Origin of the sequence: Shewanella fidelis ATCC BAA-318 (assembly GCF_000518605.1) — a bacterium.
In the GTDB taxonomy this organism is placed as follows: domain Bacteria; phylum Pseudomonadota; class Gammaproteobacteria; order Enterobacterales; family Shewanellaceae; genus Shewanella; species Shewanella fidelis.
This window is the reverse complement of the sequence record NZ_JADX01000004.1, coordinates 1-57,671: the sequence shown is the minus strand read 5'-3', so window position 1 is coordinate 57,671 and position 57,671 is coordinate 1. Positions and strand designations below refer to the sequence as shown.

Genomic DNA, 57,671 nt, shown 5'->3' with positions numbered 1-57,671 from the left:
CAACCTAAACCTAGCAAATCCCCCTATAAAAAGAAAAATGCCAGTCAACTTAACTGACTGGCATTAGCCGTAAGGCTGGTTTTTGTAACGTGTTACTGTGTTTCAGACAGCAATCGCTTTATAGCATCTAGAATGGTAGTTTACGTATAAAATTCAAAAGCAATGTACGAGTGAATGAGTAAAACCTTTAAATTACAATAAAAGCCAACAAACATATCAATATTTACACTTTGCTGATTTATGTAAATATAAAAGTGCTTCGACCAGATAAACCCACTTAACTTTACAAAAGCTATGTGTTCAACTATACCTAATTAAACAAGTTATGCTTATGTACCAAATTTTCTAAAGCTTCCCTATTAATTAGCTCTACATCTGCTTTTTTAGCTTCATCATAGCCATCACGAGTAAAGTCTGTGGTCGTAATGCATATTTTTCTTGAAGCTCCCCTTGTAACAGCAAAACTATGAAGCCTCTGTATTGGAGTAGAACCGATATTTGATTTCGTATAACGTTTACACTGAACAATAACTAAATCGCCATTTCCATCATTACAACGTACATCAACACCACGGTCTCCAGCTTGTCCAGAAACAACAACATTAGTGAACCCTTCTAATTCTAATAATTTTGCAGTGAATACTTCAAACTCATAAGGGGCTAATTCCAATAAGTTTGCAATATTACTAGGAATTTGAGGTAGCGGACGCTTTGTGAAATAAAGCCCCCCCTCTATTGGTTCTGCATACAAGTTTAGTAAAGAATGGATTGAATTTTCAGAATCTTCCAATATATCTTTAAGTATTGCTCTTGTACCATTCTCAACAAACTCAGCAATTTTTAACAAAAATTGATCAAACGTAAATTTGTCTGATTTAAATAACAATTCTTCAATAACATATGGCACATATAAAGAAACCCGTTCAATGTATGGCGTATTAAAAATTTCATCCGAATAAGGAGTTATTGCTTTAGGAAGGTATTTACCTGTTCCTCTGTCCTCACAGACTCTTAAGAATGAGTCATGAAGTAGATGTCTATTCTTAGGTAAGTTCAATTGCATTAAACCAAGTGATTTTACCTTTTCATACATAGCTTTCAGCCACTGAGTTAATGTAAAAGCATCAAACAACTCATCCTGTAGCTCTACTGCGACCCGAAAAGAAATCTCATCGACATCGTGACCTTCACAATAAACTCTTCTTTCACTATCACTTAGCTTAATGAAAGTTAAAATTAAATCACTACTAAACGCATAATGAGCACTTTGCTGAATTCTCATGGAAGGATCTTTATTAGTTAAATCACAAGTCAATAAAGGTTCAAAGCCATTCATTCTTGCCAATAACTTTAATCTATTGAAATTAACGATCCATTCATTTGCAGGCACAGGTCTAAAATACAATACTAAAAAAGCATGTTCTTTTAATACCACATATGACTTTTCAAACAAGTCCTCTACATCACTCCACCATTGTTCTTTTTCTCTCTTATCTGGGCGCTCAGGAGAGTCTGTTACAATGACTTCGTTAGACAGCCTGTCATCGTCTGCCTTTAAGTCATACCCTAACCAAGGGTGGTAAAGCTGTGCCCTTTCAAAATAAGCATTCCCATCATTCCAAGGAGGATCGGTAACAACTAGATCAACACCTTCGGGTTGAATAGAAGACAAGAATCTTCGAAAATCATCGCAATGAAGCTCCGCATTTTGATAATTATTTAAGTCATACCCGTAGAGAGTTTTTGCCCTTTTATTAACCTGCTTAATTAAAGCATTCAATATATTACTCTCACGTAACATTTGAGGCGGACAATGTAGATCTTGGCTCTTACTTCTGTAGTCTTTGTATTTAGCCAATGGAATTACTGAAAGTAAGGCATCTTCAATAAATTTCTTACATAGAGGGTCTATTGCAAATAATTCTAGTTCTTTCCAAAGATAGGTCAAAACCAACCTGCTTCTCTTTGGAAACAGTTTTTTATAGTCTAAGAAATCAGAACTCAAATTAATACGTGAGTTTTCAATCAGCCTAAATTCAAAAAAGTCCTCTTCTACGGCTTCTATAGTATCTAAAACTTCTTGATCGTAATCATCAAAGTGTTTTTCTATAGCACCACATGATTTACACTTAAATTTTCCACGGAAAGTTATATTTTCCCCATTATCTCCTAACCTTTCATGGCTTGCTACCCCTGTGTAACGTAGAGGGGATCTATCGAAGAATAATGAGTCCAATGGTAATATCTGTCCGCAAACACAACGAGTGCGATAGAGGTTATCTATATATGGGCGTATATGACTCACAAATTCATTGAAAGAGTTTATAAGCTCTTGCTTGTCAGGCAAGGAAAATGGAGCAAATGCCATGCGATTTGTATAAACTTCAAACTCATTAGCAAGAACATTTCTGTCACACATAGCACCTGCGTATGCAAAACTCCCAGACCCTACAAATGGATCACAAATTATATCGCCTTCACTAGTTAGGGCATCAATAACTGTCTTAGCATGATTTATGGCCTTTCTTCCCTGAAACGGAAAAACTTGATCTTGGTGTGGAGGCTTATGATTTACTTCAGATAAAGACATAACTAAGTTATCAATAAGTTCACGAATTTCTTTTTGTTTTTCTTCACTAAATAACCAATACATCTATATAACCCTTGATATATCTTTTAAAGACCAATCTTTAAAGTCTAATACTTCTACCGTCAAATATTTTTTAATAAATAACCCAAATCGTTCAAAATAAGTAGAATTCTCTATGCTCTCGATTTCTAATAGAACTTCTTTCATAGCCAACTTAGGTAAACTTATTTTACTGTTACTTCCTAACTTTTTACATATGACTATTAGATCTCCATCCAAAGTTTTACCTGGAGAGGTTACAGCTTTCATTGATCGCCTTTGCTTTGGAATTGCAATAACATCTTCAGTAATACAGCCAGATTGCTCTATTGCAGCTTTTATCGACTCCCAGTGGTGTATATTCTTATCTAGATAAAAAAACACAAAATAACCACCATCTTTCAACATGGATAAAACAGAAGATATAGTATCGAACATTCTAGATTCATAGTTCTGAGAGTCTTTTTCCCTTCCTACAGCATTAGTCTTAACAATCTCCTTATCCCAAAGAGCGTCTGTTCTTTCACCAGCAACAATAGACCAATACAAATCAGAATATTCTAAATAAGGCGCATGATCGGCATATGGAGGGTCTGTAACAATTAAGTCTACTTTTCCCTGATATTTATATGGCAATAACTCTGCAGGTATTTGAAACACTTTAGCATTTGCATCTACAGTATTTAACTCACCTTCTTCCCACTTTAAACAATCGACAAAAGATTTATATCTTCTCTTTATGGCAACAATTGGATTTCGTGAAGTTAACTCTTTTTTTGGCCTCCAGTAAGGCCATTGAGAGCTAGCTTTCTTATCGCTAAGTCTTAATAATGGAATCATTGATGATAGGAATAATTTTAGAAACTTAGTTTCTTCATCATTAGTAACATTATTAGCTATGTAATTTTGAACATGGTTTATAAAAACTATATTTCTATTGGTAAAAAAATCAGACGCTTTAGCCCCTTTATGAACTGCAATACGAGTATTCTCAGTAAATTCAATTTTGGAAAAGTCTATAGGAGAGATTGATAAATTTATTGGTACAGGGTTAATGAATTCGACTTCCTTAACAATTTCAACCTTTCCTTTTAAGTTACCGTTTACCAATGGTTTTAACTTAGCTTCATCAAAAGCTAATGTAAATGCTCCATTTACATAATTACCCTCGACAAAAAATGTTTCACGCTCAACACACTTCCCATCATTTGTCTGATATAGAAAACTACTAAAGTTAATCCAATCTTCAACTGCGAGGTCTAGTACTTTTTTAAGTCGAATTGGGTCTTTTGCTGAACCAAGTATTGAGTCTACTAATAATTTAGAAACGGGACTTAAGTCACAGCCAATGGCATTCCTTTTGTTCTTAACTGCCGCCACTATTGATGTACCAGACCCCATAAAAGGATCTGCAATAGTGTCCCCTTCTTTTGTGTAGTGACAGATAATTGTTTCTATTATGTTTAATGGCTTTCTAGCCCAGTATGGATGAATCAACCCTGCTGGATAATCGTGTTCTGGCAGTAATCGTTCAATTTTTGTTTTAAAACTATTCATTTGAAAATAAAAATAAATATTCTGTTACTTCTTTGTGCCTTGCTTGACCTTGACCTGTATGCATCAAGTTAAACTCCAACACTTCTAGTTTTAATTTTTTTTCTTCGGCTAACTTATAGAAAAACTCTTTTTCTACTAGTGACGAGCAAGCGTAACTAATTGCTAATTTGTTACCATAAATGAGACAAGAATTACAAAGCTCATCAAAAGCACCTCTAACCAAGCTCTTTTTCCCAAAATCAGAAACAATTCTATCATCTCGATAACGTCCCTTCGTTGTTTCACCTAATCGAGGGTTAAAAGTAAGCAATGGATAATCGTAAAGTACGAAAGTATCCAAAACATGGTAGTACCTAGAATAATGTTCCTTAAAGTAAGGAGGATCAGCATAAACTATTGAAGATGAATCTAATGCTAATTCTCTAAGCGCATCTTTAAAATCTAGATTAAAAACAGTATTTGAGTCTGACAAGTCAACTAAAGTCAGTAAATTTAATCTTTCTATAACAAAATCAATAATTTTTAGATTTCTACGCACTAATAAACTTTTAGAGTTCTTATCTGTAGATGGTTTAAGAAATTGCGCTAAATGAGTTGTACTTGAAACACAATAGGTCAAAGCAGAAACCACACTAGCGATTAAATGAGCCTTGAGATCCTCACTCAAACTTTCACTCAATTCTCTTAAATAATCAATCTCAGCACACTGTCTAACACCAAAGTACGTATTACGGTAATATGCCAAAAACAGCGTCCAATCTTCATTAGACTTTAAATCACTAACGCTCTCTAATGTACCATTACATAGCTCTGTAGATTCACAAAAATCTCTATAATCTTCCCATATAAACCTATTATCATTTAATGCCGTAATAAACGACTTCTCTTTGAAGTAATCAGCTAAGTATATGCTTCTGCTTTTGTGAAACAACTTATCATCTGATATGGCTTGCAATGAATGAACTAGACTTTCAATATCCGTTCTTGAATGAGTAAGTAACGAGGACAAAACAGCAGATGAATAAGGCTGAATATCGTTAGCACTAACCTTATAGCCACGCATTTGAGCATGGAATGCAACAACCCCAGAGCCAGAAAAAAGATCTACGAAATGGGATAAATCCTTAAATTGAGCCTCTACCCCATTCAAAATATTTCCTACAATCCGCCCCTTGCCGCCCATATATTGCATAGGCAGCGGCAACTTAGTCGAATATATAGGATCACTTTTTGAAAGCTCCGAGCCTTTTCCGCTCAAACTCACCCCACACCCCCAACACTGTATACAAAATGATAATCTAATAAAGGATGCAGTCTAGCATGGTTGCGCCTTTTAGTCATTTGCCTAAAACCTACTTTGTAACTCCCCATTCAAAAACGAAAAACAAATAGAGCAATAATTGACCACGTGTAACTTTTAGAAGCCTCTTAATGAAGAAAGAACGCTTATATCATAGTTGTCTAAAATTATTTCAATATTCGTAACTTGGTAAGCCCCTAGAACAGTAGACACTTCATAGAGTTGTAATGACCCAAAGTATGAGGTGTTACATGCGCGGAAAACGTTTTCCCGATGAGTTTAAAATTGAAGCTGTCAAACAAGTCACTGAGCGTGGTTATAAAATCGCTTATGTGGCAGAAAGATTCGGTATAACAACCAAAAGCTTGCACAACTGGATTAACAAGTTCGATAAACCAGAGAAGCAACACATAACTATCGATAATCAGCAAGACGAAATTCGTAAACTAAAAGCAGAGCTTCGGCGAGTTATACTAAAGGATGCCGCCGTGTGCTTTGCAAGCGAGTCAAAGAAAAGTACACGTTCATAAAGTCTCGACTCGACCAATATCCCATAGCCGTACTGTGCCGAGTGCTTAATGTTCATCGCAGTGGTTTTTATGCTTGGCTAAAGCAGTCCAGCAGTAATCGAACCATTGAAGATACATGTTGTCTGGGCAAAATTAAGCAATTTTGGCTAGAAGCGGTTGTGTCTACGGTTATCGAAACCTGACTTTAGACTTGAAAGACGATGGTGAAAGTGTCGGGAAGAATCGTGTTTATCGGATAATGAAGGAAGCCAAGGTAAAGGCTATACGTGGCTACAAGCGCAATCCAAGCTTTGGAGGTGGGAATGTTAGCCATACTGCACCAAATACGTTAAATCGTGGCTTTGATGTCGCAGAACCCAACAAGGTTTGGGTGACCGACTTTACCTATATCCGCACTCATGAGGGCTGGCTATATTTAACAGTTGTTATTGACCTCTTCTCTCGTCAGAGCGTGGGCTGGACGATGAAAAACACACCTAAAGCTGACTTAGTAATTGATGCGCTATTAATGGCCATTTGGCGACGTTCACCGAAAAGTAAGGTTTTGATACATTCCGACCAAGGAGTGCAATATACCTGTTCTGATTGGCGGAGTTTTTAAAAGAGCACAATTTAAAAGCCTGTATGAGTCGACGAGGAAACTGTCACGATAATGCTGTCGCCGAAAGCTTTTTCTTATTGCTGAAGAAAGATAGAGTTAAGAGAAAAGTTCATAAAAACAGAGGCGATGCTCGCTCGGAAATATTTAACTATATCGAATATTTCTATAACCCTGTGCGTCGTCATGGTAGTAATAATGGACTGTCTCCAATGCAGTTCGAAAAGCAATACTTTGAGAAACAGTTAAGTGTCTAAGATATTAGGAGCTTACCAAACACCTCCTTTTTTTACACATTTATTATCTATAAGTCTAAAACTAAAGACCTACTTGTCAAAATTAAAGTGTAAAAAAGAAAACCCAGCTTTTACACTGGGTTTACTCTATTTATCTATCCTAAATTTACACTTTCACAAAGTTCCAGGCTAGAACGGGATATCGTCGTCCCAACCGTCATCCAAATCTGGAGTGAAGTTCTGCTGCGGCTGTGGAGCTGGACGCTGTTGTGGCGCCTGTTGCGGAGCTGGTGCAGATTGCGGCTTAGGTGCATAACCGCCTTGTTGAGGCGCTTGCTGCTGTTGTGGTTGCTGTTGGTAACCACCTTGCTGAGCAGGAGCTTGTGGCTTCGGCTGGTAGCTATTTTGTTGTGGTTGCTGCTGTTGCTGTGAACCGTAGCCACCTTGCTGCTGTTGGCCACCATAGTTTTGGTTGCCGCCTTGAGGAGCACCAGAGTTTTGGTTACGGCTACCTAGCATCTGCATGCTACCACCTTGATCGACAACTACTTCTGTAGTGTAGCGATCTTGACCGCTTTGGTCTTTCCACTTACGAGTCTGTAGCTTGCCTTCAAGGTAAACTTGAGAGCCTTTACGTAAATACTCACCAGTGATTTCTGCTAGTTTGCCGAACATCACAACACGGTGCCATTCAGTACGCTCTTGTTGTTGACCTTGTTGGTCTTTCCAAGACTCACTTGTCGCCACTGTAATGTTGGCTACGGCATTGCCATTTGGCATGTAACGTACTTCAGGATCTTGCCCTAAATTACCCACCAAAATTACTTTATTGACACCACGACTAGCCATTGAAATCTCCTGGAACGTATATTAAATTTTTACCTAATCGACAGAGCGTAACACAGCTCTGGCTTCTCTCAAATCGAAATGGTCATCTACTTTTAAATAAGCCACTTTATCTTCGAGTACAACTATTGCCTCAGCAACCCCTGTTAGTGCCGATAATTCAGTCGCCATGGTCACTGCACTCTGTTTATCGCTAACGTTAGCCTCTAAAGTGTAACTCTTCAAAAGCACTGGATTTTTCATACCAAAGGTTAATAAAAACCAAATAACCATCAAGCCTAAGGCTGCGGCAAACACCCCTGATGCACCTAATAATTGATAAGCACCACCACCCAATAAACCACCGCAAAACGCACCTAAAAATTGGCTGGTTGAATACACTCCCATTGCTGAGCCTTTATCACCCACAGGGCAAAACTTAGCAATTAAACTCGGCAATGATGCTTCAAGATAATTAAAGCCAGTAAAAAACAGCACTACAGCAATACTTAGCATCACTAAGTTATCAGCAAACATGGCCATTGAGCCAAGAGCTGCCATCATAATCAACAGCGCAACTTGGAACATACCTTTAGTATTGTTACGTTTAACGCCAATTATAATCAGCGGCACCATAAGTAAAAATGCCCCAATAAACGCAGGGAAGTAAAGCATCCAGTGTTTTTCTTTAACTAGCCCCGCGTCGACCAAGTCTAAAGGCAGAGCAACAAATACCGCAGTTAACACCAGATGCAGAATAAAAATACCAGCATCTAATCTAAATAGTTGTGGATCAAACAACATGCGCTTAAGTTTTTCAGGCGCAGCAACTGTGTCGCCCTTAGGCGCTTGCGAAATAGGATTTGGCACAAGCACTTGCACGATCAACATACCCAGCAAGGCAAGTCCTGCTGTCATAAAGAACAACCCAGATAGCCCAAGATGTTGAGCCACAATCGGACCAACAAGCAATGACAATGCAAACGAAAAACCGATACACATACCAATGATCGCCATCACTTTGGTACGCTGCTCATCTCGGGTAAGGTCGGCAGCCAAGGCTAAAACCGCTGCAGCAATTGCCCCCATACCTTGCAAAGCTCTACCGGCAACGACGCCATAAATAGACTCAGCATTGGCGGCAACTAAACTACCGATAGCAAAGATTAATAGTCCAGCCAAGATGATCGGCTTACGACCGAATTTGTCAGATAAGATCCCCATTGGGATTTGCAGAATTGCTTGTGTTAAACCATATGCGCCAATTGCAACCCCCACCCATAAAGGTGAAAACCCTTCAAGGTGTTGCCCGTAAAGAGCAAAAACAGGCATGATCATAAACAAGCCCATCATGCGCAACCCAAATACACTGGCTAAAGAAAACGCGACTTTTTTCTCAGTCTTAGAAAGTCCGTTATTGGCCATGCCCCCGCCTTGATCTGTCAACTTTTATTAGGTCGCGGAGTTTACCACGAAGTTTTTCATAGCCCAAAAGTAAAAACCAAAGATGCATACTTGAGTCATGTTTTAACTTGATATTGCATAAAACCACTCGTTCAAGCTGGTTAGCCCCTTTCCGTGTAGACAAGTTTTTTTCACCTACAATTGATAGTCTGTTCTGTCTATTTCCTGAGGTAAATTTGTGAGATACTTAACCCCTTTTTTCGGCTTTGAGATCTGAACGCTAGATGGAAAACATTGAAGTACGTGGTGCTCGTACCCACAATCTTAAGAACATCAATCTGACTATTCCTCGTGACAAACTAATTGTTATTACCGGATTATCGGGGTCAGGTAAGTCTTCTCTAGCGTTTGATACGTTATATGCAGAAGGACAACGACGCTACGTTGAATCTTTGTCTGCTTATGCGCGTCAGTTTTTGAGTTTGATGGAAAAGCCTGATGTTGACCATATCGAGGGCTTAAGCCCTGCTATTTCTATCGAGCAAAAATCAACATCTCATAACCCACGTTCAACCGTGGGCACCATTACCGAAATCTACGATTACTTGCGCTTGCTGTTTGCTAGAGTCGGTGAACCACGCTGCCCAACGCATGGTAAGCCGCTCGCAGCACAAACCATTAGCCAGATGGTAGATAAAGTACTTGAGCTGCCTGAAGATAGCCGACAAATGCTGCTTGCTCCTGTGGTTAACAACCGCAAAGGCGAGCACGTAAAACTCCTCGAGAGTTTATCTGCACAAGGTTATATTCGTGCCCGTATCGACGGTGAGGTCTGCGACTTAACCGATCCACCAGAACTCGATTTGCATGTTAAACACACCATTGAGGTGGTCGTTGACCGATTCAAGGTACGCGGTGATATCAAACAACGTCTTGCAGAATCATTTGAAACAGCACTTGAACTTTCAGGTGGAATTGCAACCGTTGCCAGTATGGACGCTGGTGATGATAAAACTAAAGCTGAAGAGCATGTCTTTTCAGCCAATTTTGCCTGTCCAATTTGTGGCTACTCAATGGCCGAACTTGAACCGCGTATTTTCTCATTTAACAACCCAGCCGGCGCTTGCCAAACCTGCGATGGCTTAGGTGTACAGCAGTTTTTTGATCCTGAACGCGTTATCACTAATACCGAACTTTCATTAGCCGGCGGTGCAATTCGTGGTTGGGATAGACGCAACTTCTATTATTTCCAGATGCTCACTTCGCTTGCAGAGCATTACAAGTTTGATATTGAAAAACCATTTGAGCAACTAAGCGCTGAAGTTCGTAAAATTGTGCTTTACGGCTCAGGCAAACAAAGCATCGCCTTTAAGTACATTAATGATCGCGGCGATGTTGTTGTTAGAAATCACCCATTCGAGGGTATTTTAAACAACATGGATCGCCGTTACCGTGAAACAGAGTCAAACGCAGTCCGTGAAGAACTAACCAAGTTCATTAATACCCAATCATGCCAAAGCTGCGGTGGTTCACGCCTGCGTGAAGAAGCACGTAATGTATTTATTAACGACTTAAACCTACCAGTGTTGACCCAATGGTCTATTGGCGAAGCCATGGATTATTTTGAACAACTGGAGCTTACTGGGCAACGTGCACAAATCGCCGAGAAAATCCTTAAAGAAGTACGCGACCGCTTAGGTTTCTTGGTTAACGTTGGTTTAAATTACTTAAGCCTGTCGCGCTCTGCCGATACCCTATCTGGCGGTGAAGCTCAACGTATTCGTCTTGCCAGCCAAATTGGTGCAGGTCTTGTTGGCGTCATGTATGTCCTTGATGAACCTTCTATTGGTCTTCATCAACGTGATAACGAACGTTTGCTACAAACCCTTATTCACCTAAGAGATTTAGGCAACACAGTTATTGTGGTTGAACACGATGAAGACGCGATTCGCATGGCAGATCATGTGATTGATATCGGCCCTGGTGCCGGTGTGCATGGCGGCCAAGTCATTGGTGAAGGAACATTACAAGACCTATTGAATTGCAAAGAATCTATCACTGGTCAATATCTCTCAGGTGAAAAGCAAATTCATATTAAAACTGAGCGAACCGAGTATGATCCAACTAAATTGATCGAACTGTTTGGCGCGTCGGGTAACAACTTAAAAGATGTTGATCTGCAAATCCCTGTTGGCTTATTTACCTGTATTACTGGCGTTTCAGGTTCAGGCAAATCAACACTGATAAACGATACCTTTTACAAAATTGCGCATATGCAGCTTAACGGCGCAACCGTTGATGAGCCGGCGCCTTACAAGAAAGTTGTGGGTATGGATCACTGCGATAAAGTGGTTGATATTGACCAAAGCCCAATTGGCCGAACCCCACGCTCTAACCCTGCGACTTATACTGGTATTTTTACCCCGATCCGAGAGCTTTTTGCTGCAACCCAAGAGTCTCGTACTCGTGGTTATCAACCTGGACGTTTCTCGTTTAACGTCAAAGGTGGCCGTTGTGAAGCTTGCCAAGGTGATGGCTTAATTAAGGTTGAAATGCACTTCTTACCCGATGTCTACGTACCTTGTGACAGTTGTAAGGGACAACGCTATAACCGTGAAACTCTAGATGTACGCTTTAAGGGCAAAAACATTCACGAAGTGCTGCAGATGACAGTCGAAGAAGCGCGACCATTCTTTGATGCTATTCCAGCCATTGCCCGTAAGTTGCAAACCTTAATGGATGTGGGTTTATCCTATATTCGTCTAGGACAAAGTGCCACTACGCTCTCAGGTGGTGAAGCGCAACGAGTGAAATTGGCTAAAGAATTATCTAAGCGTGATACAGGAAAAACCTTATACATTCTTGATGAGCCGACAACCGGCTTACACTTTGCCGACATTCAACTACTGCTAGATGTATTGCATCGTTTGAAATCTCACGGCAACACCATAGTTGTGATTGAACACAACTTAGATGTGATAAAAACTGCTGACTGGATCGTCGATCTTGGGCCTGAAGGTGGCTCAGGTGGTGGCACCATTTTGGTTGCAGGCACACCGGAAGAAGTTGCAGAGCACACCGAATCGCATACTGCTCGCTTTTTAAAGCCACTATTAGCCAAGTAATTAAGGTTGATAACGTAAAAGATGCATTTGGGTAATCTGATACTAAGCTTGGGCCTGGTGTGTTCACTTGGCCTTATACTTACTGCTGTGGTCGATCCGCTATTTGGTAAGTGCACAATTCACAGTGCGAGAGTCATTAGTAGTGATAGAGACTCCAGCAGCATAGCCCTATCAAATGGGACAGTGTCTACTGTTGCGACCGGCAATCTTAAGGCGCAATCCTTAATTCTGGTTGGCGCAAAGCGGCGCTTATTTTCAAGGGTTAAAGTTTATAAAGTTAAGGCTGTTGACCAGCCTTAACCTCAATAAATACGCTGCAATTCAGCTAAATATGAACTAAGCCAATAACTTGCTAACATTAGGTTTAGCAAGTTATTAAAAGGCAAAAATGGATGTTGCGTTTACTGTGGTTAATTTTTTTCCTATCGCTTATTGGTTGTAATGCTAGTCCAAGTTGCAACAAAACACCGCAACTAAGTTGGGCTAATACCTCAACCATAACTACTGATATCAACACCTTGACGAGTGCCAAAATGGCTGGCCGTAAAACCGGTTCTCAAGGCGCGGCGCTAGCTAGACAATTCCTAATACAGCGTTTCCAACAAATTGGACTTGAGCCATGGCAAGGCCAATACCAACACCCATTTAGTTACCAAAGCAGCTTTAGAGATAAAATAGGCGTCAATATCATAGGCGTTATACCTGCACAGATGCCCAGCGATAAATGGCGCTTGGTTATCGCACACTACGATCATTTAGGCGGCAATAGCAGGCGTTACTATCCCGGTGCTGATGACAATGCTTCAGGGATTGCTGGCTTACTACAATTAGCTAACCAAGCTGCAGCGCAAGGAACCAAGGTTAACCTGCTTTTTGTTGCATCTGATGCGGAAGAACCCGGATTGTATGGCGCCTACGCCTTAACTGAGCAACTTGCTCTAACCAGTACTATTCCGCAAATTCAACAACTAGAACTTGCAATCAATCTCGATATGATTGGCCGCCCTAATCGCACTAAAGCAATTTATATTGAAGGACTTAGACGATTTTCATCTGCAACAACAATCCGCAACACACTTACTCAGAAGAACCAATTATGTATACGCACCCAACAACCTAAAAGCTTCGATGGTTCAACCTTAAGCATCGATTACTTAAGGGCATCTGACCATTATCCACTGCATAAAGTCGGCATACCTTGGCTATATTTTGGGGTGCCTGCACATAAAGACTATCACCAACCATCCGATACCCTAGATCGGTTAAATATTAACTTTATCGCCGCAGTAAGCGAATCTGTATACCAATTGCTAAAAATAGACACTTTATTGCTACAAAATTCCCATTAACGTGAACAAAGACTGAGTTTTTAATCATCACAAACTATTATTTGGCCTACAATTTGCTTCGAAATTAGATAAAAATTCAAGATTAATTGGTAATACCAATTAGGTGCTGCTATACTAGTCGGCTTACTGATACGTTTTCGGTGCGGGAAGTCGACACGGGGTTGATTTTCTGTCTATTAAACAATGGCACATTCTATGTGCTCTGCTATTTCCACAAGGCTACAACCCATGTCATCCAGTGAAAAAACTTTCCGCGAACTCGGTCTTACCGAGCCTTTGTTGCGTGCTCTTGACGAGTTAGGTTACGAAAAACCAACTCCAATTCAGGCTGCAAGTATCGAGCCTTTAATGGCTGGCAAAGATATTTTAGGTCAAGCGCAAACAGGTACAGGTAAAACAGGTGCTTTCGCCCTACCTCTACTAAACAGCATTGATCCAACAACTAATGCACCACAGATTTTAGTACTAGCGCCAACTCGTGAACTTGCCGTTCAGGTTGCAGAAGCATTTGCTAGCTACGCAAAATTCATGAAAGGTCTACACGTTCTGCCAATCTACGGCGGACAAAGCATGCATCAGCAATTAAACGCATTGCGTCGTGGCCCACAGATCATCGTTGGTACTCCAGGCCGTGTTATGGACCATATGCGTCGTGGCACCCTTAAGCTTGATACATTAAAAGCTATGGTTCTGGATGAAGCAGATGAAATGCTAAAAATGGGCTTCATCGATGATATCGAATGGATCCTTGAGCACACGCCACAAACTCGCCAACTAGCATTGTTCTCTGCAACTATGCCAGAGCAAATTAAGCGTGTTGCTAACAAATACCTTAATGAGCCACAGCATGTAAGCATCGCTGCGACTCATACAACTGTTGAAACTATTGAACAGCGTTTCGTTCAAGTATCACAACACAACAAACTAGAAGCACTAGTACGTGTTCTAGAAGTCGAAAAGACTGAAGGTATCATTATCTTCGTTCGTACTCGTAATAGCTGTGTTGAATTAGCTGAAAAGTTAGAGGCTCGTGGTTATGCTTCATCACCATTGCATGGTGACATGAACCAGCAAGCTCGTGAGCGCGCTGTTGATCAACTAAAACGCGGCAAGCTAGATATCATTATTGCAACTGACGTTGCAGCACGTGGTCTAGACGTAGAGCGTATCGGTCACGTTGTTAACTTCGACATTCCATACGATACAGAAGCTTACGTTCACCGTATTGGCCGTACAGGTCGTGCTGGCCGTACTGGTATGGCAATTCTATTCGTTACTCACCGTGAAATGCGTATGCTACGCACTATCGAGCGTGCGACTAAGAGCCGTATTTCTCCAATGGATATCCCTAGCCCTGAGACTGTGACCGAGCGTCGTCTATCTCGTCTAGGTGAGAAAGTATCTGAAATCATTTCGCAAGATCTTGAGTTCATGAAAGGTGCCGTGGCTAAACTTTGTCAAGAGCTAGAAGTTGATACCGACGTACTTGCAGCAGCATTGCTACATCAAGTTCAGAAAGATCGCCCGCTACAGCTACCAGCGATGAACGAACGTCAACGTGATAGCCGTGATGACCGTAACTCTCGTGACCGTGGCTCACGTGATCGTAACGATCGTCCACGCCGTGAATCTCGCCCAACACCTGCAAACCTAGGTGTTGCTGATTCACTAAAAGACAATCCAGACGTGAAAATGTGCCGTTACATCATCGACGTAGGTCGTGACAATGGCGTTGGCGTAGGTAACATCGTTGGCGCTGTTGCTAACGAAGCGAACATAGATAGCCGCTACATCGGTCAAATCCAGTTATTTGATCAAGTAACCGCAATCGACTTACCAGACGGTATGCCAAAAGAAGTATTGCAGCACCTTAAGAAGGTACGTGTTTGTGGTCGTCCACTAAACATCCGTGAAGCCGCTGGTGAAACGTTTGCCAACACTTCAGGTGACAGCCGTCCACCACGTCGTCCACGCAGAAATGGTGGCGAGCGTAGCGACCGTCGTCCTTCAGGCGACAGAAAGCCGCACCGTAAAGGTCCAAGAGACGCTGAATAAGTCTCGCTAGAAACCTTTGTTTCTGACTAATCCGAAAAGGAGCCATAAGGCTCCTTTTTTGTATCTCACTTTGAGAAAAATATACGTATTCTAATAGTACACAGACGAGTTGCTCTGACACTAATGCTAATAATGCCAATCAGTATAAGCTGTTGATCTACTCAGAGCGTTTTTAGCAACCCCATTCAAGACCAAAAACTGAAAAAGTGCTTGCTCCCTTATGAAGTTATTCAACACAGAAGTTAGCAGCTTATAGCACGCAGTGAATATCCAAATGCTCCTTGCTAGATTTTAACAACCTCGATGAACACCATAAGAAAGCCACCTGAAAAGGTGGCTTTACGATTTACTCTCGTTACGCTGCAGCGTGTTTCAACGCTCTACGCTTTTGCCAAATAGGCGATAATTGCACAACGATCACTGACACTATTATCAGTACTATGCCGGCAAAGGATAGCGGGTCGATAATCGCACCTTTAATTAAATCACTCCACCAACCTAAGCTGACAACAATCGCGGTAAGCGTAAAACTTATCACTGGTGTTAATGCCAACATTGCGCTGACTTGACCTGTTGGCCAATATTTCATTGACTGTCCAAAGCAACCATAGGCAATAACCGTATTGATGGCGCAGAAAATAGCAATTGCCCACTGATTTTTGTCCATAACAGCAAACTGACTAAAATCGCTAAAAGGTGCCATTGCAAAAATACCAAACAGGTAAATAAACAGCAGTATGTTGTTCGGTGATAAACGCTTAATCATCGACTTTTGAATAAGTGCATAGCTCGCCCAAGATAATACCGAAAACTGCACTATCAACACGCCTTTCCATACATCTGCTGAATCTGGACTTGTTGATAAACCGATATAAGGATGAAAGAACATCAACATGCCTAAGGCTAATGTTGCAAAACAGCTAAGCTGCATAGCATTTAAACGCTCTTTAAAAAATAACATGCCACCAAAGGCAAGAAAGAAAGGAGCAGTTTGAAAGTTTAATTGCGCAGAACCTGGAGCCAGATACTTAAGCGAAAATACAAATGAAACATAGTTAAAAATCAACAAAATCCCAGCTAATGACATTTTTAACCAAGATCGCTTATCAAGCGCCTTAAACTGCTTGATGCTGCCACTAAGATATTGAATGGCAAAGCTGACAATCAAAGCAACTAAAAACCGAAACCAAGTTAACGTAACCGGATCGATAAATAGCCCTGATAATTTTAGTGCGATAGGCAAGAGTCCCCAAAAAAGGACTGCAACTGAAATAAAGATTAGACCAAGTTTAAACTCGGCACGCTGAGTAAGCGTTTCCATGATGTGCTCGTAACGGAAAGTGAAGATCGGCATAGTGCCTTAAATTGGCACCTCTGGTCTAGAATTAATCAACCTGCCTATATAAAGCATGCTTTAGTGCAAGCTCTGCTTTTATTGAATCTAGACACGCCTCACAAATACATACCTTACCGTCGAGTGTCGCCAAAATATCTTCTGACAACACTGCTGTTAAGCCAGCCTTAGTCAAATGCGGCTCCCTGTTACACCAGCAAGCCTTGATGTCGCCACCAGATGTTACAGCGCATCCATTTAACCTTTGGCATAAAGGGCAATTTTCCGGTTGTTGTTTCAATGACTCAAACTCATTTATAACGGTAAAACTATGAGAAGTTAACCTCATAAGCTAGCGCTCTACACTCTAGTCGTGCCTCACAGGAAGCAAAAGGATTTTCTTTTGAACATTCCATAATAACAATACCATTACCACCTAATCGCTGTACCTTGTACTTCAGTGCATCGACCACTTTAGAATACGATGGTGCTGGTGTATTGAGTGTTTGACAATATGCTGCACTTACGTCGCCGATCATTTGCGAGTCGTGGTTATACACTTCCTCTGCCGAATATTCGACAACCTTACTCGCTTCATAACTATTCACGACGTAATCTGGCGTCAAGTTAGTATGAAAGCTTACTCCTTGACACCCAGTAACACACGCCGCAACAACAAAACTAACCAAAAATTTTAGATGATTTTCCATAATCTACGCAGTCCTAAAAAAATCATAAATAACCGTAACAACTCGCTTGTCTAAGCTCAACTAAAACATTGAGCTTAGCTTATATTGCTCCTCGTTAGCTCTTTTCATCAATCGCTTAGCTAAACAATAGACACAAAAAAACCAACAACTACAAGTTGTTGGTTCTCTGAAGCTGTAATGCCTTACTTGCTTGGACGCACGCCTAGAGTATGACAAATTGCGTAAGTCAGCTCTGCACGATTCAGGGTATAAAAATGGAAGTCTTTAACCCCTTCACGAGATAAAACCTTGACCATATCAATCGCCACATTCGCACCAACCATTTGACGGGTGGTAGCGTCATCTTCTAAGCCTTCAAACTGTCGATGCAACCAGCTTGGAATTGACACATTAGTCATAGCGGCAAAGCGCTTAGTTTGATTAAAATTGGTAACCGGTAAAATTCCCGGGACGATTTCCGCCTCAATACCAGCAGCAGCACAACGGTCACGAAAACGTAAATAAGACTCAACGTCAAAGAAAAACTGAGTAATTGCACGGTTGGCGCCGGCATCAATTTTCTTCTTCAAGTGAATAAGATCTGCTTGAGCATTAGTGGCATCCGGATGCACTTCAGGATAGGCAGCAACCGAAATATCAAAATCAGCAACAGAGCGCAGTAAGCTCACTAAATCATTAGCGAAACGCGTAGGCTTTGGACTACCTTCTGGCAGATCACCACGTAACGCCACAATATCGCGAATACCGCTATTCCAATAATGTTTAGCAAGTTCTTTTAGTTCTTCATCACTAGCATCCACTAAGGTTAAATGTGGTGCTGCCAGCAAATTCGTTTCTTGTTGAATACGCTCAATCACACTATGAGTTCTGTCACGGACGCCAGAATTGGCTCCATAGGTGACCGAAACAAACTTCGGGTTTAATGGCTCTAAACGACGAATAGAGTTCCAAAGTAGCGTTTCCATCTCAGGAGTTGAAGGCGGGAAGAATTCGAAAGAAACGTTAATATCACCATTTAGCTCAGATAAGCTCTGGTTTAATGACGTAGCATGTTGCGCATGATGAAAACCCATTTCTACTTCCTCAACTTCAGCGTTATATTCTATTTTAATTTAGACGTTTGGACGTCTATATGTCTACATACTAGAGAAACTAACATTGAAGTCAAGCTTAAAAAGCAGGCAAGTGAGTTTTTTTCTTCATAACATCTAAGCAATTATCACTTAGATAATAAAAAAGGACTCAAATGAGTCCTTTTTATGTTTATGTATCTAAATACATGAGCTTTATTCTTGTAGCAGATCGCGACAGATATGGGCAAGATCCGACTGTACTGCCGCGGCAGTCACAAGTCTGCCAGCACCCGGCCCTCTGATGATTAGCGGGTTATCTTGATAAAATTCACTGCGAATAACGAACACATTGTCACCAGGTGTTAAGTTGGCATAAGGATGACTATTGTCGACCCACTGGATCCCCACTTCAGCTTTGAGTTTGCCGTTTACGTTATCAAGTGAAGCGACGTATCTAAGTACCTTCTCTTGCTCAGCCGCAGTAACAAACTGTTGCTGCATGTCAGCATCTAACTCATGGATCCGTGCCAAGAACTGCTCCAAAGACAACTCAGCTAATTCTGCGGGCACCAAGGACTTAAGCTCAATATCATCAAGCTCAATTTCAAAACCGATTTCACGGGCTAAAATAAGCAACTTACGCTGCATATCACGGCCAGAAAGATCATCTCGCGGATCAGGCTCAGTGATCCCTAATCCTTTTGCTTCTAACACCAGTTCCGAGAACGGCTTTTTAGCATCGAAGTTTTCAAATAGCCAACATAAAGTACCAGAGAAAATACCACCAACCGCTTCAATACTATCGCCACTGTTGTGTAGATCGTTAAGTGCGTGTTGAACAGGTAATCCAGCGCCACAGCTGGCGTTATAGCGCCAAAATAATCGGCGGTTATCCAACTGCTGCTTAAGCTCTAGATAGAAAGGCAGTGGCCCTGAGCCGGCTAGCTTATTAGCACTGACCACATGAATGCCACGAGCGAAAAACTCTGGGTATTGCAGGGTCAAATCGGCACTGGCACTAATATCTAATGCAATAACTTCATCACACTCAAGCTGATGTAGCTCATCAAATAACGTATCGTATTGCCATGGCGTCGCTGCACTCTCAAAAGCCGACTTCCAGCCATCGAGTTCGATACCATCATCGCTTATCAAGGCTTTTTTTGAACTCAGTAAACCAACAAGTTCAACACTGGCTTCAAGCTCTTTATTTAAGGCCGCTTGTGCACTTGCAAACAGCTCAACCCAAGCCTCACCGATATTGCCCACACCAAGCAGCAATACGCCAATGCGCTTACGAGGGCCAGCACAGCGACGATGCACTTTCTGGGTTAGCAAATTAACTTGGCTTTGCGGCACTAAAGTGACAAGGCTCATACCATCATTAAATAGTGGCCTTGCATTGCGGCTTAATAAACGAGCAAAACCACGGCGATAGAGATTAGCGTCAGCGCTCACAAGCGCAACGAGACCTAGATCTGTAGTGACTTTAATATCATTAACACCAAGAGTTTCACTATTCGCCTCAAGTAACGCCAGTACTTGCTTTTGGTTTTCCAGCGTGACCGTTAGTTCCACTCGATCTTGTCCAAGCTCCCAATATGCAAGCGGGCTCAGTCCAGCCTCATCTAACAATGCAATAAACTGTTTAACATTAGACTTCAGCTCAAGATTGAATAAAGCCACGCTCGTTAAGTTAGTCACCACCGGCGCACTTGCAGACGAACTTTTAGGTGCAATAAGAGTAAAGTCAGTGTGTGAAGCATAACTTGAGCGAACCGCTAAGCTCACTTTAGTATCAAATAGTGGCTGTAGAGTGCGATTATGCAGTACTGGTGAGCCTAGGTGTGCTAATCGGTTAGCCTCAGCTAATGAAAGACTACTCAATAACTTAGCATCGTTTATCTTATTCGGATCGGCATTAAATACGCCCTCAACATCAGTCCAAATAGTCACACGTTCGATATCTGCTAAGCTGGCAATCAAAGTGGCACTAAAGTCAGAACCATTGCGCCCAAGTAATAAGGTATCACCGCGCTCATTGGCACAAATAAAGCCAGTAATAATCAAACGCTCATTCGGATGCGCTTCAGTTAATGCCTGCACTCGCGCACGAGAATCTTGCAAGCGAATTTGTGGCACAGCCGCTTCATCGGCAATCAATAACGTACGCGCATCAACATCTGACGCTGCAACACCAGACTCTCGTAAAAGTGCAGCCAATAAGCGCGCAGACCAACGCTCACCAAAGCTCACCACTTGGTTGCTTTGGTAATCATTGAGCGTCGAAAGAGAGAGTAAGCTGATCAGTTGTGACTGATCAGTTGATAAGCGCTCGCGCAATGAACGCGCCTGTTCATTAGATAATAACTGCTCAATCAAGTTTTGCTGAAAACTGATCAGCGTTTGTAATTCCTCTTGCCACAGCTGGTTAGTAGCACTTAGCTCAAGTAACTTATATAGAAAGTTAGTGCTTTTACCTGCAGCAGAGACCACAACTAAATCATCGCTGTGGCCATGCGTCAGTAGAATATGAGCAACGCGACGGTAACAGTCTGCATCTGCCAGACTAGAGCCACCAAATTTATGTAAGTGACAGCGTGCCATCGTATACCCCTTTAATTAACAAGCAGCTGCGGCGTTAAGCGCAGCTTCGATATCGGCAACAAGATCGTCAGCATCTTCAATACCAACAGAAAGACGAATTAGCGTATCTTTAACTCCAGCTTCAGCCCGAGCCTCTGGCTCCATGGCTCTATGGGTCATAGTTGCCGGTACAGCCACTAAGCTTTCCACGCCACCTAAACTCTCTGCAACTGAAAAATAATTAAGATTTTTTAAGAATGCCACTAACTCAGGCTCACCACCTTCAAGCTCAAAACTCAGCATAGCGCCAAAGCCCTTTTGCTGTTTAGCTGCTATCTCATGGCCGGGATGATCTTTAAGCCCCGGATAATAAACCTTAGATACCGCCTTATGTTTGACTAGGGTATCAAGAATTCGCTGTGCATTCGCCTGATGTTCGCGAATTCGCACTGCAAGTGTACGAATTCCGCGCAAAGTGAGGTAACTATCAAAAGCAGAGCCAGTTAAACCTAGGGTATTTGACCACCAATGCAGCAATTCACCCACTTCAGGATCTTTAGCGACTACAGCACCACCAACCACATCGCTGTGGCCATTAATGTATTTTGTGGTGGAATGAATAACGATATCAGCCCCCAGTAAAAGCGGTTGCTGCAAAATAGGAGATAAAAAAGTGTTGTCGACAACAACCAGTGCGCCCACTTCGTGACTCGCTGCGCAAATCGCTGCAATATCCACCACTCTTAGTAAAGGATTAGACGGTGTTTCTAACCAAACCATTTTAGGCTTTTGTGCGATTGCCTGATTAAGTGCATCCGTATCCGTTTGATCTACGACTAAGAGCTTAAACTGGCCCTTTTTAGCAAGGTTTGTAAACAAACGATAACTACCACCGTAGCAATCATGGGGCACCACAATTAAATCATCAGGGCCCAACAAGCTAGTAGCTAAGGTAATTGCCGCCATGCCAGTACATGTCACTACTCCAGTAGCACCTTTTTCGAGCTCGGCGATGGTGTCGCCTAAAATCGAGCGGGTTGGATTACCGGAACGGCTATAATCAAAATCTCTTGGATTTTTATGTCCATCAAAAGAGTAGTTAGTAGATAGATAAATAGGTGGAACAACAGCTCCATGTTGGCTATCGGACTCAATGCCTTGACGCACTGCCGCTGTGGCTAGTTTACGCTCAGTCATGTACTACTCCTTTAATATGCTGATTTGTCTTCTTAGAGATGTCTGGACGTCTAAATGTACAGAACCACACCGGTATCGTCAACCACTTTAGCCGTTTAGACGTCCATGCATATGGAAATCTATTTGCAATTGTCATAAATAAGAGGCAATAATTTGACTGCACAATTTAAAGGGTTAAAATCTGCCCCGAATTTTGAATTAACAGGTGAGTCAATGACTGAGTGGAATGGCGATTATATCAGCCCATATGCTGAACACGGCAAAAAGAATGAACAAGTGAAAAAAATTACTGTGTCCATTCCTTTGAAAGTACTAAAGGTACTTACCGATGAACGCACACGCCGCCAAGTGAACAACTTGCGTCACGCCACAAACAGTGAACTGTTATGCGAAGCTTTTTTGCACGCATACACAGGCCAACCATTACCAAACGACGAAGATCTTACTAAAGATAAACCTGACAGCATGCCTGCAGAAGTGAAGCGTTTGATGGATGAGATGGGCATTGAGTGGGAAGAACTTGAATAATCTTCATCGATTATCAATAAACATCATTTCCAGATAAGGACTGCTATGCAGTCCTTATCTGTTTTTATTCTGCATTGTTCAAAATATATATTACCAATCAGTGTAAACATTTAGCCACTCTGAGTAGAGCAAATTCTTATACTGATGGGTATCACAGGCTTATATCTAATGATTTTAGGCTTTTGTCTCACACTTTTTAGCCCTAGGGCTGGATAAGCTCATGATCGACCCTATCACTCTACTATTGGCATCACTGATTATTTTTTGTGGAGCATTAACTCAAAGCCTGATTGGTTTTGGTTTGGCGGTGGTTGCTAGCCCATTGCTCTATATTGTCGATCCAAGCTTAGTGCCTGCACCTGTTATTATGATGGGGTTTTCAATTGCATTACTGACACTGTTTAGAGAACGTAATCAATTGGAGTTTAACGGCTTGCAATATGCACTCTTAGGCCGAATTCCTGGCGGGATTTTAGGTGCTAGCTTAATCATTATCGCACCGCAGCCTATTCTCGGGTTAGCTATTGCAGGTATTGTTGCATTAGCTGTTGGACTCAGTTTGCTCAAATTTAGCATCCCAGTGAACCGCTTTACACTATTTAGTGCCGGCGTTTTATCTGGTGTATTCGGCAATATTGCCGCCATAGGTGGACCACCTTTAGCTATTTTGCTCTCTGGTAAAGATGCGAGTCAGTTTCGTGCGGCATTATCAGCCTTCTTCATTTTTAGCTCGATAATAGCCCTGACTATTTTAGGCTTTGCAGGCCTACTGACGTTAAAGCATGTGTATATATCACTGATGCTATTACCGTCCGTCATATTAGGCTATGTGGTTGCAGGTAGATTAGTTGGTCGTGTTGATAAACAGAAAACCAGAATGTTAACGCTACTGCTGTGTGCTATCAGCGCGACAATTCTAACAATTAAGTCGATGATAGAGTTAGCTTAGATTGCGGCTAAAAATGGTAGGAAGTACGCAATACACCACCTACAGCATTGCCCTTACTATATGTACCTGTAAAGTCGATAAAGAAAGACTCGCCAAAGGTAAACCCTGAACCTAAAGAGTAAATATTGGCGGTTGGCTGTTTGATATCATGTCTAACGCCTAAGCGTACTGACATCCAATCAAACGCTCTTACTTCACCATCTACTCGCCAAAACTGTGTAGCATCAAGCTGCTCAAACTGCTTATGTTCGACTAGGTCAATATCTGTACTTAGTGATAGATATTGCCAGTCATAAGTCACGCCCGCTTTAACTAATGGTTGAATTTGATAACTTAGTGGTTGCCAGTCAAGTTCTGACACATTGAGCTGTTTGCCAATAAGATTGCGGCCTGATACCTCAAGTGTTAAACCTGTTATAGGTTGCATCGCCACCCCCAAATCAACATTGAAATGGGTCTCATCATTCCGATACATATCGCTGAAACCACCTAGATTGCTATCTTGGTCGTCAAACGGGTTCGCGTTGGCAATATAATTGTATGTCTCAATTTTCTGTAACTTAGTCGATAGCCCTACTGCAATAGGCATATTAACTATCGACAGCGGAAAGCTAAGTGTAATTCCTGTATCTTCAACCCGACTTGCTACGGCAGGCATCACAGGGCTAATATCGTTCATATCCGTGTAAGTAAGCTCATTATTATTCAAACTCGTTTGATTCGCTCTACTACTCATAGAACCTGTTTTATCAATAACAGTGAATACATCAGTTTCTTCTCGATAGAAGCTAGCTATTGCCAAATCAAGATCTGCAATGGCAGAGACATTGTTAAAATGGGTTAATTTAGCGGTTGTTTTACGCCCGCTAACTTGATTGAGACTTAGACTTATCGAGTTGGCTAAATCGCTTTCCGCTTTGCTGTGATTTTCACCGATTAAACTGGTTACCGGCTGAATAGGCGTAATCTGTCCAAACAGATTTGTGTCAAAAATTACAGGAAAGTGATTGTCAGGACGCTGTATATTTGTTTGCTCAAACGAGCGATTTTTTTGCGGTGACAGGGCTAATAAAGCAGGATTTACAAAAGCAGAACCTTCTATGTAGGCAGCAGCAACACCAACGCTATAACCGTAAACCAAATTACTCCCTTGAGCTGCTTGAGCTGAAAAACAGGGGATCAATATACAAGCTAATGCTATCTTAAATCCGTTCATCCACCCCACCTTTTTAATTTCCTTAACGCTTAAAGCTGCAATACGGCTCAAAACGGAAAAAGGTTATTTTTTGTTCTTAAAATAGTCTAAGACAAAAAAACATATCTTGGATGAATAAATAGTCAGTTTTTGGCAAAGTGTTGCTAATGCACTATGGCCTCACTTCAGGTAAATCGACATAATGCATAAAATTTTGCATGGTAAATTCGATGAACTGCCTAAGCCTTGCAGGTTGAAATTGATCTTTACTGTACAGCAGATAAAGCGGAGTATCCAAGATAGCCCAGTCGTCAAACACATGCACTAGCGCTCCACTATCAAGCTCCGCACTGCAGTAGATCTCTGGTAGCCGCACTATTCCATTGCCTGCTAACGCACTGCTTTTCATTACTCTGCCATTTTTACATAAAAACGAACCTGCAATAGTCACTTCAGTTTTATCAGTTTTATTACCAACACGATGATAGTTCCAGTGATAAACCGACCCCGTCACGCATAAATGCTGCTTCAACTCTTTTGGATGCGATGGGCGCCCGTTTTTTGCAATGTATCCAGGTGAAGCTAATGTGCAATTGACGATATCCATCAATTTTCTTGCCACCAAACTAGAGTCTTCAAGCTCGCCCATGCGAAAGACTAAATCAAACTCATCAAGAACCAAATCAACTCGCTGACTACTAAAATCGAGATGAATTTGAATATTAGGGTGCTGACTCATAAAGTCATTCACTAACTGGTTAACGATCTCCTCCCCTATATAACCGCCGACACAGTTGATATTAATCTTACCTTGCAAGTTATGCGCATCATCAACGGTTTTGGCTACAGCTTGTTCCATCACATCCAATGCATGCTGGCAACGCTCAAAAAAGAACTTCCCTTGTTCAGTTAAACGCTGCGCTCTAGTTGTGCGTGTGATTAAGGTAACCCCCAGATAACGCTCAAGTTGAGTAAGCTGTTTTGATAAGTGAGAACGTGAACAACCGAGTTTTTCAGCGGCAATGGTGAAACTGCCCTTCTCTGCTATCACTATAAATGCGCGCACATCTGCTAGATTTAAGTCTTGGTACATTTGGCTAGCTCGTAAAGATATCTGTTGTTAGATCACGGACAATTAGGAGTCATATGTAAACAATCATATTCTCTATAGATTATATATCAACAATAATCTGTTAGATAAACTACCCACAACTTAAAAACACAGGCTTTTATCGAGGCAAAAAATGAAACAATTAATCGTAATAACAGGTGCATCTTCTGGTATCGGCGCGGCGATGGCTAAAGCATTTAGTGCCAAAGGCCATCCGCTACTATTATTGGCTCGTCGTATTGAACCTATGCAAGCGCTAGGTTTAGACAATTGCTTAGCTGTGAGTGTTGATGTAACAGATGCTGATGCCATGAAAGCGGCTATCGCCTCTGCTGAAGCTAAATTTGGCCCTGTTGGCTGTTTGATCAATAACGCGGGTGTTATGCTTCTTGGTGCTGCAGACACACAAGATCCAGCTGAGTGGAGCCGCATGTTAAACATCAACGTGATGGGCGTACTGAATGGTATTCACGCAGTACTTGCCGATATGAAAGCTCGCAAAACAGGTACTATCATCAACGTCAGTTCGATTGCTGGTCGTAAAACCTTCCCTAACCATGCTGCTTACTGTGCAACAAAGTTTGCCGTACATGCACTGACGGAAAATATTCGTGAAGAAGTGGCAATGGACGATGTTCGCATGATCACTATCGCACCTGGTGCTGTAGAAACAGAACTATTAAGCCATACAACTAGCGAAGAAATTAAAGCTGGCTACGAAGATTGGAAACAACATATGGGCGGCGTAATCGCACCTGAGACGATTGCAGAAGCAGCACTATTCGCCTTTGAACAGCCACAAAGTGTATGTGTTCGTGAAATTGTTTTAGCAGCAACTCGCCAAGAGCCGTAAACTAAGCTCAATTAATCAAAATTTTAAAAGCCTAAATGTACTCAGTTTAGGCTTTTATTATGTAAGAACACTTAACAGCTAAATTTAGCTTCACATCATATTAGACCAATTGACCATTTAAAATTAAAGCAATAGCCAACTTGTCTCAACTCGGTTGGACAATAGCCGCCTTAACAGCATTTTGCTCCCATTATTTCCTATAAAATCTGGCATCAATCTTGCGATAACAATAGCGTTCTTTTCCTACGGCAAGCTATATGAGATGTAAGACTAATAAATTTGATAGTGTTAACCAGTATTCAGGAGAGTTTAGCGGCGCTTTTGCCGATTTAGGTACTTTTCTTCCACTCGCGCTCGGGTTAGTTGCCCTTAACCATTTCTCCCCACAGGGGATCTTTATGGGCTTTGGACTATTCGCGCTATTTACCGCTTATTTTTATCGCCGTCCCATTCCTGTTCAGCCGATGAAGGTCATCACAGCCCTAGTGATTGCCCAAGGCTTAACCCCAGGAATGCTGCAAGCTAGTGGCATGTTAATGGGGCTAATTCTGTTAGTGCTTGCCTATAGCGGAGCGATAACTTGGATGGCAAAACAATTGTCACCAGCAATTAGTATCGGCATCCAATTAGCTATTGGTTTACAGCTGATTTGGATGGGCGGCCAGATGATGAGCCAAACTTGGCTTGTGGGGTTGATCGCTTTTGTTACGTTATTTGCCAGTAAGTTTTTTCCGATGCGCTATTTAGCAATGCCACTTGTGATTGTGCTCGGCATCGTTTGGCAACTCAACAGCGGTACAGCGCCTAGCTTTGATCTGTCAGCCTCAACGCCTTGGCAATTTATTTGGCCAAGCCTTGATGAATGGACCTCTGCTGCTGGCTTACTGGTACTTCCGCAATTAGCGCTAACATTGACTAATGCCGTCATTGCTACCTCAGCTATGGCAAAACAGAAGTTCCCCGAAGATGGTGAGGCGGCTTTTGCCCCTAAGCGCTTTGCTACTAGCTCAGGTTGGGCCAACCTACTACTCGCCCCCTTTGGTGCAACCGCCATGTGTCACGGTGCTGGCGGGCTTGCTGTGCAGCATCACTTCGGTGCTCGCACTTGGTTAGCACCAACTATTTTTGGTAGCACTTGTTTATTGATTGCAGCGTTCTGGGGCCAAGGTATCGCTGGAGTGCTGTCGCTTATTCCACTTGCCGTTTTAGGTAGCTTGCTAGCCATAGCTGGAACTCAACTGGCTTGGTCTCAGCGCTTCATTGACGGCAAACCTTTCTGTATTTTTGTGATCCTAGCAACCGCAGCAATCTGTTTATTAGTCAATACTGCCGCAGGCTTAGCCACGGGTATCGTGCTAGAAATGGGGCGACGTCAGTGGCACATCTATGCTGATTTAAAATCTTAAAAACTAAAAACCGCACAAACTAACCTAGCTTGTGCGGTTTAACTTAACCTCGCTGGGACACGCTTATTTAACTAGCTGCTGTCGCCTGTTTTTGCAGTAGCATATCTTGATCTGCAATATCCAATAGCTCGCTGAGTGTAACTGAATCATTCACCAAAGCACTACCAATCGATACCGAAAATTGAGGCAGCTCTCTGGCACTATTGTGGCTTCCAAATGCTGTCGCTAGGCGATGCTTAACGGTTAGCAATTCAGACACGTCTTCTACTGCAATCAAAGCAACAAATTCATCTCCGCCCAAACGCCCTACTACATCGGTTTCTCTTAGTGTTTCAGTCAGTACCTGCGCAACTTGTTTAAGCACCGCATCACCGATCCCGTGGCCATACTGGTCATTCACCACTTTAAACTGATCAATATCCAAATAAAGCAAACACAATAAACTATTTGTGCGTTTTGCTAATTTAATGCGTTGCTCAGCTAAAATATCAAATCCACGACGATTATTAACATCACATAATGGGTCGGTAATTGCGAGTTGCTGTAACTGCGCATAACTTCCCAATAAAGCCAAATCTGACTCTAGAATATCTTTGAGCTGAGTGATTAACTCAAAAAAGGTCTTTTTGTAATGGGTTTCCCGGTAATCCATAACACAAAATGTGCCAAAGGCTTTACCACAAGGCCAAAAGACTGGCACCCCTAAATAAGAGCGAAAACCATCATCACGCACTTCAGGGTTGGTATCCCAACAAGGTTCCAATTGCGCATTAGCGACATACAATGCTTGGCGAGTTTCTACTACTTTACGGCAAAAAAGATTAACTTCTGGCTCGATAGTAATACCCGCTGCATAAGGGTTAGACTCTTGTTCACTGGCTATGGTGACTTGAAAGCCTTGGCTTGTGTACTGCACTAAAAAGCCTGCCGGCGCATCGAACAAAGTTGCTAACAGATTGACCGTCTTCTGCCATTTATCGATGGAGATTAAGTCATTCGGGTTATCAAGCAAAAACAGATCGGTCTCGAAAGCCGCGTTGTTTTTCATAATGAATAACACCTTCTTGCAAGCTATACCATGCAATCAGTATAAACCCACAATCTTAGATTTTCCCCTTGGTTTAAATATCTCTATAGCCAGTTAACTAATTCAATCGCTTACCTATGATCCGCGGTAGGCTTTTTTAATAACTTACGTTGTAAGGTACGTCTATGCATACCAAGCTGCCTCGCGGTAGCAGAAACATTACCATTATTGGCAGTTAATACTTGTTGAATATGCTCCCACTCAAGTCTTTTAGGCGACAAAGGCTCTTCAACCAATGGCTGCAAACTTGCCTCTGATGGCACAGCCAACAAAGCATTAAGTAAGGTTTGCGTGTCGACCGGCTTAGCTAAATAATTATCAGCCCCTAAGCGGATAGCTTCTACAGCGGTTGCGATACTGGCATAACCAGTCAATAGCACCATAATCACATTCGGTAATAACTGCCGCAGTGGTGAGATGAGCTTCAAGCCATTATCTTGCTCTAATTTCATATCGAGCAAAATATGACTAGGCTTAAACTGCCTAGCAAGCAACAAACCTTGAGTCGCATCATGACATTGCAAGCACTCAAAACCTTGCTTAGTCATCCGGCGAACAAGTACGCTAGCAAGGGCTATATCATCCTCAATAATTAACAACTTATTTGGCGCTGTAGTTATCATAATACAGCTCCTGCTTGAGAGACTGTTTCCGGCTCATATACAGGAAAACACACCTTAGCAGCCGTACCACCTTCAGGTGCACTGCTTAACAATAGCTGACCACCTAAACGCTCGAAACTCGCATTACTTAACAGCAGCGCGATCCCCATGCCCTGTTCACTTTCAATCAACTTATGCCCTAATTGCAACAACATCTCTTTTGGGATCCCTGCTCCAAAATCTTTTACCGAAATACACAAGCGGTTTCGGTTAGAGTCAAGTTGAACCGACACTAATACCCGCGACTCGCCGCAGTGAGCCAAACTCGCACTACCGGCATTTTCAATTAAGGCTAATAACGCTGGTAAAAGGCTCGCATCAGTTTGGATCATTCTGTCACTCGATTCCGCCTTATCGAGTTTATGCCCTAAGCTCAGCTCTAAATTGATTTCAGGCATCAATAGTAACACTTGCTGTTTGATTGTAGCTGCGAGTTGTTCAGCACTCATTAACGCCTTTCTTTGCTGTCGAATAGATTCCGTTGCCATGCGCAAAGAGCTAAGGGTTTGCTCACAGCGCAATAATGCAGTATCCATCTCTTGCAACACTTGCTGCTCGCTGACTGCATCTTCTACAGCTTCATCCACTAATAAACGCAGACTTGCAAGTGGAGTCGCAAGTTGATGCGCCATTTGAGCAGAAGCAGTACCGAGTGCGATTAATCGCTCTTGGCGCAGCTGTGCTTCACGCATATAACCTAGCTCAACCTCTTGCTTGCGCATCCGCTGGGCGATATAAGCAACACTAGTGGTAAGCACTAAAGACGAGATCAAGAAGTTAAACCACATGCCTAAATAATGAGAGCTCATATCCATGCCATGGTGCTTCATCTGACTTTCTGGTACTGAAAAAATCATTAAGCTGTAGGCAAAGGTAGAAATTAATGCGAGTACCCAAGGTGCCCATTTAGGTAATACCACGGCAGCAATGGCTGTTGGCAGCAACAGCAAGGAGATAAAAGCGTTAGTGGCTCCGCCAGTAAAGTAAAGCCAAGAGATCCAAAATAGCGTATCTAGTAACAATACAATAAACAGCCCTGAATCAAGCCTTGCAATGGCACTACGATGCCAAAATGTAAACCCTAAATAAAGCGCCTCTAAGCTCATGCCCCAATACAAAATTGGACTGCTTAATGACAGTCCAAAAGTATCAGCAGCAAAAAAGGTTAAACCGATTTTTAGCAGCAATCCGGCAAATCGCAGCAAAGCAAGCTGATCAATAGCACTCAGGTTACGAATTAATAAGTTTTTTAGTCGCAGGTTTATCATCAAGGTGAGTCTTTATTGTTCTATTTCTAATTGCAGTTATGGCACTATTCGCTGCTTAAAGTCTGCTATTCAACATCTCAAGCAATGACTTTGGCATGTGCTGTAGAACCCGTGCCATTCCGAGCTCAAAAGGTACCTCGCTTTTAATTCCTAAACTCGCTAGTCGCTCACAGCTTAAGCTACAGTCTCTTGGGCGTTTAGCACTATCTGTGGCTGATGTCACAGCAATAACATGGCTATGGCTAACATTTAGAAGTTGTGCCATTTGCACTAGCATTTGATATTTCGTCATAGTTTGCTGAGCACTGAAATGATAACAGCCAACGAGATCTTTATTGCTTGTCAGTTGTAAGTTAATCATTTGAGCAATGGCGTGGGCGATATCTTGAGTAGAGGTTGGGCTTCTAATTGCCCAAGCGTCAATATAGGCTGTAGGAGTTGTAATCGAAGCAGCGCTAGTATCAAGCTTAGCTGTTTGGGCTAAATATTTTAGCAATATGGTTACAGCAGACTCTTCTAACGACTCTACGTCACCATATAAAATCGGTAAGCGTAACACCGCAAAGCCCGGATCAGCCGCTAACACTATCTGTTCGCCCTGTAGTTTTGACTCACCGTAAAAGTTAACCGGGTTAGTCGGTGCATCCTCACAATATTTTGGTGCTGTGCCATCAAACACATAGTCGGTAGAGATATATAACAACCAAGCTTGATGTTCGCGCGCAGCAACCGCTAGTGAGTGTGTCGCATCAGCATTCAATGCTAATGCAGCTTGTGGGTTTTGCTCTGAAATATCTGGACGACGCTCAGCGGCGCAGTGCACGATGACGTCAGGCTTATGCAATGCAACAAACTCTGCAACCTGATTAGCTTGTGTTAAATCTAGGCGATAACCTGCATCATTCATCCGGCTAAAACCGCAGGCAATCAGCTGATGCTCCCCCTGTTCAGTTAAGTGCTTTACTAATGCCCTGCCAAGTAGCCCTGTCGCACCGGTAACCATAATCCTTGCCATAAGTCCGTCCTGTAAACACCAATAGTCACTCACTAGCTTAAGGGGTTTTCATCTTCTAAGCACTGGTTTACTCTTGATATAGATAACTTAATAACCAAAGATTCTTCTATGGCTGCGGATAACTCGATTCCTTTGATCATTGCAGGGCCTGCCTTACGTCATTGCGACGAGCAACATTTTACCTTGTGGTTTGTGAGTAAAAAGCCACTGCAAAACTTGCGTTTACGCTTGATAGGAACTGAGTTTGATCGTGAGTTAGGCAGTGATGAACTTCACTGCATAGCCCTAGGAAAACATGCATTTCAATACCTGATCCGAATTTCTCAACAAGAGCTATTACCAAAAGATACGCTACTGCAATATCAAGTTTATAGTGGTAACCAAGCGCTTTTCGACGATATTGACGCACTGAGCTATCCACAGCGCCAATCTGGTGAGTTTATTATTAAGCCCCATATCAACAAGCTACTGCATGGCTCTTGCCGTAACGCCCACCACCATAGTGGTGACGCACTTGTTGCCGCCGACACCCAACTCGCACAATGCACAGATATCACCCAGCGGCCAGCGCTACTAATGATGAGTGGTGATCAAGTCTACGTAGACGATATCGCCGGCCCAATGCTTTATGCTATAGGTCAAGTAATCTCTCTATTAGGGCTAGAGCAAGAACAATTTGTTGACGCACCGTTACAAGACTCGAGCCAAATAAGCTATCAACCTGCAGCTATGTATAAACGGCACTTAGATCTATTGCCAAAAACGCAATACAAAGCTAAAACGGCTATTGCTCGTTGGTATGTCAATCACCCGATTTTCACTTCATCTCTGGCCGAAAACCACCTCGTTAGCCTTAACGAGTTAATCGCACTTTACCTATTGTACTGGTCACCTGAGTTGTGGGAGCTGATTGAAATCCCCAAGCAAGTTGCAGGTCTTAGCCAAGCCAACAATCAACGCTGGCAGCGTGAATGGGATCATTTATTGGCGTTTAAAGCTGGCTTAAAACAAGTGCGTCGTCTAATGGCGCATATTCCGACTTATATGATTTTTGATGATCATGACGTTACCGATGACTGGAACCTCACAGCAAGATGGGAGCTTGCTGCTTACGGACATGCTTTTTCTAAACGCATCATAGGTAATGCCCTTATCGCCTATACGCTTTTTCAAGGTTTAGGTAATGCACCAAAACGCTTTGATAGCGAAATCACTCCTGATCTCGATGCCTTTTTTGCTGCCCCAACCCCTGAAGCACAAGATAGCCTAATTGATAAGCTATTGGCCTTTGAGCACTGGCATTACAGCTTGCAAACCACCCCAAAATTACTGGTACTCGACACCCGTACTCGCCGCTGGCGCAGCGAATCAAACTTAGGCAAACCATCAGGACTAATGGACTGGGAAGCGCTAATGGAGTTTCAAGCAGAACTGGTCAATCAACCTAATGTGGTTATCGTGTCACCCGCGCCTATGTACGGTGTAAAGCTAATTGAAACGATTCAGCGTATCGCCACATTTTTTGGTGGTTCATTGTTAGTCGATGCGGAAAACTGGATGGCACATCCGGGCACAGCAAACACACTGTTGAGCATTTTCCAACACAGGAAAACACCTGAACAATTCATCATTCTATCAGGCGACGTTCACTATTCGTTTAGTTACGATATTCGTATTCGTTTTCGTCAGGCTGGTCCACAGATCTATCAAATCACCAGTAGTGGTCTTAAAAACCAATTTCCAGAAAAATTACTACCTGTGTTTGATAAGTTTAATGGTTGGCTATACGGCCACTTTTCTCCATTAAACTTTTTTACAAAGCGTAAGCGCATGTCTATTAGAGGCAGACGCCCAAATGCAGAACGCAGCAAACGACTGGTAAATAAGAGTGGTATTGGTATTGTCGAGATTGCCTCAAGCGGCGCGCCAACCAAGATCAGCGTGCTACATAGCGACATGAGTGAAACTGAGTTTTTACCGCCTAGACACTAGCGCTTTATATCTGCTGAGGTAATTTGGCAACTTCTTCTGCCAATACAAAACCATCGCAACATTCATCAACCGCCACCTTACTAAGCGGATCAATAAACCGCAACCGCTTAGCCATAAGCTTCAAAGGTTGCTGAAAATTATCTGCAGCCTTTGCTTGTAGCTCTGGATAGAAATTGTCATTAGCGATAGCCATACCAAGGCTCATCATGTGCATTCTTAGCTGATGAGTACGACCTGTGATAGGTTCAAGTTCAAATAAGCCATAGCCATGACATACCTCTATTAAGCGGATCTCTGAATGACTATTCGCTTCGCCGTCGCTAATACGCATAAGGAAGCTCGGCGTACTTTTCACCAGTCGGTTTTTAATCGTCCACGCCATAGGTAAAGCTAATTTGTCGTTTGCGATTAGCGTTTTTATCTCATTATTTAACGGTGCAATGGCTTGATAAGTCTTGTGGATCTCGCCAACTTTAAACAACTGATGATAATCGTGGCGAGTCGCTGCATTAACACTCATCAACATAATCCCAGCAGTGCCTCTATCTAGACGATGAGCAGCCACAATCTGCTGATTGCCTGTTTTGATACGTAAACGATTAATCAGGCACTCATTAATAAAGTTTCCACTTGGACTTACAGGTAAAAAGTGAGGTTTAAACACCAACATAAAGTTGTCTGTTTGCAGTAGTACTTGCTCAGCAAAGGGAATCATAGACTCTTGCGCAACTTCACGATAATAGTAGACCCGTGCAGTTGGTTTAAATGCGCTATCCAGAGTAATCAAGCTACCATCTTGCCAATGCACTTTGCCATCAAGGATCCGTTGTTGCCACACTTCAGCAGAAATCGCAGGAAACTTGCTAATCAAAAAGCTAAGCACTGTGGGTTTGTCGGATACTGTTGCAGGTAGTACCACATAAGATGCTTGCGCAGCACGAATTGTAGAGCTCATAAGACTTAGAACATAGTTGGACTTAATGAAAGAGGCGTTACTGTAGCAAAAAAACTCTGCGGACTCGCAACTATATTCACCTCAATGTCATTAAGAGTGTTGATTATCCCGAGCATGAGACTTAATCAACTCTAATACAAAGTTCATTGTTTGATGACAATTCGGCTGATTAAGCAAACGCTGCTTATCTTGGTTGTATAGCGGCAAGACCTCTAACCAACGCTGACTAACCCACGTCGCATCTTCAAGGTGGATATCATTATCATAGAGACCAAAGAGATCTGGATTAACTTCATAAAACTGTTCTAACGCTGCACTGATCAACTCAAACTCGCCGTAAATAGGCTCTTGCTGCCAATTATTACTGCGTAATACTCGACTAATCCAGATACCATCACGACGCTGAGCTGCGGATAAGACTCTTACTTTCTGCTTCCCCTCGAGCACTATACCTAAAGACTCATCATCAAGTTGATTAAAATCAATAATTTCACATTGAGTCGCCATGTCATAACAGGGCAATTCAGCGTTAGCCTTTTTCATGCCAAATACCAATGGATAGTGCCCCTTAAGAATTTCAGCGATCATGCTCAAGTATCGAGGATCAATCACACGGATCTCAACTCGCCCTTCAGGTAACAACAAGGTGTCATGGGTTAGCAATGCCATTTCTTGTGTTTGCATAATAACCTCCCCCCTTTAATCAGGTAGGTAGCATCATTTCGGCGCTGTCCAATAAAGCTAAAGTGTAGCAGCTGAACAAATTTCATCCAGTGACACGAAATTAACTCACTATTAATTAAGACAGACAAATGCAGCGGTTTATTACACAAAGAGCTCGCTAAATCACAATCTCTCTAAGCGTTCTAGCAAGGTGTTGCGATTAATAACACTCGCTAAGTCATCAGCTAATACCTGACTCATACTGGCGGATTGACGCCAATATTTAATTCGAGTGTCGCTATCTAACTGTTTAAAGTCATCTCTATCTGGCAGTTTGCCGTAAGGTAAACCTTGTAGGTAGGCATCTGATGGCGCCAAAATCAAAGCGTTGTCATAATTTTGCTTAGCAAAACGCCGCGACAGTGATTTATCAAACCAGCCTGGCGCCATATGTGGGTAAAAATGGGGATATAAGGTCAGGCCTTTACTCTGTGTTAACGGTAGATCAAAGTGGTAATCAGTAATCCCGCCATCGTAATAATGTCCTTGCGGAGCGCCGTCAATTTGGGTTACTGGCGCAAGCACCAAAGGGATGGAGCCTGTCGCTAACAGTACTTGATGGATATTAGCGTGTGACAAGTCGTAATAGCGGCTAGGTAAATCATTAAGCCCAGCAAAAGCAGACTCTTGTTGATTAGCTGCAAACACACAGCGTCTAAAGTGCCAAGCTATGCTCTTACGGCTGATTAAATTGGTCATTGCAGCTGTCGCTAACCCTGTAGCTAATGGTAAGCGTCCACCAGCACCATTAATATGCCTTGCCTGACAGGTAATGAAATGACTATTGATATGCTGATTATCAACAATCTCTGCTGCGCCATTGCTTCCTAAAATGCCACTGATAATACCTGCAACATTCGCCGAGATCTGACTGGCGGTCGGCTTAGTATCATAGCGCTGACCAATATATAACTGCTCCAATCTATCGTAAGCGCTAGCAGGATTTTGCTGGGCTAAACAAGCAAGACGCCATGCTCCAGATGATGCTCCTAAAGTGTGTAATGGATGGTTTAAATCTTTAAAAAACTCACTAAATAAATAGCGATCTAAGCCTGCTATTCCAATCCATTTAGGCCCACCAGATGCAGCAAGCAATTGAGTGAACAGCTCAGGTTTAAACTCATTTTCGCTCAGCGTTTTATAGGCTTTAGGGCCAGCAATAAACCGTAATGAAGACACATATATCCTTATTTTTTATTCTTGTTACTTTAAATCGACCTTTGTATAAGGTTATTCTTTAAGCTAAATGGACACAACTTAAGAAAGTATTATGGATAATACTGTTATTTCGACTCCAACCGTAATTAACACCTTTCCCAAACTGGGCTACTGGGTAATTTTTTTTAACATTGGCTTAATCTGCTCGCTGTCATCCAACTTAGATAACTTTTGGGGTTACGCTTCATTAGTGCTCCCCTGTTCAGTAAGCATTATCATTGTGCGCTTATGCTGGCAACAAAGAGTTATTTTTGGCGGTTCAAAAGTCAGTTTTATCAAAATGCAGCAGAACTCAGATTTCAGTTTGCCAACCAGCTTAAGCCTACATTACCAAGATATTGATTCTGTGCGTCTCATTGGTGATCACCTCTTTATTCATTCAGCCAAAGGTAAGATCAACTTTCCTTTAAGGGTTAAATCGAGGTTGGCCAAAAAACTTAAACAGGCTTTCGAGGCAAAAGGCATAACATTTGAAGTTAACTCTTGTATCCTCTAAGGCGAGTTAGCGCTACACTTCCTCATCTGCACGGCACACTTTCGCTGCCACTGTTAAACCAATTTTCGGTCTAGTTCGGCCAAGGGTAAGAAAATCATGATTGTTGATACTTTAGCTAACCGCGATATCTATAGCGCAATTAATCCGCGTATTGCTCGCGCGCTCGAGCATTTAGCCACGACAGACTTTAGCCAATTAGATGTAGGTAAGTATGAGCTCGATGGTAACAACCTATTTGTTATCGTTAACGATTACCAAACTAAGCCTAAAGAACAGCAGCCTTTTGAAGCCCATGAGCAATATATTGACGTGCAATATGTTGTTAGCGGTGAAGAAGAGTTTGGTTACTTACCATTAGCTGGACAAACGCCATCTAAAGCTTATTTTGCAGACCATGATTATGCCAATTATGATTATGAATCTAATAAAGAAAATGCAGCATTTATTCCACTAAAAGCAGGCATGTTTGCGCTCTTCTTCCCTGGGGATATCCATATGCCAGGCGCAGGTGACAACGCCACTCAAGTACGTAAAGTGGTTATTAAGGTAAAAGTCTAGTTTTCAACTAATAACCTCACAATTAAGGGCTAAGCTAATCACCTAGCTTAGCTCAGGCTAAAGCTGCTCGCTTTGCACTGCAATTTTAAACACCTACCTTGAACTTTATCCTCAAAAAAAGCTCTTATAACTACTGATAATAAGCACATAACAGGACCTCAAATGCGCTTGATTCTATTATTAACTAGCCTGCTTAGCCCAGTGGCTTTGGCAGCTATCAGCCCTGATGATTTACAACAAGTCAAAGCGGTGCAATTTAGTAGTGATAAGGTAATAACTGCTGGCTTACCAACAAAGTCTCAATTCAAAACGCTTAAAGACTCGGGTGTTGATTTAGTGATTAACCTTATTCCCAAAGATAACTCTTCAGGTTATGCAGATGAAGCTGAGCTCGTGAAACAAGCAGGCATGGAGTACGCACAAATAGATGTGGATTGGCAACAACCAACACAGGCAAACCTGCAGCAGTTTTTTGCTATTATGGACGCTAACCAAGGTAAACAGATTTTAGTGCACTGCGCGGCTAACTACCGAGCCTCTGCCTTCTATTATCTCTACCAGCTAAAACAAGGACATGCAGATTCAACAGCTTATCAGCAACAAGTCATGGCACCTTGGGGCGATTTACCACAAACTTTTGCTAAGTACCCACAGTGGCAGCAGTTAATCGATGAGGCCAAACAAAACCTTAATTAAATAAATCCACTCAAAGCGCCTTATAGCAATAATATAAGAATTTGATCTGCTCAGAGCGATTTTTAGCAAACTAGTTGAAAACGAATAGCTTTATGATGGTTGTGCCTTTATAAAGCTAGTCAACGCAGAAGTTGGCAGCCGAAAACGCTCCTGAATGGCGAGTTTTAGTGGTTCTGACACAGTGACTCTTAATGCTCGTCTTTCAACTGTTGCGCTCTCGCTGAGCGACTAACTTATGTTGATTAGTGTCATATGGCGCTTTTTTATTGTGCGCCCCTCAAGCTCATATCCAGCAATAATCAACACTCTTAGCGGCTCTCTTACCAAACGAAAATGTGATCTTGATCATTATTACCAAACTGCTAATATAACCACCCAGAATTAGTTATACCAAAAAGAAATATAAGACCTATCCGCTAACAATAACAATAAAGAGCCGATAAAAATGAGCAACCACAACGAGTTAAGCCAAATCTATCTTGATGCAAATGCAACAACGCCAGTATTACCTGAGGCCGCTTCGGCAGCGATGGCAGCAATGCAGACACTTTTTGGTAATCCTAGTAGTAGTCATATTACTGGCTTACAAGCAAAAGATTTGATGGAACAAACTCGTCGTCGAGCACAAAGCTTACTCGGTACTGGTCAGGGAAAACTTATTTTCACTAGCGGCGCGACGGAGGGCATTCAAACAGCTATTTTGTCTGCGCTTATCGCCGCTAAACCACTTATTGACCACGGTCAAAATGACACTCATAAAAAACCCTGCGTGTTATATGGTGCAACCGAACATAAAGCGGTACCAGAGTCGCTAAAACACTGGCTATCGGTACTGGATATCAACGCTGAAGTGATTGCCATCCCAGTCGATGAATTCGGGATCTTAGATCATGACTTCATCAGCCAGAATGCAGCTCGCGCTTTAATGATTTGTACTATGGCGGTCAACAATGAAACCGGCGTTTACCAAGATCTACAACTTTTAGAACACACAATCCGCAGTGTTAATCCAAGTGTTTTTTGGATGGTAGACTGCGTACAAGCCTTAGGTAAAATCCAGCTAGACTTGCAAGCAACCAGTATCGACTACGCTCCTTTTAGCGGCCATAAGCTCTACGCGCCAAAAGGCATTGGCTTTGTTTATATTCGTGATAGTGCCCCTTTTACTCCCTTTATTGCAGGCGGTGGTCAAGAGGGTGGCTTACGTTCAGGTACCGAAAACCTGCCGGGCATGGCAGCACTCAATGTTGTTTTTGATATGCTACTGCGCAGCCACAACTCTGCATTTTGCGACAGTAAAACCTTACACCAATACCGTAATCAGCTTGCGCAAACTTTAACGACTTGCTTTCCTCGTGTGGTATTTAACAACAGCTTTACTCATAGCGTACCAACGACCCTTAACTTTGCTGTTCAAGGTTTTACCAGCAAAGAGATAATGGATCTTTTCGATGCTGCCAATATTCGAGTTAGTTCTGGCTCAGCCTGTAGCTCTAAAGTCACTCGCAGCTTCGTTCTCGACGCCATGAGTCTACCGGCATGGCAAAGTGAGTCAGCAATTAGAATGTCGTTTGGCCCGGCAATAACCCAAGCAGATATTGATGCTGCTTGTGAGCGCATCAAATCGGCTTCGCAAGCACTAACCCAAAGCTGCATGCTGCTTGACGCCAATAATCATAAACATGATGCAAACGAACTTAACAACAAAGTCGCACTTGATGGACTACTTCAACTACGTTTTGGTGCGAGTTGCACTTGGGTATATATCGACAAAGCAAGTAAACAAGCTTTAATCATTGATCCGCTGCCAGAACTTCAACAAAGACTCGATACTTTACTGCAATGCCAACAGCTGACTCCGGTGGCGATAATCGATACTCATGGTCATGCAGATCATGTTTCTGGACGAGAAGTATTAGCTAATAGGTACTTACCTGAGCAAGATTGTGACCTGTTAGGCTGGCCTTATATGACTCAAACCATAAACCATGCTGGCGAGCAATTTGATGCGATTAACATTGGCGATTTACAGCTAATTAAGGTCGCAACCCCTGGGCATACCAGCGACAGTATCAGTTTAATCCTACGCAATAATGCCGAGCTAAAACATAACAGTTCTCAAGCTGAATATGCTTTTTGCGGCGACACCATTTTAATGGGAAGCCTTGGCCGAACCAACTTTGATTCAAGCTCTAGCGCCGCGCTGTTTCATAGCCTAAAGCACCTAAAAACAATAATTAATAGCAATACCTTGATTTGCGCTAGCCATGACTATAATAACGAATTTACCACTCACCTTGATGCAGAGGTGGCACGGAATCCGTTACTGAATGCCGTTATGAATGAACAGATCTCCGAAACGGATTTCATCAGCCGCAAAGCACAGTTAGATAGTCACCTTGTCGATGAAGTTGGCACAGAGATAATGTGCGGGGCCTATGTTGGCAGTTGCGATAAATCTAAGATTAAAGAATATGATACTAGCAGTTTAAATCAGGCGATAAGTAGCGATGCTTCAATCCGAATTATTGATATTCGCGAGCCTCACGAATATGCTCTTAATCATTCTCAAGCAAAGAGTACCAACGTACCGTTAACCCGTCTGGTGCAATTTATTAAAGAACATCAAGATCAAAAACAGCAGCCTTGGGTGTTAGTTTGTCGCAGTGGTAGCCGCTCGCTCGTAGCTGCTCAGGCTATGCATCGCTTAGGCTTTACCCAAGTTGCACACTTAAAAGGTGGTTACGCACTGAGCGCGTAAATGCTTATAGCTAAGTAAGTAACCCAGTCAAATGCAGCTATTTTGCTGACAGTATATGGCTGCATTGCTGAGGTTTCACTTTAGGCTTTTTCTTTTTCGGTTTAGTCGTTGGCTTTGCCGGCGGCTTAACCGGTGCACCTGTTAACTGTTTTTTCCACCAGCTCAGCTCATTACAGCCATCACCAGCTGTGATCGGGGCTTGATTCTGACAAAGCTTGTCGCCTTCAGGGCAATGCAAACGAACATGCATATGGTAGGTATGCCCCCACCAAGGCCGTACTTTATTGAGCCAAGCGTTATTGGTTAATTCTAAATTGCATAAATGCTGTTTAATCACAGGGCTAACAAAAATCCTCGCGACACGCTCATCTTCAGCGGCAATTCTCAACATTTGGGTTTGTGCATTAGTCCAAATCTTGTTGTCTAACAAAAACTTTTTCTTATCGACAAACTTTAACGGTTGCGGTTGTTCTCGTTCCGTTTTAGTTAGTGGCCTACTTGCTTGCTGAAACCAAATATCCACATCTAAGCCTATCTGATGACTACTATGCCCCTGAGTAAAGTTACCACCTCTTGGCATAGACATATCCGCAATTAATAGGTCATTGAAACCTTGCTGTTTAACATTGGTCGCAAAGTCTCTCACAAATCCTGTCAAAACCTCATGACCATAATAGCGTTGCCTATTGGTTCGTATAACTTGATAACCATCTCCAACGATAGGCAAAGCTTGCCCTCCTTGCAAACAGCCATTGGCATAACCGCCTATCGCTGCAGCTTGATTACCGTAAGGGTTATCAATTGCCTCCCATGGATTTGCATTAACCCAAGTCATGCTTTGTAATAAAACCAATGCTAAAAGCGAGCTCAAATTGCTATAAGTCATGTTCTAAATGCTCCAATCAGCTTTAATTAATACGACTTAAATCTTGTTATTCATCTCAGCTAAATACCTCTCATTTTAGTTGCTAACTCTCAATTTTGATCAGCTGGTATCCTTGAGTTAAGGTTATCATCTTGCCTCAGCCCACTTCAGTTGATGAGTCATTAGATTGTTCTTGGAGCAACCTTTGATTTTGGTGAATATTTACTTCAAGCAAATTAATTAAATGCTGTAAGCGCTCTAACTCTAATTGACTCGATAACACTGAATCGCCCGCCTCAAGAGTATCAGCAATTTCCCGAGATAACGTTTGGATCCTAGCAGAGAAAAAAGATTCCGCTTTGTCGCTAATAAGTCGGGATAATTGGTAGATATCAGCTGCATTGTCAGCATCATAAGCCGAAATTAATTTAGTAATTGAGGCCTCTGCAAACTCATTAAACTCATTTATATAAAGACTAAAGCGATGTGCGTCATTAGCAACTAATGCTCGTAACTGACGATAATCTATATCTGCCTCTGTGGTATTTAGTTCTTGTGGTTGATGTCGTGATAATGCAACGACTTTATTATCGACAGTTGCAGCCCCTTGTGGCTTATTTATCAAGTGTGCAAACTGAGACAGTGCATCTCTAAAGCTCTGTTCCTGTAGTGGTTTAGTTAGAACATGATTTGCCCCAGCCTGAATCATATTATCGTGTGCCTCTTTAAATACATCCGCGGTACATGCAAACACTGGTACCGACAATTTGAGGGTTTTACGAATATATTCGGTTGCTTCAATGCCATCCATCTCTGGCATATGGTTATCCATTATGATTAGCTCAAACTGGCGATGTTTCAGAATATTTATCGCTTCGAGACCGTTATAGGCAATTTCAACAGTGTGACCTAAACGCTGACAAAATGTTTTGGCAACTAACGCGTTCACCTTGTTATCTTCAGCAATTAAAATTCGTAGTTTTTCAGGTAGCACTTGCGTAACAGGCTGTGTATCAATCTCATAGGTGACATTCTTAGCGCGCTCTAAAGCAATGAAAATATCAAAGCGTGTTCCAAGCCCTATTTGACTCGATACCTGAATCTTGCCGCCCATGAGTTCAACGAGCTGCTTTACAATCGACAAGCCTAACCCTGTGCCTCCATATTGACGAGTTGTCGATGACTCCGCTTGAGTAAAGGGATCAAAAATACTCTCGAGCCGATCTTTTCTAATACCTATACCACTGTCTTGAATCACTATCGCTATACCTGACTCTGCCGTTTCACCAAGAGCCTGACTAAATGATAAAGTGATACGTCCGCTTTGAGTGAACTTCACCGAATTGCTAAGTAGGTTATAAATTATCTGCCTAACTCTAGCTTTGTCACCTCTAAATGACTGCGCAGGATTAATACTATTTTTAACTTCAAAACCAATATTTTTCTCAGCACAAATTGGAGAGTAAGTACTAATAATAGGGTCAATAACTGTCGATAATTGAAACGGCTCATCTTCCAAACATAGCTTGCCTTCTTCAACCTTGGAAAAATCTAAAATATCATTTAGCAATGAAGTTAAGTGATTACCTGACTCCAAAAGAATTCTAATCTGTTGCCTGTGTTCAGGGTTTTCTAAGCTAGGTTCAATGATTTGTGCCATACCAAGAATACCGTTCAGCGGTGTGCGTAACTCATGGCTCATGGTCGCAAGAAAAGTTGATTTAGCCTTGTTGGAAACATCGGCTTTAATTACAGCTTGCTCTAGTTCGCTTTGCATCTGTTTTCGCTCAGTTGAGTCTCTTTCAACTGCAATATAATTGGTTAGTTTTCCTTCAGGATCCAAAATTGGGTTTATTGCAATATCTATCCAATATTCACTGCCATCTTTATGATAATTGATCAATTCAGACTTAATGGACTCTTGTCGCATAATGCCTTGGCGGATTCTATCGACTTCATGCTTAGAGGTGTTTTCACCTTGTAAAACAGCGCCTGGTTTTTTTCCTTTTATCTCTTCGGGAGAATAGCCTGATAGATTAACAAATCCCTTATTAACCCAAGTTACGCGACCTGTATCATCGGTGATAATAATGGCATCTTGGGCATGCTCCGCGACCAACGATAGCTGCGCTTTTTCTTTCTCAGATTCAGATAATTCATACCGTATTTTGCTTTCTTTACGATTTTGCTCACGCTGCTGTACACGATAGTTAATTGCAAAAATTAACAGTAAGCAAAAAATCACCAATAACAGATAAAATTTAATATCATCGACTAACGTTAACCAAAAGCGAGCCTGAACGGCAAGATTACTATTAATTTGAGTATCAAATACTTGCTGACTTTTAAGCTTAATTTGTTCATCTAACTGTACCAATAATTCACTGTGTACTGCCAAGCTTTGATATTGACTCGTTGTAAAGACCGGACTGTGAGTGATCCCCACCTGAGGAGTGCCGGCAATCAAAGCAAAAATATACATTTTACTTTCGGCATCAGCATAACGACCTAATAACTCTTGTTGTAACAAGCTAACGGTATGAGTCGAGTATTCTTGAGAAATCTTTAACCTTAATAATGTTTCAAGATTCGCCACCAGGTTTTCAACGCCTAAAGAAAACTCGTTGGCATGCAACTGCATAGCATTATCTACAATCATAGAAGCGCCTACGCTAGAAGGCTCTTGTAGCAACTGCTGTAAGTGCTGCACTTGACGCTCAACTCTTACTAACGATTGAGAAAGGTTATCGTAGCTTTGATTATCACTAACTTTGACTTTAAATACTTGGTCTCGAATAAGTAACACTTGATGACTTAGCTCGGTATAAGCATATTGATATTGCTGTACTAAACTGAGCTTGGCCAATAACCCCACAAGAAGCATCACAGCTACCAGTGCCATAAATACTAACCCATAGCTCTTTTGCTGATAGCTTAACGCTCTCATTGGCTCAACTCCTCTATTACCTCAGGTACTGGGGCTGAAAGCGAATTAAGAAACGCCACAAGCTCGATTAATGTCGTCGGTTCAAGCTCTTTACCAAGCTGTACTTTTGCCATCACGATAACAGCCTCTTCTAAGCTAGCTGTACGACCATCATGAAAATAAGGTGGAGTGTTAGCAACATTACGTAAACTTGGCACTCTAAATACATGTTTATCATCACCTTGCTGAGTAATCGAATAGCGACCTAAATCTCCTTTTGCTTCGGTAACCGCATGCACACTTCCAAATTTCTGAAACAAGTTACCACCAATATTTTGCCCTTGATGACAATAAATACACCCTAAAGAACGAAATTTATGCCAGCCATTAAGTGCAGTAGCGGAAAGCGCTTGCTCATCACCATTAAGGTAATTATCAAATGCGGAACCCGGTGTATTAAGTTGCTCCATAAAACTAACCAGCGCATGCTTTATCGTTGCTTCAGTTATTCCGGCCTCATAAATACTGTTAAATGCTTTGGTATAGCGAGGTTCATCATTCAGTTTCACAATAATATCTTGCCAACTCGTATCCATCTCGAGCGGGTTATGGATCGGCCCGTCAATCTGTTCATACAAGCTATTAGCTCTACCGTCCCAAAAGAAACGTGTATTAAATGCCACATTAAATACTGTTGGAGAATTGCGATTACCCTGGCCATTCACCCCAGTTGATACCGCAATAAGCTCTGCACCGTTATCATTGATATGATGGCAGGACTCACAACTTACCTTACCGCTTGAAGATAGCCTTGGATCTAGAAACAGCTGCATCCCCAGCTTGAGTAAAGGTTTTTGCTCGGGGTTAATTGAAGAAATTGGGATTGCTGAAACTGAAAAAGAATGACTAGATAACGGCTTTGATTGAGTGCTAAACAGTGAACTGTCCATCTTAGGGCTTGAAGGTTCAACTTTGGTCACCGTCAAATATAGGTATGAGCTAAACGCTATAACCAAAATAGCCACTAAGCTCCAGCGTAATCTAAATAACACTTCGCACCTCCTTGCGCCGACAGCCACCTTCCATAATCGCCGTATACAGAGTGTAGTGAACAAAACTCAAATCGCCAGTCGACTACAATTCATAGATAACTTAGAAAAATAGCCACAAAAGTAAAAATGCGGAGCAATCCGGCTCCGCGTACTAAATAAACCAAGCAGATAGCAACACGCTTTACTCATGTAGGTTAGGCATCACCTTGAGCTAAGGCTCATTCACAAATAAATAGTGTGCAGTTAATCAGTTGGTAAACCGTAACTAAAAAAGCCAAAGATATAGGATGGCAGACTAATGCATCACTCACTTCCTAGGCTTTTTCCATCATCCAAATGGAGTTGTATTTAATGAAGCGTTTACAACCCAACTGAGCTGTAACCGCTTCAGGCATTAGCTACGCCCTTGATAAATCCAACGATAAATTGTCGGTAAAACAAGCAAAGTAAGTGCAGTAGAACTAAACAAACCACCAATAACCACCACGGCTAAAGGCTGTTGAATTTCACTCCCCACACCAGAAGACAACAAGATTGGGATCAAGCCTAGCGCTGAGGTTAATGCCGTCATCAATACTGGACGTAAACGGCCAACTGTGCCTTCATAAACCGCCTCGTAAAGAGAAGCATCAGTTTCACTAGCCACCAGTTTGCGGCGCTGATTGATAGAGTCCACCAGCACCACACCATTAAGCACAGCCACACCAAATAAGGTGATAAAACCGATTGAACTTGGCACAGACAGGTAAGTACCACTTACAAATAACGCAACAACACCGCCAATCAAAGCGAGCGGTACGTTAGCCATAATCAAACCAACTTGCTTGATAGAGCCAAACGAAAAATACAGCAATAGGGCAATTAGCGCGATTGAGATTGGTACAACTAACATCAACTTTTGCTGAGCACGTTGTTGGTTCTCATACTGCCCTCCCACCACAACTGTGTATCCCGGAGGTAATTCAGCTTTAGGTACAATGGCGTAAATGTCGTCGACCACAGAGCCCATATCGCGATCTGCAACGTTAGCCTGTACCACCACTCTACGCTGTACATCATCACGGCGAATATTCGGTGGCGCCATTTCAATCGCCACATCAGCAACTTCACCTAAACGCACGTTCGCGCCACTCAGACCTGTAAGCAATAGATTTTCAATTGCATCTGGTGAGTTACGGTACTTTTCAGCTAAACGCACATAGATATCGTAACGCGCGTTGCCATCAATGACTTGGCCAGCACTGCCACCACCAATGCCTTGACTTACAAGCGCCATCACTTCATCAACGCTAATACCGTAACGAGCAAGCTGATCCCGTTTCGGACGTACCACTAACTGCGCTTCACCGCTCACCTGCTCTAACGACACATCTACCGCACCCGGTATTTGCGCGACTAAATCAGTTAACACCTGACCACGCTCAGATAACACATCCAAATCAGGGCCAAATATCTTAATCGCTAATTGCGCTTTTACGCCTGATAGCAGTTCATCCACTCGGGTTGCAATCGGTTGCGAAAAGGTAAACAGTAAGCCGGGATAAACATTCAGCTTTTGCTCCATTTTGCGCTGCAACTCAAAGCGGTTACTGGCACTTTGCCATTCATTAACAGGCTTTAAGCCAATGTAAATTTCAATATTATTTACCGGCTCAGGATCGCCACCTAACTCGGCGGCACCAATACGACTTAAGGCATAGTTAACTTCAGGAAACTCCAGTAACAGTGCCTCTAGTTTTGGCGCTACATCAAGCGATGTACCAAGGCTAGCGGTAGGGGCTAACGTCACTCGTAGGTTAATGGTGCCCTCTTCAAGCTCAGGTACAAATTCAGTACCAAGCCTTGGCAATAACATCATACTCATGACAAACATGATCACTGATGCAATCAACAAGGTTTTTGGGTGGGCCATGGTTACGCTTAACAGTTTACGATATAACGTTTCAATTGGCTTAAGCACAGCGCTGTCACGTAACACCACACCGCGATTAAATAGATAAACCGCCAATGCAGGCACTGCAATTAATGCCACCAATAGCGCAGATATCATAGCCAAGATAATACTCACAGCCATTGGCTGGAATAGCTTACCTTCAACACCTTCAAGAGCGAAGAGCGGCGCAAACACCACAATAATAATCGCTGTCGCGAAGAAGATAGGACTGCATACTTCTTTTGCAGCCTGCATAACTTGGCCGACAATAACTGATGCTGAACCACTCTCTTCACGCTTACTAGACTGAGTAAGATGCTTAAAGATGTTCTCAACCATCACCACCGAGCCGTCAACTAACATACCAATGGCAACAGCAAGACCACCCAGTGACATCAAGTTAGCCGACATACCGAAATATGACATCACCAACAAAGCCAAGCCAATGGAGACAGGAATTGACAGCAACACCAGTAAGGTGGCGCGAATATTGACGAGGAATAATGCCAGAATAACCACGATAAACATAAATGCCATTAACAGTGCATCACGCACTGTGCTTACGGCTTGGTTTACCAGATCTGATTGATCGTAAAACACCTCAAAAGATACGCCGTCTGGCAGAGCCTGCTCAATCATAGCGGTACGTGCACTAATGTCATCAATGGTTTCTTTAGTGTTAGCCCCCATGCGTTTAAGTACAACGCCTGCAACCACTTCACCAAGATCTTGCGCGCTCCCCGCCTCATCTCGACGTGTCATGGTCACTGCACCAACTCGGATCTCACTGCCATAATCCACTTTAGCAATATCGCCAATGCGCACTGGCGTACCTGCAACTTCGGTTAATGGAATTTGCGCAATAGCTTTAAGGCCAGCATATCCAGAAGGTAACAAACCATAACCACGCACCACTAATTGCTCTTGGCCTTGATCCATAAACCAGCCACCCGCATTGCGGTTATTACTCTCTAATGCGCTAGTCACTTGAGCCATGGATAGGCCGTAACTAAGTAGCTTATTAGGCTCAACTTGCACTTGGTATTGACGTACTTCGCCACCAAAAGACAATACCTCAGTCACCCCGCCTACAGGCATCATGAGCAGCTTCACCATATAGTCGTTAATACTACGTAGCTCAGATGCATCAATACCTGACTCTGGTGTCGCTCGTAAAATATACTGATAGATTTGCCCGAGGCCTGAAGTATTAGGGCCAATTTCTGGCACACCAACCCCGTCTGGGATCATCTCTCGTGCAGCCTGTAACTGCTCAAATACTTGCTGCCGTGCGAAATAAATATCAGTACCTTCAGCAAATACCACGGTCACAATAGACAAGCCTGTGCGCGATAAAGAACGTACTTCGGTTACCGCAGGTAAGGCGTACATTGCCGACTCAACTGGATAACTAATTAGTTTTTCAACCTCTTCTGCCGCTAAGCCTTCAGCAGCAGTGTTAACCGTAACCTGAACGTTGGTCACATCAGGAAAGGCATCAAGGTTCAGTTTAGGTAACATGGCAACACTGGCAACAATCAGACCCAGTAGCGCAAGTACCACTATCAGACGGTTGCGTACTGCAACGTCGATTAGTTTCTGTAGCATAATGAAAGTCTCTTAGTGATTGTGGATATCGAAACCAGATTTCGCTTGCTCTGAAGCTAAAATGAACGCCCCAGAGATCACGACTTGAGCGTCTTTAGCTAAACCGCGCACAAGGTTCATGCCGCGCTGACGTTCAACCACTTCAATTTCTAGCGCTTCAAAGCCATCATCCCCTTCAACAAACACCTGCCAGTGGCCATCGCTACTGCGAGTTAAGGCGCTATCAGGCAAAATCACTCCACCTTCAGAAGCATCTGGAAGATATAGCTCAGCAAACTGGCCGGCATGTAAAACATGACCCGCATTTTCAAAGGCAACTAAGATTTGCTCGGTACGAGTCACACTATCAAGCTCATGAGAACGACCAATAATCTTGCCCTCTAAGCTCTTATCGCCCACTTTAACGACGGTTTTACTGCCAATACTAACCTTTTCAGCCTGCACTGGCGTCAGCTCAGCCTCTACCCATAAATGCGACTCATCAGTTAACTGCATTAACGCAGTGCCAGCCGGAATAATTTGACCTAACATGGCGATATCTTGCTGTACACGCCCACTAATTGGCGCAATAAGCTGATAGCTACCAATGGTTTCAGGCGCATCTGCCAACGCAGTAATTTGCGCAGGTGTCATCTTCATCGCCTCTAACGTGGCACGTTTAAGCTCAGCATCAACTTGAGCTTGTAGACGACGGCTAGCACTAACCGCACTTGAACTCATGCGCTTAACACGGCTCCATTCAGCTGCAGCGTTAATATAATCAGCTTGGGCTTGAGCCACAGCAACGCCGCCAAGCGTTAGTAACACATCGCCTTTACTCACTTCTTGGCCTGGTACAACGCTTCTCTTTAAAATACGCACATCAACCTGTGGCGCAATGGTAACGGTTCTGTCTCGATCCACCACTAAAGTGGCTGTCGCCACCGACTCTAAACTAAATGTTTGCTCACTTAGCTGCGCAACTTTAATGCCTGCCAAAGCTTTTTGCTCAGGCGTTAACACTATGCCATGGGTATCTTCCGCTTCTTCAGTACCATGAGCATGTCCATCATCAACCTCTTTAGCTGTTGCCGCTTTAACCACACTCACTTCTGCATCGTGATCATGGCCATCTCCAGCAGTTGCTAAAGCAGGTAACATTAGCGCTGTAGATAAACTGATTAATAGGCCAAAACTCATTGCCCGTGTAATTGCATTTAATCCGAAAACGTTAAAGCTAGAGTTATTCAATTTCACTGCGCTATTCATATCGGTACACATATTTTTTTTGGTGACTAGATTCATTTTTAATTTCATTTTCAAAGCCTTGTTATTTCTGAATCGGAGCTGCCGCAACAGCGTCTTGATTAGGTAATTGACGATTCAGATAGTCTTCTAACTGCCCGCTATTCCCCATCCAGCTAAGCCAACTCGAATAAAGCGCTGACTCAAGTGCCAGCCCCGCTAAGTAGCTACCGCTCATTTGTCTTTGGCTTTGCAGGTAATCACTAGTGTTAATGTCGCCAGACTGCCATTGTTGTGACAATGACTTGGCAGCTTGCGCACCTGAAGTCAGTACCAGCTCACTCCAGTCTTGGTAACGTGCAGCAAGCCTTGGCAAACTCAATGAAAACTGCGCTTGTTGCTGTAATAAGGTGCGTTCTTGAGCCAGATATGTTTGCTCAGCGATAATGATGCCTTGATTAGCAACAGCAATAGCCTCGCTGTAGTTATTGCGAATTTGCAGTGGGATAGATAGGCCAAGTCCTACCTTGTTTTCATCGCCTTCACGCTCTGCGCTTAGGCTAATACTAGGGTCTGCACTTGTATCTGCTTTGGCTTGCTCAGCAGTCACCTTTGCTACTAATACTTGCTGATAAGCACTCTTAAGTGCTGGCAATTGTGGCGATACATCAAGGCTATTGGCTTGCTGAATTAGCGCTGTAACAAAATCAGCGAACGGCAGCTTATGCTCACCAAACAAGGCTAAAACGGCACCGTCAGCAGCAATAGAGGCTTGCTCGGCTAATGCGTAATCTGCTGCATTACTGGCAACATCAAGCTGCATTAATTGCAGTTCAACACTCGAGAGGTCGCCCACTTCAGTACGTTGACGCGCTATATCGAGTTGTGCCTTAGCCAATTTAAATTGCTGCTGTTGAAACTCCAGTGCTTTAAGAGCTTGGCTTTGCTCCACTAATGCTTGTAGTCGCTCCGCCAACATTTGGCTGCGCTCAAGTGCGATACTCGAAAGTAAGATCTCACTTTCAAGCTGAGCGATACGAGTTGCCACTCCACGCTTATTACCCCAGTCAATAGTTTGGCTGATATCAATACTGTAGGTATCTTCTGTCGCATTTTGATAACCCAAACCAAGCTCCGGGTTGTAAACTGCTTTATCAGCAGCAGCGATATTAAGCGTAGCTTGTGCTGCTCGCGCAGATTGAGCTTGTACTTCAGGTAACTTATTGAAGCGTGCCATTACCTGTGGCAGCCATTGACTAAACTGAGCATTTAGCTCGACTTGTTGTGTCTGAACTATTGCATTAGCCATGAGTGGTGACGTCAATCCACCATTTTCAACGTTTGCAGCAATAGCGATATTAGTCGCCCCGCCAGCTAAGACACTTAGCAGCAGAGTTGCGATTATCGTTTTTTTCATCAAAAATCCTGTTACCCAGTAAATATTGCCGTGACAGATCGGGCCTAGCGACAGCGCTAGCCTGAAGTTAAACGGCGTAATTACAAGGGTCTAAATCAATATTAGCTAGGTGTAGATTTAAGCAGTTAACCAGATGCAAAAGGCTCAAGCTCGGTAAGTTAACCGCAAAAAACACACAGTATTTGATAGAGATTTAACGACATTGAAATATGACTTTTCAGCCAATACTAGAGCGAGTAAAAGCCCCAATAAAAGCGTTAACTTCACAGCTGAGTCAGCAGTAAAGAATTAAGACCTAGTATTACTTCAATATCGAAGGATTAAACGATTGGAGGGCGGTAATTAGGAAGTTGTTCAGGAGGTAGATATTGTCCATCAATGCTATTAAGCACATCGCCAACTGGGACTGATGGAACGATTGCAACATGAGACATCGCAGTAACATGACCGCCATGACATGGACAATCTAAACAAAGGTCAAAGTTTTTAGATTCGGTTTTACTTATCGTATGGCTATGAGCAACTTCAGGCTCTTGTACTTGCTCGGGCGAGTCAAATGCACAGGCACAATCAACACATTCACTAAGTGTAACCACATCTGCAGTAAATTGAATATGCGGATGAGGTGCGCTTTCCTCTTCATGATCTCCCAAATGTAACTGGTGCATGCCAAGGTTGCCGCCTGCAAATTGCAGAACAACAACAGCAATCAGCGCAGCTGCCATTTTGTATAGAGATTGAGGAGTAAATAGACGCAAAGTTGACCTATTGTATTATTAGTATGCTAAAGCATAAGTTCGCGATAACAATTCTGACCTGCATAATAAACGAAAGTTCACTGCAAACAAGATATTATCTAGTCGTTAGTGAACTTGCTCTCACTTTCTTTGTTAACTATTTAACTAATGAATATTTACTTAAATACGCAATGTTTAGCGTAGTCTGTGGCTTCATTAGCTGTCCAATCGCCTGATGGTTTTTCTTTCATTTGCTTACACCAAGCTTCACTGCCAACTTCTGGGGCACAAGCACTTAAGCCAAGCACCAATGCACAAACTAATGACAGACCTGACAGTTTAGATAACGACATGGATAAATCCTTCTATATAATAACTAAATAAAAACAGATATTGTGGCTGATTATAACAACTAAGTACGTGCTGCAATCCACTCTATTGCTAACTGTTTTTGTTCTAATGGGAACCATGCAACTTCACCTTGCATAAATGGTCCCATGAGGCGCACCGCATTACCGAACCAATCAGGGCCGCCAACAAGCACTAAGGCGTCAAAATTAGGTAACTGCACTTCACCACTACCCGCTAATGATTGCTGCTGCCAGCCTTCAAGCAACACATCGGCTTCTACGTAAATACAAATCTTGCCGCTTGTGTCGCGGTAGCGTTCAATAAGCGGTTGCATTATCAGACCATAATCTTCGGTAGATAAGCGTCCACTGGCAAATAAACTGATCACACCCTCAGTAATATCAGGGATCTTACACAGCATACTTCGGCTCCGTAATTATCAATAGTGATTGCAACATTGCTTGATAATAGCAAACCTGCCGCTAAGGAAAAATTGAGCACTTCCTTATTTTGAGCCAAAGTCTGTTAATATTGAGCAAAAGAAACTAAAGAGCCTACGCTTAGTTACGCGTAAGGTAAACCATCAATCGTAGGCGAACAGCTTTGGCAGTTATCAAAATATCAAACTCAGTATCGATCCAAGACCATGAGCTGGAATGGCAATTCATTCGTTCAAGCGGCGCAGGTGGTCAGCATCTCAATAAAGTCTCCACAGCGGCTCAGCTTATTTTTGATATTAGTCGATCTTCATTACCTGAGTTTTATCAACAGCGATTGCTCGCCAAAACAGATCATCGCATAACCAAAAGCGGCAAGATAATTATCAAGTGCCAACAAAGCCGCAGCCAAGACTTTAATCGCCAAACTGCACTAGAGCAATTTATTGAGCTCGTCAGCAGCGTTAATCAAGTGCAAAAAAAACGCATAGCAACCAAACCAACCAAAAGTAGCCAGCGCCGGCGTGTCGATGCAAAAAAACAAAAAGGTGCCACCAAAGCACTAAGACAAACGAAAGTCAGTTATTAACTTCTAACATGCTAATGGTAGATTTGCTTACTTTCATAGAACAATAATCGACAAACCCGCGTTTTTTTGTTGAAATCACTGGTAAAGGTAAAGTGGTTCTTTGCCGCCACACTTATGTATTTCAAGGGAATTTCCATGAGCAACCAAGCAAAAATCTTATTAGTTAATGGTCCTAATTTAAATTTACTTGGACGCCGTGAGCCAGGACATTATGGCAATGATACGCTAGATAAGATCGTGCAAGATCTGATGCGCAGTGCAGCACAAAGTAATGTTCAACTCGAGCATATCCAATCAAATGCAGAGCACATATTAATTGAAGCAGTACATAACACTGATGCCGACATGATAATTATCAACCCTGCGGCTTTCACCCATACTAGTGTGGCTCTGCGCGATGCTATTTTAGGCGTTGCCATTCCATTTATCGAGGTACATTTGTCCAATGTACATAGTCGTGAACCTTTTAGACATCATTCCTACTTCTCAGATAAAGCTATTGGCGTTATTTGTGGTTTAGGTGCCCAAGGTTATCAATTTGCTCTACAGGCTGCAGTCGCCCGCTTGCAGACATCAAATAAACAATAAGGGTCTAGTCTCGTTATGGATATTCGTAAAATAAAAAAACTCATCGAGCTAGTGCAAGAGTCTGATATTGCCGAACTTGAAATCAAAGAAGGCGAAGAATCTGTGCGGATTTGCCGTCACAGCCCTGTGCCTATGCAAGCTAATAACCAAACCTTTCTAGCTCCGGCGAGCAGTGTTGCTGCAGCAATTCCAAGCCAGCAACTTAAACACCATGATGTAAATGACACTGATGATGAACCTCACCAACTTATTTCACCTATGGTAGGTACTGTTTATCTCATTGATAGACAAAATCAGACACCACTATGTTATGTAGGCCAAACTGTGAAGTGCGGTGATATCGTTTGTATCATTGAAGCTATGACCATGAGTAACCGTATTGCAGCGGATAAAGATGGCGTGATCAGTGCCATTCTAGTCGATGACGGTCAAGCAATTGATTTTGAACAAGCCATAATTGAAATCGAATAGCTGCTGACAATAGCGAACTACATAACACAAGGAGCATAAAGCTATGATATTAATCACCGGAGCAAGCAGTGGTTTGGGTGCCTCATTAGCCAAGCTTTATGCCAAGCAAGATAATATTGCGATTACAGGACGTAATGCAGAACGGTTAGAGCAGGTTGCTGGATCAATCAAACAACCGAGTATCGCCTATGTTTGTGATTTGAGCGATGAACAATCTGTTATCCACCTATTTGATTCTTTGCCGACAACACCAAATATGATCATCCATTGTGCAGGCAGTGGTTACTTTGGCCCAATCGAAAATCAATCGCTAGCGCAAATCAAGCAACTGCTAGACAACAATATAACTTCCGCGGTTTTAATGCTTCGCGAAGCGGTGAAGCGCTATAAAGACCAAGCCGTTACGGTTGTCATCGTGATGTCTACCGCGGCACTTGCAGCTAAGGCTGAAGAGTCAACATACTGTGCAACAAAGTGGGCGGTAAAAGGTTTAGTGGAATCAGTACGCTTAGAACTAAAAACAAGCCCAATGAAGCTCATTGCTGTTTACCCAGGCGGTATGGATACCGGCTTTTGGCCAACCAGTGGTAAACAGGCAAATACAAACAACTTTATGAGTGCAACTGAAGCCGCCACAATGTTAAAGCAAGCACTACAAGCCAGTGAGCACGGTTATATCAGTGATATCACGATAACCCGTGGCTAATTTTATTGCAGCGTAGACTCGCTCCTAACAAACTAACCAAATTCACTCTAAAAAATAAAATGAAATAACTGAGTTGTTTTCTATACTTAGCTCTCTAAGCGTGAAGCAAATTCACGTTGCTATTTATAAGGAGTGTAAATGCGCAATTGTCTAATATTTCTGTTCATTTCAGTTATAGGCTTATTTATCGCTTACCATATTTACCTTTTTATGATGCCAAGCGTAAAAATAGTTAACCAATCAGGTCAGCTACTCACTCGAGTAGAGATCACTCTTCCAAGTAATAACCTTGTTTTTGATAACATAGCTCCAAGTAAAACAGCACGGATTCATTACAGCACAGATCAAGCAGACGGCGACTATGCTTATCACATTAGGTTATCGTCAGGCCAACATATCAACGGACGCTGTGGCTCAGTAACTCACGACCAATATATGAAAGTCCTTGAGCTAACAGTGGATAGTGAAGACAAGGTTAGCTGTATAGAGTAGCTCTACTGAAAGAATACCAATCAGTATTTTACGCAACTCCTCTCTATCCCCCCATAGCATTAGAAGGTAAGTACATTCTCGCTATTTGGCGCCTAGAAATGGCCAACTACGCTAAAGCTTCGTACTCATAAACATATCGCTAACTCTCGTAGTTCGTGCAACGAACACATTGGGCTGAAAGTGAGGCGTTTTGAATACGTAGTATTCAGACTCGCTTGAACGCGGAGAAGCTTGCCTTCGAAGCCGGAGGCAAGGCACATGGATGTGCCGAATGCCAGAAACGCATGGATGCAGT

General features: G+C 42.4%; 46 protein-coding genes and 2 pseudogenes (1 of these 48 running past the window's edge). 19 read left to right on the top strand and 29 right to left on the bottom strand.

The window, feature by feature from the left end:
• Window positions 1–57 (top strand): annotated as a pseudogene (locus L884_RS23440) (IS4 family transposase); it begins 1,273 nt to the left of the window's first position.
• A 253-nt stretch (window positions 58–310) separates the two neighbouring features.
• Here the strand turns inward: L884_RS23440 and L884_RS21510 are convergent.
• Genes L884_RS21510 through L884_RS0100245 form a run of 3 tightly spaced genes read right to left on the bottom strand, consistent with a single transcriptional unit; the run spans window position 311 to window position 5,444 of the window.
• Window positions 311–2,653 carry a restriction endonuclease gene (locus L884_RS21510; RefSeq protein ID WP_051435475.1) on the bottom strand — a complete coding sequence of 781 codons (2,343 nt, stop codon included), beginning with the start codon at window positions 2,651–2,653 and terminating at the stop codon, window positions 311–313.
• The gene (locus L884_RS0100250) at window positions 2,654–4,186 is read right to left on the bottom strand and encodes a DNA methyltransferase (protein ID WP_028765594.1); all 1,533 of its coding nucleotides are present in this window, start codon (window positions 4,184–4,186) and stop codon (window positions 2,654–2,656) included.
• Window positions 4,179–5,444, bottom strand: a complete 1,266-nt coding sequence (locus tag L884_RS0100245; protein ID WP_156925628.1) for a DNA adenine methylase — start codon at window positions 5,442–5,444, stop codon at window positions 4,179–4,181. Before L884_RS0100245 ends, L884_RS0100250 begins: the two co-directional genes overlap by 8 nt.
• A 293-nt stretch (window positions 5,445–5,737) precedes the next feature.
• Between L884_RS0100245 and L884_RS21505 the strand changes: the two are divergent.
• Window positions 5,738–6,871: pseudogene (locus L884_RS21505) on the top strand (IS3 family transposase).
• Between the two features lie 168 nt (window positions 6,872–7,039).
• On the opposite strand, the gene ssb reads toward L884_RS21505, so the two are convergent.
• A complete protein-coding gene (ssb, locus tag L884_RS0100230) occupies window positions 7,040–7,699 on the bottom strand; it encodes a single-stranded DNA-binding protein (protein ID WP_028765591.1) in 660 nt (219 codons plus the stop codon).
• A gap of 33 nt (window positions 7,700–7,732) precedes the next feature.
• The gene (locus L884_RS0100225) at window positions 7,733–9,100 is read right to left on the bottom strand and encodes an MFS transporter (protein WP_028765590.1); all 1,368 of its coding nucleotides are present in this window, start codon (window positions 9,098–9,100) and stop codon (window positions 7,733–7,735) included.
• A 263-nt stretch (window positions 9,101–9,363) separates the two neighbouring features.
• Here L884_RS0100225 and uvrA point away from each other — a divergent pair, with 263 nt between their 5' ends.
• The 3 genes from uvrA to L884_RS0100205 all read left to right on the top strand — a co-directional run bounded on the left by uvrA (window position 9,364) and on the right by L884_RS0100205 (window position 15,608).
• Complete coding sequence (gene uvrA / locus L884_RS0100220) at window positions 9,364–12,204, top strand: excinuclease ABC subunit UvrA (RefSeq protein WP_028765589.1); 2,841 nt, start codon at window positions 9,364–9,366, stop codon at window positions 12,202–12,204.
• Between the two features lie 392 nt (window positions 12,205–12,596).
• A complete protein-coding gene (locus L884_RS0100210; RefSeq protein ID WP_037410114.1) occupies window positions 12,597–13,553 on the top strand; it encodes a M28 family peptidase in 957 nt (318 codons plus the stop codon).
• Window positions 13,554–13,781: 228 nt separating this feature from the next.
• Window positions 13,782–15,608: a DEAD/DEAH box helicase gene (locus tag L884_RS0100205; protein WP_028765586.1), complete on the top strand. Its 1,827-nt coding sequence runs from the start codon at window positions 13,782–13,784 to the stop codon at window positions 15,606–15,608.
• A 355-nt stretch (window positions 15,609–15,963) separates the two neighbouring features.
• On the opposite strand, the gene L884_RS0100200 is transcribed toward L884_RS0100205, so the two are convergent.
• From L884_RS0100200 to metB, 6 genes are all read right to left on the bottom strand, one after another.
• On the bottom strand, window positions 15,964–16,929 hold the full coding sequence (locus tag L884_RS0100200; protein ID WP_037410111.1) for a DMT family transporter: 966 nt from the start codon (window positions 16,927–16,929) through the stop codon (window positions 15,964–15,966).
• A 64-nt stretch (window positions 16,930–16,993) separates the two neighbouring features.
• Window positions 16,994–17,290 (bottom strand): cysteine-rich CWC family protein, encoded by a 297-nt coding sequence (locus tag L884_RS0100195; RefSeq protein ID WP_037410109.1) that lies wholly within the window; start codon window positions 17,288–17,290, stop codon window positions 16,994–16,996.
• On the bottom strand, window positions 17,271–17,549 hold the full coding sequence (locus L884_RS0100190; protein WP_156925627.1) for a hypothetical protein: 279 nt from the start codon (window positions 17,547–17,549) through the stop codon (window positions 17,271–17,273). Before L884_RS0100190 ends, L884_RS0100195 begins: the two co-directional genes overlap by 20 nt.
• Before the next feature lie 284 nt (window positions 17,550–17,833).
• Window positions 17,834–18,724: a methylenetetrahydrofolate reductase gene (gene metF / locus L884_RS0100185; protein WP_028765582.1), complete on the bottom strand. Its 891-nt coding sequence runs from the start codon at window positions 18,722–18,724 to the stop codon at window positions 17,834–17,836.
• 213 nt (window positions 18,725–18,937) lie between these two features.
• Window positions 18,938–21,331: a bifunctional aspartate kinase/homoserine dehydrogenase II gene (locus L884_RS0100180; protein WP_028765581.1), complete on the bottom strand. Its 2,394-nt coding sequence runs from the start codon at window positions 21,329–21,331 to the stop codon at window positions 18,938–18,940.
• Between the two features lie 15 nt (window positions 21,332–21,346).
• Entirely contained in the window at window positions 21,347–22,507 is a 1,161-nt protein-coding gene (gene metB / locus L884_RS0100175) for a cystathionine gamma-synthase (protein ID WP_028765580.1), read from the bottom strand.
• 213 nt (window positions 22,508–22,720) lie between these two features.
• Here metB and metJ point away from each other — a divergent pair, with 213 nt between their 5' ends.
• The gene (gene metJ, locus L884_RS0100170; RefSeq protein ID WP_028765579.1) at window positions 22,721–23,035 is read left to right on the top strand and encodes a met regulon transcriptional regulator MetJ; all 315 of its coding nucleotides are present in this window, start codon (window positions 22,721–22,723) and stop codon (window positions 23,033–23,035) included.
• Window positions 23,036–23,255: 220 nt separating this feature from the next.
• Window positions 23,256–23,984: a sulfite exporter TauE/SafE family protein gene (locus L884_RS0100165; protein WP_028765578.1), complete on the top strand. Its 729-nt coding sequence runs from the start codon at window positions 23,256–23,258 to the stop codon at window positions 23,982–23,984.
• A 7-nt stretch (window positions 23,985–23,991) separates the two neighbouring features.
• Here L884_RS0100165 and traF read toward each other — a convergent pair whose 3' ends face one another.
• Window positions 23,992–25,200, bottom strand: a complete 1,209-nt coding sequence (gene traF / locus L884_RS0100160) for a conjugal transfer protein TraF (protein WP_028765577.1) — start codon at window positions 25,198–25,200, stop codon at window positions 23,992–23,994.
• 151 nt (window positions 25,201–25,351) lie between these two features.
• Window positions 25,352–26,272, bottom strand: a complete 921-nt coding sequence (locus L884_RS0100155; RefSeq protein WP_028765576.1) for a LysR family transcriptional regulator — start codon at window positions 26,270–26,272, stop codon at window positions 25,352–25,354.
• 151 nt (window positions 26,273–26,423) lie between these two features.
• On the opposite strand from L884_RS0100155, the gene L884_RS0100150 reads away from it, so the two are divergent.
• Together L884_RS0100150 and L884_RS0100145 are read left to right on the top strand one after the other, a co-directional pair.
• Window positions 26,424–27,143 carry an SDR family oxidoreductase gene (locus L884_RS0100150; RefSeq protein ID WP_028765575.1) on the top strand — a complete coding sequence of 240 codons (720 nt, stop codon included), beginning with the start codon at window positions 26,424–26,426 and terminating at the stop codon, window positions 27,141–27,143.
• 257 nt (window positions 27,144–27,400) lie between these two features.
• A complete protein-coding gene (locus tag L884_RS0100145) occupies window positions 27,401–28,549 on the top strand; it encodes a putative sulfate/molybdate transporter (RefSeq protein WP_028765574.1) in 1,149 nt (382 codons plus the stop codon).
• Window positions 28,550–28,616: 67 nt separating this feature from the next.
• Here L884_RS0100145 and L884_RS0100140 read toward each other — a convergent pair whose 3' ends face one another.
• From L884_RS0100140 to L884_RS0100125, 4 genes are all read right to left on the bottom strand, one after another.
• A complete protein-coding gene (locus tag L884_RS0100140; protein WP_028765573.1) occupies window positions 28,617–29,597 on the bottom strand; it encodes a sensor domain-containing diguanylate cyclase in 981 nt (326 codons plus the stop codon).
• Between the two features lie 110 nt (window positions 29,598–29,707).
• Complete coding sequence (locus tag L884_RS0100135) at window positions 29,708–30,259, bottom strand: response regulator transcription factor (protein WP_037410106.1); 552 nt, start codon at window positions 30,257–30,259, stop codon at window positions 29,708–29,710.
• Window positions 30,256–31,566, bottom strand: coding sequence for a sensor histidine kinase (locus tag L884_RS0100130; RefSeq protein ID WP_028765571.1), 1,311 nt, complete (start codon window positions 31,564–31,566; stop codon window positions 30,256–30,258). Before L884_RS0100130 ends, L884_RS0100135 begins: the two co-directional genes overlap by 4 nt.
• Window positions 31,567–31,621: 55 nt before the next feature.
• Window positions 31,622–32,581: a dTDP-4-dehydrorhamnose reductase family protein gene (locus L884_RS0100125; RefSeq protein WP_028765570.1), complete on the bottom strand. Its 960-nt coding sequence runs from the start codon at window positions 32,579–32,581 to the stop codon at window positions 31,622–31,624.
• Window positions 32,582–32,689: 108 nt separating this feature from the next.
• On the opposite strand from L884_RS0100125, the gene L884_RS0100120 reads away from it, so the two are divergent.
• On the top strand, window positions 32,690–34,573 hold the full coding sequence (locus L884_RS0100120) for an alkaline phosphatase D family protein (RefSeq protein WP_028765569.1): 1,884 nt from the start codon (window positions 32,690–32,692) through the stop codon (window positions 34,571–34,573).
• A 4-nt stretch (window positions 34,574–34,577) separates the two neighbouring features.
• Here L884_RS0100120 and L884_RS21500 read toward each other — a convergent pair whose 3' ends face one another.
• The 3 genes from L884_RS21500 to L884_RS0100105 form a co-directional block, all read right to left on the bottom strand.
• Entirely contained in the window at window positions 34,578–35,528 is a 951-nt protein-coding gene (locus tag L884_RS21500; RefSeq protein ID WP_037410104.1) for a pseudouridine synthase, read from the bottom strand.
• A 90-nt stretch (window positions 35,529–35,618) separates the two neighbouring features.
• Entirely contained in the window at window positions 35,619–36,212 is a 594-nt protein-coding gene (locus L884_RS0100110; protein WP_028765568.1) for an LON peptidase substrate-binding domain-containing protein, read from the bottom strand.
• 162 nt (window positions 36,213–36,374) lie between these two features.
• The gene (locus L884_RS0100105) at window positions 36,375–37,430 is read right to left on the bottom strand and encodes a patatin-like phospholipase family protein (protein ID WP_028765567.1); all 1,056 of its coding nucleotides are present in this window, start codon (window positions 37,428–37,430) and stop codon (window positions 36,375–36,377) included.
• Between the two features lie 91 nt (window positions 37,431–37,521).
• Between L884_RS0100105 and L884_RS22540 the strand changes: the two genes are divergently transcribed.
• From L884_RS22540 to L884_RS0100085, 4 genes are all read left to right on the top strand, one after another.
• Window positions 37,522–37,965 carry a hypothetical protein gene (locus tag L884_RS22540; RefSeq protein ID WP_051435472.1) on the top strand — a complete coding sequence of 148 codons (444 nt, stop codon included), beginning with the start codon at window positions 37,522–37,524 and terminating at the stop codon, window positions 37,963–37,965.
• 96 nt (window positions 37,966–38,061) lie between these two features.
• On the top strand, window positions 38,062–38,523 hold the full coding sequence (locus L884_RS0100095) for a NanQ anomerase/TabA/YiaL family protein (RefSeq protein ID WP_028765566.1): 462 nt from the start codon (window positions 38,062–38,064) through the stop codon (window positions 38,521–38,523).
• Between the two features lie 162 nt (window positions 38,524–38,685).
• Window positions 38,686–39,219: a protein tyrosine phosphatase family protein gene (locus L884_RS0100090; RefSeq protein ID WP_028765565.1), complete on the top strand. Its 534-nt coding sequence runs from the start codon at window positions 38,686–38,688 to the stop codon at window positions 39,217–39,219.
• Between the two features lie 445 nt (window positions 39,220–39,664).
• On the top strand, window positions 39,665–41,980 hold the full coding sequence (locus tag L884_RS0100085; RefSeq protein ID WP_028765564.1) for an aminotransferase class V-fold PLP-dependent enzyme: 2,316 nt from the start codon (window positions 39,665–39,667) through the stop codon (window positions 41,978–41,980).
• Window positions 41,981–42,017: 37 nt separating this feature from the next.
• Here the strand turns inward: L884_RS0100085 and mepA are convergent, their stop codons facing one another.
• The 9 genes from mepA to L884_RS0100035 form a co-directional block, all read right to left on the bottom strand.
• Window positions 42,018–42,866, bottom strand: a complete 849-nt coding sequence (gene mepA, locus L884_RS0100080) for a penicillin-insensitive murein endopeptidase (RefSeq protein ID WP_051435471.1) — start codon at window positions 42,864–42,866, stop codon at window positions 42,018–42,020.
• A gap of 136 nt (window positions 42,867–43,002) precedes the next feature.
• A complete protein-coding gene (locus L884_RS21490; protein WP_037410102.1) occupies window positions 43,003–45,792 on the bottom strand; it encodes an ATP-binding protein in 2,790 nt (929 codons plus the stop codon).
• A complete protein-coding gene (locus L884_RS0100070; RefSeq protein WP_028765562.1) occupies window positions 45,789–46,823 on the bottom strand; it encodes a cytochrome-c peroxidase in 1,035 nt (344 codons plus the stop codon). The genes L884_RS21490 and L884_RS0100070 overlap by 4 nt, the downstream gene beginning before the upstream one ends.
• Window positions 46,824–47,217: 394 nt before the next feature.
• Window positions 47,218–50,364: an efflux RND transporter permease subunit gene (locus L884_RS0100060; protein ID WP_028765561.1), complete on the bottom strand. Its 3,147-nt coding sequence runs from the start codon at window positions 50,362–50,364 to the stop codon at window positions 47,218–47,220.
• Window positions 50,365–50,376: 12 nt separating this feature from the next.
• The gene (locus tag L884_RS0100055) at window positions 50,377–51,612 is read right to left on the bottom strand and encodes an efflux RND transporter periplasmic adaptor subunit (protein WP_425423469.1); all 1,236 of its coding nucleotides are present in this window, start codon (window positions 51,610–51,612) and stop codon (window positions 50,377–50,379) included.
• A 61-nt stretch (window positions 51,613–51,673) separates the two neighbouring features.
• Window positions 51,674–53,005, bottom strand: coding sequence for a TolC family protein (locus L884_RS0100050; protein WP_028765559.1), 1,332 nt, complete (start codon window positions 53,003–53,005; stop codon window positions 51,674–51,676).
• A 320-nt stretch (window positions 53,006–53,325) separates the two neighbouring features.
• Window positions 53,326–53,730: a hypothetical protein gene (locus tag L884_RS0100045; RefSeq protein WP_028765558.1), complete on the bottom strand. Its 405-nt coding sequence runs from the start codon at window positions 53,728–53,730 to the stop codon at window positions 53,326–53,328.
• Window positions 53,731–53,918: 188 nt separating this feature from the next.
• Window positions 53,919–54,095, bottom strand: a complete 177-nt coding sequence (locus tag L884_RS22680; RefSeq protein ID WP_037410100.1) for a DUF3012 domain-containing protein — start codon at window positions 54,093–54,095, stop codon at window positions 53,919–53,921.
• Window positions 54,096–54,154: 59 nt separating this feature from the next.
• Window positions 54,155–54,514: a SpoIIAA family protein gene (locus L884_RS0100035; protein WP_028765557.1), complete on the bottom strand. Its 360-nt coding sequence runs from the start codon at window positions 54,512–54,514 to the stop codon at window positions 54,155–54,157.
• Between the two features lie 182 nt (window positions 54,515–54,696).
• Here L884_RS0100035 and arfB point away from each other — a divergent pair, with 182 nt between their 5' ends.
• The 5 genes from arfB to L884_RS0100010 all read left to right on the top strand — a co-directional run bounded on the left by arfB (window position 54,697) and on the right by L884_RS0100010 (window position 57,376).
• On the top strand, window positions 54,697–55,119 hold the full coding sequence (arfB, locus tag L884_RS0100030) for an alternative ribosome rescue aminoacyl-tRNA hydrolase ArfB (protein ID WP_028765556.1): 423 nt from the start codon (window positions 54,697–54,699) through the stop codon (window positions 55,117–55,119).
• Between the two features lie 135 nt (window positions 55,120–55,254).
• On the top strand, window positions 55,255–55,707 hold the full coding sequence (gene aroQ / locus L884_RS0100025; protein ID WP_028765555.1) for a type II 3-dehydroquinate dehydratase: 453 nt from the start codon (window positions 55,255–55,257) through the stop codon (window positions 55,705–55,707).
• 15 nt (window positions 55,708–55,722) lie between these two features.
• Complete coding sequence (gene accB, locus L884_RS0100020; RefSeq protein ID WP_028765554.1) at window positions 55,723–56,178, top strand: acetyl-CoA carboxylase biotin carboxyl carrier protein; 456 nt, start codon at window positions 55,723–55,725, stop codon at window positions 56,176–56,178.
• Between the two features lie 43 nt (window positions 56,179–56,221).
• A complete protein-coding gene (locus L884_RS0100015; RefSeq protein WP_028765553.1) occupies window positions 56,222–56,884 on the top strand; it encodes an SDR family NAD(P)-dependent oxidoreductase in 663 nt (220 codons plus the stop codon).
• A 138-nt stretch (window positions 56,885–57,022) separates the two neighbouring features.
• A complete protein-coding gene (locus L884_RS0100010) occupies window positions 57,023–57,376 on the top strand; it encodes a hypothetical protein (RefSeq protein ID WP_028765552.1) in 354 nt (117 codons plus the stop codon).
• The last annotated feature ends 295 nt before the right edge of the window (window positions 57,377–57,671 follow it).

What these genes read in the sequence shown, in the direction of transcription:
- L884_RS0100050 (WP_028765559.1), bottom strand. Translation starts at nt 53,005, where the DNA reads ATGAAAAAAACGATAATCGCAACTCTGCTGCTAAGTGTCTTAGCTGGC.
- L884_RS0100110 (WP_028765568.1), bottom strand. Translation starts at nt 36,212, where the DNA reads ATGCAAACACAAGAAATGGCATTGCTAACCCATGACACCTTGTTGTTA.
- L884_RS0100035 (WP_028765557.1), bottom strand. Translation starts at nt 54,514, where the DNA reads ATGCTGTGTAAGATCCCTGATATTACTGAGGGTGTGATCAGTTTATTT.
- L884_RS0100135 (WP_037410106.1), bottom strand. Translation starts at nt 30,259, where the DNA reads ATGATAACTACAGCGCCAAATAAGTTGTTAATTATTGAGGATGATATA.
- L884_RS0100125 (WP_028765570.1), bottom strand. Translation starts at nt 32,581, where the DNA reads ATGGCAAGGATTATGGTTACCGGTGCGACAGGGCTACTTGGCAGGGCA.
- aroQ (WP_028765555.1), top strand. Translation starts at nt 55,255, where the DNA reads ATGAGCAACCAAGCAAAAATCTTATTAGTTAATGGTCCTAATTTAAAT.
- L884_RS0100055 (WP_425423469.1), bottom strand. Translation starts at nt 51,612, where the DNA reads ATGAATAGCGCAGTGAAATTGAATAACTCTAGCTTTAACGTTTTCGGA.
- L884_RS0100090 (WP_028765565.1), top strand. Translation starts at nt 38,686, where the DNA reads ATGCGCTTGATTCTATTATTAACTAGCCTGCTTAGCCCAGTGGCTTTG.
- L884_RS0100140 (WP_028765573.1), bottom strand. Translation starts at nt 29,597, where the DNA reads ATGAAAAACAACGCGGCTTTCGAGACCGATCTGTTTTTGCTTGATAAC.
- ssb (WP_028765591.1), bottom strand. Translation starts at nt 7,699, where the DNA reads ATGGCTAGTCGTGGTGTCAATAAAGTAATTTTGGTGGGTAATTTAGGG.
- L884_RS0100130 (WP_028765571.1), bottom strand. Translation starts at nt 31,566, where the DNA reads ATGATAAACCTGCGACTAAAAAACTTATTAATTCGTAACCTGAGTGCT.
- L884_RS0100195 (WP_037410109.1), bottom strand. Translation starts at nt 17,290, where the DNA reads ATGAGGTTAACTTCTCATAGTTTTACCGTTATAAATGAGTTTGAGTCA.
- mepA (WP_051435471.1), bottom strand. Translation starts at nt 42,866, where the DNA reads ATGACTTATAGCAATTTGAGCTCGCTTTTAGCATTGGTTTTATTACAA.
- L884_RS0100120 (WP_028765569.1), top strand. Translation starts at nt 32,690, where the DNA reads ATGGCTGCGGATAACTCGATTCCTTTGATCATTGCAGGGCCTGCCTTA.
- accB (WP_028765554.1), top strand. Translation starts at nt 55,723, where the DNA reads ATGGATATTCGTAAAATAAAAAAACTCATCGAGCTAGTGCAAGAGTCT.
- L884_RS0100155 (WP_028765576.1), bottom strand. Translation starts at nt 26,272, where the DNA reads ATGTACCAAGACTTAAATCTAGCAGATGTGCGCGCATTTATAGTGATA.
- L884_RS0100145 (WP_028765574.1), top strand. Translation starts at nt 27,401, where the DNA reads ATGAGATGTAAGACTAATAAATTTGATAGTGTTAACCAGTATTCAGGA.
- traF (WP_028765577.1), bottom strand. Translation starts at nt 25,200, where the DNA reads ATGAACGGATTTAAGATAGCATTAGCTTGTATATTGATCCCCTGTTTT.
- L884_RS22540 (WP_051435472.1), top strand. Translation starts at nt 37,522, where the DNA reads ATGGATAATACTGTTATTTCGACTCCAACCGTAATTAACACCTTTCCC.
- L884_RS21490 (WP_037410102.1), bottom strand. Translation starts at nt 45,792, where the DNA reads ATGAGAGCGTTAAGCTATCAGCAAAAGAGCTATGGGTTAGTATTTATG.
- L884_RS0100180 (WP_028765581.1), bottom strand. Translation starts at nt 21,331, where the DNA reads ATGGCACGCTGTCACTTACATAAATTTGGTGGCTCTAGTCTGGCAGAT.
- L884_RS0100205 (WP_028765586.1), top strand. Translation starts at nt 13,782, where the DNA reads ATGTCATCCAGTGAAAAAACTTTCCGCGAACTCGGTCTTACCGAGCCT.
- L884_RS21500 (WP_037410104.1), bottom strand. Translation starts at nt 35,528, where the DNA reads ATGAGCTCTACAATTCGTGCTGCGCAAGCATCTTATGTGGTACTACCT.
- L884_RS0100150 (WP_028765575.1), top strand. Translation starts at nt 26,424, where the DNA reads ATGAAACAATTAATCGTAATAACAGGTGCATCTTCTGGTATCGGCGCG.
- metB (WP_028765580.1), bottom strand. Translation starts at nt 22,507, where the DNA reads ATGACTGAGCGTAAACTAGCCACAGCGGCAGTGCGTCAAGGCATTGAG.
- L884_RS0100165 (WP_028765578.1), top strand. Translation starts at nt 23,256, where the DNA reads ATGATCGACCCTATCACTCTACTATTGGCATCACTGATTATTTTTTGT.
- L884_RS0100015 (WP_028765553.1), top strand. Translation starts at nt 56,222, where the DNA reads ATGATATTAATCACCGGAGCAAGCAGTGGTTTGGGTGCCTCATTAGCC.
- L884_RS21510 (WP_051435475.1), bottom strand. Translation starts at nt 2,653, where the DNA reads ATGTATTGGTTATTTAGTGAAGAAAAACAAAAAGAAATTCGTGAACTT.
- L884_RS0100045 (WP_028765558.1), bottom strand. Translation starts at nt 53,730, where the DNA reads ATGGCAGCTGCGCTGATTGCTGTTGTTGTTCTGCAATTTGCAGGCGGC.
- L884_RS0100095 (WP_028765566.1), top strand. Translation starts at nt 38,062, where the DNA reads ATGATTGTTGATACTTTAGCTAACCGCGATATCTATAGCGCAATTAAT.
- L884_RS0100085 (WP_028765564.1), top strand. Translation starts at nt 39,665, where the DNA reads ATGAGCAACCACAACGAGTTAAGCCAAATCTATCTTGATGCAAATGCA.
- L884_RS0100250 (WP_028765594.1), bottom strand. Translation starts at nt 4,186, where the DNA reads ATGAATAGTTTTAAAACAAAAATTGAACGATTACTGCCAGAACACGAT.
- L884_RS0100010 (WP_028765552.1), top strand. Translation starts at nt 57,023, where the DNA reads ATGCGCAATTGTCTAATATTTCTGTTCATTTCAGTTATAGGCTTATTT.
- uvrA (WP_028765589.1), top strand. Translation starts at nt 9,364, where the DNA reads ATGGAAAACATTGAAGTACGTGGTGCTCGTACCCACAATCTTAAGAAC.
- L884_RS0100225 (WP_028765590.1), bottom strand. Translation starts at nt 9,100, where the DNA reads ATGGCCAATAACGGACTTTCTAAGACTGAGAAAAAAGTCGCGTTTTCT.
- metF (WP_028765582.1), bottom strand. Translation starts at nt 18,724, where the DNA reads ATGGGTTTTCATCATGCGCAACATGCTACGTCATTAAACCAGAGCTTA.
- metJ (WP_028765579.1), top strand. Translation starts at nt 22,721, where the DNA reads ATGACTGAGTGGAATGGCGATTATATCAGCCCATATGCTGAACACGGC.
- L884_RS22680 (WP_037410100.1), bottom strand. Translation starts at nt 54,095, where the DNA reads ATGTCGTTATCTAAACTGTCAGGTCTGTCATTAGTTTGTGCATTGGTG.
- L884_RS0100200 (WP_037410111.1), bottom strand. Translation starts at nt 16,929, where the DNA reads ATGGAAACGCTTACTCAGCGTGCCGAGTTTAAACTTGGTCTAATCTTT.
- L884_RS0100060 (WP_028765561.1), bottom strand. Translation starts at nt 50,364, where the DNA reads ATGCTACAGAAACTAATCGACGTTGCAGTACGCAACCGTCTGATAGTG.
- L884_RS0100210 (WP_037410114.1), top strand. Translation starts at nt 12,597, where the DNA reads ATGTTGCGTTTACTGTGGTTAATTTTTTTCCTATCGCTTATTGGTTGT.